At 48.6% G+C, this 52,504-nt stretch carries 56 protein-coding genes and 1 pseudogene; 31 read left to right on the top strand and 26 right to left on the bottom strand.

Annotated features, from left to right (window positions below; genetic code table 11):
- From F569_RS19180 to mnmD, 4 genes and pseudogenes are all read left to right on the top strand, one after another.
- Positions 1 to 873 (top strand): annotated as a pseudogene (locus F569_RS19180) (calcium-binding protein); the annotation flags it as partial.
- A gap of 67 nt (positions 874 to 940) precedes the next feature.
- Positions 941 to 2,227, top strand: a complete 1,287-nt coding sequence (locus F569_RS0114575) for a lytic murein transglycosylase (RefSeq protein WP_034389118.1) — start codon at positions 941 to 943, stop codon at positions 2,225 to 2,227.
- A gap of 208 nt (positions 2,228 to 2,435) precedes the next feature.
- Positions 2,436 to 2,960 carry a hypothetical protein gene (locus F569_RS0114570; RefSeq protein WP_026942801.1) on the top strand — a complete coding sequence of 175 codons (525 nt, stop codon included), beginning with the start codon at positions 2,436 to 2,438 and terminating at the stop codon, positions 2,958 to 2,960.
- 90 nt (positions 2,961 to 3,050) lie between these two features.
- On the top strand, positions 3,051 to 4,715 hold the full coding sequence (gene mnmD, locus F569_RS0114565) for a tRNA (5-methylaminomethyl-2-thiouridine)(34)-methyltransferase MnmD (protein WP_026942800.1): 1,665 nt from the start codon (positions 3,051 to 3,053) through the stop codon (positions 4,713 to 4,715).
- 114 nt (positions 4,716 to 4,829) lie between these two features.
- On the opposite strand, the gene F569_RS19175 is transcribed toward mnmD, so the two are convergent.
- The 7 genes from F569_RS19175 to F569_RS19620 all read right to left on the bottom strand — a co-directional run bounded on the left by F569_RS19175 (position 4,830) and on the right by F569_RS19620 (position 8,043).
- Complete coding sequence (locus tag F569_RS19175) at positions 4,830 to 5,855, bottom strand: GIN domain-containing protein (protein WP_026942799.1); 1,026 nt, start codon at positions 5,853 to 5,855, stop codon at positions 4,830 to 4,832.
- An 11-nt stretch (positions 5,856 to 5,866) separates the two neighbouring features.
- Positions 5,867 to 6,076 (bottom strand): hypothetical protein, encoded by a 210-nt coding sequence (locus F569_RS0114555; protein ID WP_026942798.1) that lies wholly within the window; start codon positions 6,074 to 6,076, stop codon positions 5,867 to 5,869.
- Positions 6,077 to 6,116: 40 nt separating this feature from the next.
- Positions 6,117 to 6,596 carry a PspC domain-containing protein gene (locus tag F569_RS0114550; RefSeq protein WP_026942797.1) on the bottom strand — a complete coding sequence of 160 codons (480 nt, stop codon included), beginning with the start codon at positions 6,594 to 6,596 and terminating at the stop codon, positions 6,117 to 6,119.
- The gene (gene pspB / locus F569_RS18360; protein ID WP_051279934.1) at positions 6,580 to 6,831 is read right to left on the bottom strand and encodes an envelope stress response membrane protein PspB; all 252 of its coding nucleotides are present in this window, start codon (positions 6,829 to 6,831) and stop codon (positions 6,580 to 6,582) included. Before pspB ends, F569_RS0114550 begins: the two co-directional genes overlap by 17 nt.
- Positions 6,832 to 6,937: 106 nt before the next feature.
- On the bottom strand, positions 6,938 to 7,621 hold the full coding sequence (gene pspA, locus F569_RS0114540; RefSeq protein WP_026942796.1) for a phage shock protein PspA: 684 nt from the start codon (positions 7,619 to 7,621) through the stop codon (positions 6,938 to 6,940).
- Between the two features lie 24 nt (positions 7,622 to 7,645).
- Positions 7,646 to 7,783 (bottom strand): hypothetical protein, encoded by a 138-nt coding sequence (locus F569_RS19625; RefSeq protein ID WP_154813766.1) that lies wholly within the window; start codon positions 7,781 to 7,783, stop codon positions 7,646 to 7,648.
- A 98-nt stretch (positions 7,784 to 7,881) separates the two neighbouring features.
- The gene (locus F569_RS19620) at positions 7,882 to 8,043 is read right to left on the bottom strand and encodes a hypothetical protein (protein ID WP_154813765.1); all 162 of its coding nucleotides are present in this window, start codon (positions 8,041 to 8,043) and stop codon (positions 7,882 to 7,884) included.
- Positions 8,044 to 8,257: 214 nt separating this feature from the next.
- Here F569_RS19620 and F569_RS0114525 point away from each other — a divergent pair, with 214 nt between their 5' ends.
- Positions 8,258 to 9,337 carry a sigma 54-interacting transcriptional regulator gene (locus tag F569_RS0114525; protein ID WP_026942795.1) on the top strand — a complete coding sequence of 360 codons (1,080 nt, stop codon included), beginning with the start codon at positions 8,258 to 8,260 and terminating at the stop codon, positions 9,335 to 9,337.
- Here the strand turns inward: F569_RS0114525 and F569_RS18355 are convergent.
- Together F569_RS18355 and F569_RS0114515 are read right to left on the bottom strand one after the other, a co-directional pair.
- Entirely contained in the window at positions 9,327 to 10,730 is a 1,404-nt protein-coding gene (locus F569_RS18355) for a sodium/proline symporter (RefSeq protein WP_034389116.1), read from the bottom strand. The genes F569_RS0114525 and F569_RS18355 overlap by 11 nt on opposite strands.
- On the bottom strand, positions 10,730 to 12,826 hold the full coding sequence (locus tag F569_RS0114515; RefSeq protein ID WP_026942794.1) for a molybdopterin oxidoreductase family protein: 2,097 nt from the start codon (positions 12,824 to 12,826) through the stop codon (positions 10,730 to 10,732). The genes F569_RS18355 and F569_RS0114515 overlap by 1 nt, the downstream gene beginning before the upstream one ends.
- A gap of 79 nt (positions 12,827 to 12,905) precedes the next feature.
- On the opposite strand from F569_RS0114515, the gene F569_RS18350 reads away from it, so the two are divergent.
- Positions 12,906 to 13,466, top strand: a complete 561-nt coding sequence (locus F569_RS18350; RefSeq protein ID WP_051279933.1) for a DUF4329 domain-containing protein — start codon at positions 12,906 to 12,908, stop codon at positions 13,464 to 13,466.
- Positions 13,467 to 13,469: 3 nt separating this feature from the next.
- On the opposite strand, the gene F569_RS0114505 is transcribed toward F569_RS18350, so the two are convergent.
- Complete coding sequence (locus F569_RS0114505) at positions 13,470 to 14,282, bottom strand: HpcH/HpaI aldolase/citrate lyase family protein (RefSeq protein WP_034389114.1); 813 nt, start codon at positions 14,280 to 14,282, stop codon at positions 13,470 to 13,472.
- 66 nt (positions 14,283 to 14,348) lie between these two features.
- Positions 14,349 to 14,867 (bottom strand): GcrA family cell cycle regulator, encoded by a 519-nt coding sequence (locus F569_RS18345; RefSeq protein ID WP_034389112.1) that lies wholly within the window; start codon positions 14,865 to 14,867, stop codon positions 14,349 to 14,351.
- 313 nt (positions 14,868 to 15,180) lie between these two features.
- On the opposite strand from F569_RS18345, the gene F569_RS0114495 reads away from it, so the two are divergent.
- From F569_RS0114495 to argF, 3 genes are all read left to right on the top strand, one after another.
- Complete coding sequence (locus tag F569_RS0114495; protein WP_026942792.1) at positions 15,181 to 15,996, top strand: ABC transporter permease; 816 nt, start codon at positions 15,181 to 15,183, stop codon at positions 15,994 to 15,996.
- 22 nt (positions 15,997 to 16,018) lie between these two features.
- Positions 16,019 to 17,221: an aspartate aminotransferase family protein gene (locus F569_RS0114490; protein WP_026942791.1), complete on the top strand. Its 1,203-nt coding sequence runs from the start codon at positions 16,019 to 16,021 to the stop codon at positions 17,219 to 17,221.
- Positions 17,222 to 17,446: 225 nt separating this feature from the next.
- Positions 17,447 to 18,370 carry an ornithine carbamoyltransferase gene (gene argF, locus F569_RS0114485; RefSeq protein ID WP_026942790.1) on the top strand — a complete coding sequence of 308 codons (924 nt, stop codon included), beginning with the start codon at positions 17,447 to 17,449 and terminating at the stop codon, positions 18,368 to 18,370.
- A gap of 102 nt (positions 18,371 to 18,472) precedes the next feature.
- Here argF and F569_RS0114480 read toward each other — a convergent pair whose 3' ends face one another.
- The gene (locus F569_RS0114480) at positions 18,473 to 18,904 is read right to left on the bottom strand and encodes a MarR family winged helix-turn-helix transcriptional regulator (protein ID WP_026942789.1); all 432 of its coding nucleotides are present in this window, start codon (positions 18,902 to 18,904) and stop codon (positions 18,473 to 18,475) included.
- A 344-nt stretch (positions 18,905 to 19,248) separates the two neighbouring features.
- On the opposite strand from F569_RS0114480, the gene F569_RS0114475 reads away from it, so the two are divergent.
- From F569_RS0114475 to F569_RS0114455, 4 genes are all read left to right on the top strand, one after another.
- Entirely contained in the window at positions 19,249 to 19,605 is a 357-nt protein-coding gene (locus F569_RS0114475; protein WP_026942788.1) for a response regulator, read from the top strand.
- A 400-nt stretch (positions 19,606 to 20,005) separates the two neighbouring features.
- Positions 20,006 to 21,736 (top strand): alkaline phosphatase D family protein, encoded by a 1,731-nt coding sequence (locus F569_RS18340; protein WP_162143790.1) that lies wholly within the window; start codon positions 20,006 to 20,008, stop codon positions 21,734 to 21,736.
- Positions 21,737 to 21,800: 64 nt separating this feature from the next.
- Complete coding sequence (locus F569_RS0114460; RefSeq protein WP_026942787.1) at positions 21,801 to 23,540, top strand: DNA polymerase III subunit gamma/tau; 1,740 nt, start codon at positions 21,801 to 21,803, stop codon at positions 23,538 to 23,540.
- A 9-nt stretch (positions 23,541 to 23,549) separates the two neighbouring features.
- Positions 23,550 to 23,882: a YbaB/EbfC family nucleoid-associated protein gene (locus tag F569_RS0114455; protein WP_026942786.1), complete on the top strand. Its 333-nt coding sequence runs from the start codon at positions 23,550 to 23,552 to the stop codon at positions 23,880 to 23,882.
- Between the two features lie 36 nt (positions 23,883 to 23,918).
- Here F569_RS0114455 and F569_RS0114450 read toward each other — a convergent pair whose 3' ends face one another.
- Positions 23,919 to 24,296 carry a hypothetical protein gene (locus F569_RS0114450; RefSeq protein WP_026942785.1) on the bottom strand — a complete coding sequence of 126 codons (378 nt, stop codon included), beginning with the start codon at positions 24,294 to 24,296 and terminating at the stop codon, positions 23,919 to 23,921.
- Between the two features lie 209 nt (positions 24,297 to 24,505).
- Here F569_RS0114450 and F569_RS18335 point away from each other — a divergent pair, with 209 nt between their 5' ends.
- Genes F569_RS18335 through ggt form a run of 3 tightly spaced genes read left to right on the top strand, consistent with a single transcriptional unit; the run spans position 24,506 to position 28,706 of the window.
- Complete coding sequence (locus tag F569_RS18335) at positions 24,506 to 26,086, top strand: AMP-binding protein (RefSeq protein WP_051279930.1); 1,581 nt, start codon at positions 24,506 to 24,508, stop codon at positions 26,084 to 26,086.
- Positions 26,083 to 26,961, top strand: a complete 879-nt coding sequence (locus tag F569_RS18330; protein WP_084169046.1) for a TIM barrel protein — start codon at positions 26,083 to 26,085, stop codon at positions 26,959 to 26,961. Before F569_RS18335 ends, F569_RS18330 begins: the two co-directional genes overlap by 4 nt.
- 8 nt (positions 26,962 to 26,969) lie before the next feature.
- On the top strand, positions 26,970 to 28,706 hold the full coding sequence (ggt, locus tag F569_RS0114435; protein WP_034389109.1) for a gamma-glutamyltransferase: 1,737 nt from the start codon (positions 26,970 to 26,972) through the stop codon (positions 28,704 to 28,706).
- Between the two features lie 46 nt (positions 28,707 to 28,752).
- Here the strand turns inward: ggt and F569_RS0114430 are convergent, their stop codons facing one another.
- Positions 28,753 to 29,220, bottom strand: coding sequence for a PepSY domain-containing protein (locus tag F569_RS0114430; protein ID WP_026942783.1), 468 nt, complete (start codon positions 29,218 to 29,220; stop codon positions 28,753 to 28,755).
- 142 nt (positions 29,221 to 29,362) lie between these two features.
- On the opposite strand from F569_RS0114430, the gene recR reads away from it, so the two are divergent.
- Positions 29,363 to 29,965 (top strand): recombination mediator RecR, encoded by a 603-nt coding sequence (gene recR, locus F569_RS0114425; protein ID WP_026942782.1) that lies wholly within the window; start codon positions 29,363 to 29,365, stop codon positions 29,963 to 29,965.
- A gap of 3 nt (positions 29,966 to 29,968) precedes the next feature.
- Here recR and F569_RS0114420 read toward each other — a convergent pair whose 3' ends face one another.
- Positions 29,969 to 31,117, bottom strand: a complete 1,149-nt coding sequence (locus tag F569_RS0114420) for a DNA recombination protein RmuC (protein ID WP_026942781.1) — start codon at positions 31,115 to 31,117, stop codon at positions 29,969 to 29,971.
- Between the two features lie 115 nt (positions 31,118 to 31,232).
- Here F569_RS0114420 and F569_RS0114415 point away from each other — a divergent pair, with 115 nt between their 5' ends.
- Both F569_RS0114415 and F569_RS0114410 read left to right on the top strand, forming a co-directional pair.
- Complete coding sequence (locus F569_RS0114415; protein ID WP_026942780.1) at positions 31,233 to 31,769, top strand: hypothetical protein; 537 nt, start codon at positions 31,233 to 31,235, stop codon at positions 31,767 to 31,769.
- 88 nt (positions 31,770 to 31,857) lie between these two features.
- Positions 31,858 to 32,160, top strand: coding sequence for a hypothetical protein (locus F569_RS0114410; protein WP_026942779.1), 303 nt, complete (start codon positions 31,858 to 31,860; stop codon positions 32,158 to 32,160).
- Here F569_RS0114410 and F569_RS0114405 read toward each other — a convergent pair.
- From F569_RS0114405 to F569_RS0114390, 4 genes are all read right to left on the bottom strand, one after another.
- Positions 32,157 to 32,537: a DNA-binding transcriptional response regulator gene (locus F569_RS0114405; RefSeq protein WP_026942778.1), complete on the bottom strand. Its 381-nt coding sequence runs from the start codon at positions 32,535 to 32,537 to the stop codon at positions 32,157 to 32,159. The two genes, F569_RS0114410 and F569_RS0114405, sit on opposite strands and share 4 nt — an antisense overlap.
- Before the next feature lie 162 nt (positions 32,538 to 32,699).
- On the bottom strand, positions 32,700 to 33,275 hold the full coding sequence (locus F569_RS0114400; RefSeq protein ID WP_026942777.1) for a cob(I)yrinic acid a,c-diamide adenosyltransferase: 576 nt from the start codon (positions 33,273 to 33,275) through the stop codon (positions 32,700 to 32,702).
- A gap of 8 nt (positions 33,276 to 33,283) precedes the next feature.
- Positions 33,284 to 33,490 (bottom strand): HIG1 domain-containing protein, encoded by a 207-nt coding sequence (locus F569_RS0114395; protein ID WP_026942776.1) that lies wholly within the window; start codon positions 33,488 to 33,490, stop codon positions 33,284 to 33,286.
- 98 nt (positions 33,491 to 33,588) lie between these two features.
- Complete coding sequence (locus F569_RS0114390) at positions 33,589 to 34,611, bottom strand: isoaspartyl peptidase/L-asparaginase family protein (protein ID WP_026942775.1); 1,023 nt, start codon at positions 34,609 to 34,611, stop codon at positions 33,589 to 33,591.
- Positions 34,612 to 34,735: 124 nt separating this feature from the next.
- Between F569_RS0114390 and F569_RS0114385 the strand changes: the two genes are divergently transcribed.
- Complete coding sequence (locus tag F569_RS0114385) at positions 34,736 to 35,005, top strand: DUF2312 domain-containing protein (protein WP_026942774.1); 270 nt, start codon at positions 34,736 to 34,738, stop codon at positions 35,003 to 35,005.
- A gap of 26 nt (positions 35,006 to 35,031) precedes the next feature.
- Here F569_RS0114385 and F569_RS0114380 read toward each other — a convergent pair whose 3' ends face one another.
- The gene (locus tag F569_RS0114380) at positions 35,032 to 36,171 is read right to left on the bottom strand and encodes a tetratricopeptide repeat protein (RefSeq protein WP_084169045.1); all 1,140 of its coding nucleotides are present in this window, start codon (positions 36,169 to 36,171) and stop codon (positions 35,032 to 35,034) included.
- Between the two features lie 99 nt (positions 36,172 to 36,270).
- Here F569_RS0114380 and F569_RS19170 point away from each other — a divergent pair, with 99 nt between their 5' ends.
- Positions 36,271 to 36,843: a hypothetical protein gene (locus tag F569_RS19170; protein ID WP_051279928.1), complete on the top strand. Its 573-nt coding sequence runs from the start codon at positions 36,271 to 36,273 to the stop codon at positions 36,841 to 36,843.
- 78 nt (positions 36,844 to 36,921) lie between these two features.
- Here F569_RS19170 and F569_RS0114370 read toward each other — a convergent pair whose 3' ends face one another.
- Genes F569_RS0114370 through F569_RS0114360 form a run of 3 tightly spaced genes read right to left on the bottom strand, consistent with a single transcriptional unit; the run spans position 36,922 to position 40,447 of the window.
- Complete coding sequence (locus tag F569_RS0114370) at positions 36,922 to 37,251, bottom strand: hypothetical protein (RefSeq protein ID WP_026942772.1); 330 nt, start codon at positions 37,249 to 37,251, stop codon at positions 36,922 to 36,924.
- Positions 37,252 to 37,271: 20 nt separating this feature from the next.
- Positions 37,272 to 38,981 carry a hypothetical protein gene (locus F569_RS0114365; protein ID WP_026942771.1) on the bottom strand — a complete coding sequence of 570 codons (1,710 nt, stop codon included), beginning with the start codon at positions 38,979 to 38,981 and terminating at the stop codon, positions 37,272 to 37,274.
- Positions 38,982 to 38,998: 17 nt separating this feature from the next.
- Positions 38,999 to 40,447 carry a sigma-54-dependent transcriptional regulator gene (locus tag F569_RS0114360; RefSeq protein ID WP_026942770.1) on the bottom strand — a complete coding sequence of 483 codons (1,449 nt, stop codon included), beginning with the start codon at positions 40,445 to 40,447 and terminating at the stop codon, positions 38,999 to 39,001.
- A 216-nt stretch (positions 40,448 to 40,663) separates the two neighbouring features.
- Here F569_RS0114360 and F569_RS0114355 point away from each other — a divergent pair, with 216 nt between their 5' ends.
- The 10 genes from F569_RS0114355 (at position 40,664) to F569_RS19165 (ending at position 50,215) form a co-directional block, all read left to right on the top strand.
- Positions 40,664 to 40,966, top strand: coding sequence for an aa3-type cytochrome c oxidase subunit IV (locus F569_RS0114355; protein WP_026942769.1), 303 nt, complete (start codon positions 40,664 to 40,666; stop codon positions 40,964 to 40,966).
- Between the two features lie 127 nt (positions 40,967 to 41,093).
- Positions 41,094 to 42,239: a Re/Si-specific NAD(P)(+) transhydrogenase subunit alpha gene (locus F569_RS0114350; protein ID WP_026942768.1), complete on the top strand. Its 1,146-nt coding sequence runs from the start codon at positions 41,094 to 41,096 to the stop codon at positions 42,237 to 42,239.
- A 4-nt stretch (positions 42,240 to 42,243) separates the two neighbouring features.
- On the top strand, positions 42,244 to 42,600 hold the full coding sequence (locus F569_RS0114345) for a proton-translocating transhydrogenase family protein (protein WP_051279927.1): 357 nt from the start codon (positions 42,244 to 42,246) through the stop codon (positions 42,598 to 42,600).
- Positions 42,601 to 44,010 (top strand): NAD(P)(+) transhydrogenase (Re/Si-specific) subunit beta, encoded by a 1,410-nt coding sequence (locus tag F569_RS0114340; protein ID WP_026942766.1) that lies wholly within the window; start codon positions 42,601 to 42,603, stop codon positions 44,008 to 44,010.
- 96 nt (positions 44,011 to 44,106) lie between these two features.
- Positions 44,107 to 44,925, top strand: a complete 819-nt coding sequence (locus tag F569_RS0114335) for an alpha/beta hydrolase (RefSeq protein WP_026942765.1) — start codon at positions 44,107 to 44,109, stop codon at positions 44,923 to 44,925.
- A 55-nt stretch (positions 44,926 to 44,980) separates the two neighbouring features.
- Positions 44,981 to 45,931 carry an ABC transporter ATP-binding protein gene (locus F569_RS0114330; protein WP_026942764.1) on the top strand — a complete coding sequence of 317 codons (951 nt, stop codon included), beginning with the start codon at positions 44,981 to 44,983 and terminating at the stop codon, positions 45,929 to 45,931.
- Entirely contained in the window at positions 45,928 to 47,406 is a 1,479-nt protein-coding gene (locus F569_RS0114325) for an ABC transporter permease (protein ID WP_026942763.1), read from the top strand. The genes F569_RS0114330 and F569_RS0114325 overlap by 4 nt, the downstream gene beginning before the upstream one ends.
- 35 nt (positions 47,407 to 47,441) lie before the next feature.
- The gene (locus F569_RS0114320) at positions 47,442 to 48,110 is read left to right on the top strand and encodes a COQ9 family protein (protein WP_026942762.1); all 669 of its coding nucleotides are present in this window, start codon (positions 47,442 to 47,444) and stop codon (positions 48,108 to 48,110) included.
- Positions 48,111 to 48,311: 201 nt separating this feature from the next.
- A complete protein-coding gene (locus F569_RS0114315) occupies positions 48,312 to 49,349 on the top strand; it encodes a ribonucleotide-diphosphate reductase subunit beta (protein WP_026942761.1) in 1,038 nt (345 codons plus the stop codon).
- A gap of 86 nt (positions 49,350 to 49,435) precedes the next feature.
- A complete protein-coding gene (locus F569_RS19165) occupies positions 49,436 to 50,215 on the top strand; it encodes a tyrosine-protein phosphatase (RefSeq protein WP_026942760.1) in 780 nt (259 codons plus the stop codon).
- Positions 50,216 to 50,236: 21 nt separating this feature from the next.
- On the opposite strand, the gene F569_RS19160 is transcribed toward F569_RS19165, so the two are convergent.
- From F569_RS19160 to F569_RS19150, 3 genes are all read right to left on the bottom strand, one after another.
- Positions 50,237 to 50,896 carry a TadE/TadG family type IV pilus assembly protein gene (locus F569_RS19160; protein ID WP_051279926.1) on the bottom strand — a complete coding sequence of 220 codons (660 nt, stop codon included), beginning with the start codon at positions 50,894 to 50,896 and terminating at the stop codon, positions 50,237 to 50,239.
- 17 nt (positions 50,897 to 50,913) lie between these two features.
- Complete coding sequence (locus F569_RS19155; protein ID WP_051279925.1) at positions 50,914 to 51,504, bottom strand: TadE/TadG family type IV pilus assembly protein; 591 nt, start codon at positions 51,502 to 51,504, stop codon at positions 50,914 to 50,916.
- Positions 51,505 to 51,594: 90 nt separating this feature from the next.
- Complete coding sequence (locus F569_RS19150; protein WP_051279924.1) at positions 51,595 to 52,173, bottom strand: pilus assembly protein N-terminal domain-containing protein; 579 nt, start codon at positions 52,171 to 52,173, stop codon at positions 51,595 to 51,597.
- Positions 52,174 to 52,504 lie beyond the last annotated feature (331 nt).

Here is a 52,504-nt window from a genome sequence, read left to right as displayed (position 1 = left end):
CTTGACTTGACCATCGGCGGGACGGCGGGTGAAGCCGCGGGCGATACATTCTCTGGTATTGAGTGGGTTTGGGGGTCCAATTTCGATGATAATATTACCGGTGATTTTCGAGATAACCGCCTGGAAGGCCGCAATGGTGACGATACCTTAAACGGGGAAGGCGGGAATGACCGCCTGCTGGGCGGCGACGGTAATGACATCATTGATGGGGGCGATGGTGTTGATACCATTTTCGGTCAAGACGGCGATGACATCATGAGCGGCGGCGCGGGGAATGATTTCTTCTTTGGCGGCGCAGGGGCAGACAGTCACGATGGAGGCGATGGAACGGATTCTGTCTCTTATCTCGCGTCTGGCCCTATCGCGATACAAAACGGCATCGGCGTAGGCGGCGACGCTGCGGGGGATACATATACAAATATAGAACGCTATTTTGGCTCGTCAGGCGATGATATTATCAATGCTTCAGGCGTCTTGCTTGGTAATGGCGGGAATGATTATCTGCTGGGGATGAACGGCTCGAATGATAGCCTCAATGGCGGTGCGGGACTTGATACCTTCGCTTATGATGTTACGGGCGGCGGCGCCGATGTTATCCAAGGCTTTTTTATCAACGAACAGATTTCAATATTGGGCGGGGACCCTGACTTTGATACCGAGGCTGAAATCCTGGCTGTAGGCACGGATGCGGGCGCCAATGTCATCTTTGATTTTGGAAATGGAAACACACTCACCATTGTCGGGGTAAACCTTGCGGACTTGCCAAGTAACACCTTCACCTTTGAAGGCCCGTTATTTTCAGAACCACTGGATGACCCCAACGCCTTCGCAGCAGATATCAATGAAGTCTTCGATATGGACGCGCTGATCTAGGAAAAGCTTCTGCAGATAGCGTGTATTCCAGCCTAGTCAGATTCCATGAATTTTGTTAGCAGAGCTTATGCTATCTCGATCTCTATTATCACTTTTCTCTTTATCGCTTTTGGGGTTGCCGGCTTGCGCGGCTACGCCTGATGCAAAACAAGCGTTAGCAGCGCAAAACCGAGGCGCAAATCCCGTTGCAACGCCGCCGCGCAATGCTCGTGCGTCGCTTTCACAGCAAGAGCGATTTAACCTGTGGAAGTCTGAATTCATCGCGCGCTCTGTGCGTATGGGATATGACAGATCTATGGTTGAGCGCCTTATTCTTCCAGCAAAAATAGAAGAGCGGGCTTTAGAGCGGGACAAGACACAACCCGAATTTTCAAAACCTGTTTGGTCTTATGTGGATAATGCAGCCAATGCTTCGCGGCTCAATGGTGGCCGCACCAAATTGGCAGAAAACGGCGAAGTGTTTGATGCGATTGAAGCCCGTTATAAAGTGCCGCGTCATATCCTGACCTCTATTTGGGGGCTTGAGACCGCATATGGGAAAATCATGGGCACTTATAATCCCGTGGACGCGCTTGCGACATTTGCCTTTGAAGGGCGCCGTACATCTTTCGGGGAGGCACAGCTTTATGCACTGCTCGACTTACTAAAGAGCGGCGCTGTGCGACAAGACCAACTCATTGGTTCCTGGGCGGGCGCGATGGGTATGACACAATTTATTCCTGCCACATTCCGAGATTATGCTGTGGATTTTGACGGCGATGGGAATAAGGATTTATGGGAAAATGAGGCTGATGCGCTAGGCTCTGCGGCGCATTATCTGTCTCGTCACGGATGGCGTTGGGGCGAGCCTGTTATGACCGAAGTGGCGGTTGACGCTGAGTTTGATTACAGTCTTCTGGAAGGATCAAAAAAAACAGTCAACCAGTGGACGGCTTTAGGTGTACGTCCTGTAGGTGGACAACGCTGGTCCGCAGAGGCCGGGTTTTTGGACGCGAAACTGATAGCGCCAGGCGGTCACCGTGGACCAAAGTTGCTGACATTTAAAAATTTCGACGTCATCAAAAAATATAATAACTCCACCAGTTACGCCATGGGCATTACTGTGCTTGGTGAAGCCTTGCGCGGAAAATCTGTCATTACAACGGACTGGCCTCGAAATGATAAGCCGCTCTCATTTGACGATAAGAAATCCATGCAACGCAAATTAAATCAGCTTGGCTTTAATGTCGGCGGGGTGGACGGTATAATTGGGCCGGGGACACGCAAAGGCATTCGTGCATGGCAAAAATCGCGCGGACTTCCTGCCGATGGATATATCGAACAGGATTTATTTAAACGGCTTATGGCGCAGTAATTAGATCATGCTAAAATCAATGGCATAAAATCATCTTATAAGACTGTTCATCTGATATATTCTATTTACTAGGGGAACAAAAAAAACTAACGGACGTTTGTTAGGCTTGAGTTTCCCAATAATGAGAGCTCAGGACGACATTTCACGCCTTTTGGGGTCATATTTCAGGGGGAAATATGGCTTGCGAGGCAAAATACGGGAGTTTCCCATGAAAACTATGAATTTTAAACACGCTTTAGTGCTGACAACAGCCGCTTTATTATCTCTGGGCGTTACAGCTTGTTCAGGCGAAAAAGCCTCAGAAATGAAAGAAAAGGCCGCTGAATCTGCGTCTGAAATGAAGACGAAGGCGTCAGAGTCCGCCTCTGATATGAAAGATGCGGCAAAAGAAGTTGCTTCTGAAGCAAAGTCTGACATGGAAGCCGCTGCCGAGCGGACTGCAGCTGAGTTGAAAGAGCAGAGCGAGAAAGTCGTGGATGCCGCTGAAACAAGCGCAGAGCGTTTGCAGACAGCTGGTAATGTTACAATGGCCGCAACAGAGCGCAATATTGCACGCCTTAAAGAATCCGGCGAAATTACAGCTGAAGAAGCTGATAAGATGATGGAAGCGGCAAAGGCTAAATCTGCTGATCTGAATAAGACAGCTGGCGAAGTTATGGAGCGCGCTGAAGACAAAGCAGACGCCATGAAGCAAGCTGGCGAAGACATCGTTGAGAGTGCCAAAGACGAGTAGTCTGCCGATCTAAACTTATTATATAAACGCCGTAGTGAAAATTGCGGCGTTTTTTATTGGCTGTGGATCATCCTCTGCTAAGAGAGTCTTATGCCCGCGCCGAAGCCCCTTACACAATGCGATCCGCCTGCGCTCGATTGGAGCCGCCCCGGAACACCTGCCGCCTCTGACTTTGGGGATATTTATTTCAGTGTGGATGGCGGTCTTGAAGAAACAGAAACAGTTTTTCTGAAAGGTTGCGGCTTGCCTGAGGGGTGGCAGGGCAGACGCCGTTTCGTTATTGGCGAATTAGGATTTGGCTCTGGGCTTAACTTCCTCGCGGCTTGGCGCATGTGGGAGGCCACTAAGCCAAAAAACGGGCGGTTGCATTTTGTCTCTGTTGAGAAGTTCCCATTTGATGCGGCGCAGTTAAAACGAGCCCTTTCCGCTTGGCCTGAGCTTAAAATCTTTTCCGCCGCTTTAATCGCGCAATGGCCAGGACGCGTGAAGGGTTTTCATCGTCTTCATTTTGGTGATGTTACGCTGACGCTCATACATGATGATATCGCTAATGGCTTGGACTCGCTTGATGCTAAAGTTGATGCTTGGTTTTTGGACGGCTTTAGCCCTGCCAAGAACCCCGATATGTGGTCCAGCGAGATTATGAAAAAGCTCGCGAGCTTATCTGCGCCAAGCGCAAGATTGGCGACATTCACCGTCGCAGGGACCGTCCGTCAGGCCTTATCCGAAGCCGGTTTTCAGGTGGAAAAGAAGGAGGGCTTTGGACGCAAACGTCATCGCTTGGAAGCCCGCTATCCCGGGGAGCGTGACATAGAGAAAAATATTGAAGCTCCAACTATTATCGGGGCTGGAATTGCGGGGGCGTCTTTGGTCAAAGCTTTTGCGTGGCGGGGCATTATACCTAACGTTATTCATGACCCTGATCATAAAGCGGCAAGCCATAATGCGGCGGCACTTGTTAAGCCTCGTCTGGATTTGCAAGATCGCCCAGAAAGCCGTTTTTTTCTGGGGAGCTATCTTTATGCGTTAAGCGCGTATCAAGATATGACTGTAATGACGGGAGTGTCGCATATCCCCAAAACAGAAGCCGAATCTAAACGTTTTGAAAAATTAGCCGGACAAGCACCACTGCCTCCAGAGCATTTCAGCTTTGATGTGGCGAATAATATCCTGGCGCTTAGCCGCTCTCTGATCATTGAGCCAAAACAGATTTTGAAAGATTGGCTTTCATTAGGAGCTTTATCAACGGACAAGCCAATAAAAGAGGGGCTTATGCTTCTTGCCGCGGGCTATGGTCTTAAGGAATTGCTGAAAGGCTGTGACATTAAACTGCGCTTTTCACGGGGGCAATTGACATGGGCAAATGGGGATATAGACGCCCCTGTGACCTATGGGGGTTACGCCTTGCCCCTAAATAATAGGCTTTTACTTGGCGCAACGCATCAGCGTTTGGACGGGGAGGACCCCTTCGCATTGAAGCACGAAGATGATGCCTCTAATCTGAAGAACTTTAAAACTTATACCGGAATTACAGCGCATCCGTCAGAGCTTCCTTCGCGGGCCTCTGTGCGCGTCACGACAGCAGACACTTTACCTATGCTTGGCGAAATTGATGAAAAGCTATGGCTGTTTTCCGGCTTGGGCTCCCGGGGTTTTGTTTTCGCGCCACTACTGGCCGAAGCGATTGTCAGCAAAATTTGCGGTGATCCCTTGCCTGTTTCCAAGACCTTATGGGCACGGTTTGGCCTCAGATAAAAACAAGATGCGCTTTCCGGCGAGAGAGAAATCCAACCTGAAAGCGCATCCTTTTTAAATCGTCTGTGGGAACGATTTAAATCCTGATTTCATTTATTTTCTAAAGCTATTGAGTTATCGGTTCACTGAAATATCGGCAGCACCGCGCTCTTTGCTGCGCACATCGCCGGTAACCTTATCGACCCATATTTCACTTGCGCCTGTTGCGATGAGGTCAGCTGTTTCGGCTTGCCCGCCATAATCAACTTCACTTGCGCCGCTAGCTGTAATCGTGAGGGTTTCTATATTGCCACCGTCAATATCCACATCTCCGCTGCCTGACACATCAATAGATACACGGTTGCCGACGATATCGCCAATGTCCAAATCACCGGAGCCGCCAGCGTCATAGATAAAGTCACCTGCAACATTCTCTACGTCGATGTCACCTGACCCTCGGCTTTCAGCCGCAAAGGAGCCGGCAATATTGCCAAAGCTAATATCACCAGAGCCTGAGACCGAAACATCTGCGCCAAGAACATTGTCAAATTCTGCGTCGCCGGAACCTGCGACGGACAGGCTCACAAATTTTGCATTATTGACGTTCAGATCACCAGAACCTCTGATATCGACAAAGACATCGCCAACATCTTTTGCGGTTAAGTCAGCTGAGCCGCGAATATTAGCGCGCAAGTCTTCTGCCACATCACCCAGATTTAATTTTCCGCAGTAGCGAAGGTCCAAATCTGTTTCGCCTAAGTTCTCTGCCGTAACAAAGGCGATCGTGTTCTGGATAATTAGCATCGTGTTATCTGGCGCGCTTATGGTGATTTGCGGATAGTCTTCGAGATCTTCATAGCCGCCAAATTCACCGGATTTTTCTTTTTTGAAAAGACCTAGGCTATAGCTGCCATAATAGCCTTTGCATTTATTCCCATCGGGGTCAGAAATGCCGCCATCAATTTTAAGACCGCTGCCTTGCTCGACTAGGTTTACGCCGCGCATATTCTTATCTTGGGTTATAGAAATGTTGCCGGAGGCACTGTTTTCGATTTTTATCGTCCCGACGAAATCTTCAATTAAAAGCTCTGGGCCATTGGCCAAAGCCGTGCCTGTTAAGAGGGCTGTGGCTAATGCGGCTAAGCCTGTTTTTTTCAACATCTGGCCTGCTCCTAAAACCGGATCGCAATGACGCGATCATTATTGGTCTTGATACGCAGGGCGAAGTCAGAGACATCGCCGACATCCGTGCTAATACCGTCTCCGTCAGCGCTGATAACAATGGCGCCTGCATTCAGCTCGACGGATTTGGGGGTTATGGTCTCGGCGTTGAGGCCTAAACCGCCAACGCCAATCAATGATATTAAAGCTACTTTGATCACATCTCTCTCCTTTAATGATCAGGTTTCGCGGCGGACGGGTCTAGTTTTCTAGATCCCGAAAGTCGCGGCGTAATTTCCACTCTTTGCTCGTGATAGAGCGCTCCAGGTCTTGCATCCGAGTTTCTAAAGAACGAAACTTGGATTTTACGTCACGAAAATTTGTCGTGCGCACTAATGGCTCTTCTGGGTTGGCGCGATGCTTACGTTTGGCGCGACGCGCTTCGCGATATTCACGGCGATAGGGGGCTCTCGTATCCTTTGGAATAAATACCCAAAGAATGAAATAGGCTAGGATTGGGAAGCCCAAGAAAATCACAGACAGTACAAAGGCTATCCGCATAATGGTGTGATCAATCCCAAAATAATCACCAAATCCTGAACAAACGCCTCCAAATACACCATCTATTTTATTGCGGCGAAGTTTCTTATGCGGCTCTGAATAGACATAGCCATCATCATCGCCTTCCCAAGTTTCATCCCACATCATGCGATGTGCTTTATTTTTATATCGTTTTGTCATTATTCTCTCTCCAGTTCGGGACTTCATCGTCGAGGATGCGCTCCAGGACATTGACGCGCTGATCAAGGATGTCGGCAATTTTTGACATTTGGTCGAGCTCTGCGATTTGGTCGCCGCTCATATGGTTCATCATGCGTTCTTTATGCTTATAATGCATTTTCAGCATGCCTGATCCGATGCCCATAACGATGGCGATAATCGGGATCATAAATACGAGAATTTCAGGTCTCAGCATTAGGTTTCTCTCTCTTTAATGGTTGGTTCGGGTCTGCCCGAGGCAGTTTGCGAGTTGAAGGGGGAAGTAGCGCTCCGCCAATGCTGCAGACCCAAACCTGTTTTTATTACTTGTTAGCCGCTTTTTTAGCCGGAGCTTTTAAGCTGGCTTTTAAAGCTGCAAGTTCGTCCTCAATAGCTTCGTCAGCTTCTAGGGCTGCAAATTGGCTCTCAAGGCTCTCGCCTGATCCGAGATCAAAGGCTTCGACATGGGCTTCGAGCTCATCGACTTTGCGCTCCATGCGCTCATAACGAGCCAAGGCATCATCGACTTTATTGTCATTAAGCTGTGTGCGCATCCGGATTTGACCGGTCGCAACAGTTGTGCGCATCATAAGCGCCTTGTGCTTAGCTTTAGCTTCGTCGAGTTTTGTCTGAAGTTTAGATAAATCGCCATCAGCTTTAGCAACAGCTTCGTCCAAAATATCAATCTCTTTCAAGACAACATCGCTCATTTGCTCGGCTTGCTGTTTGGCTGCAAGGGCACCCCGGGCGAGATCTTCACGATCTTTCGTAAGAGCGAGCTCAGCTTTAGCTGCCCATTCACCGGCGCGGGCTTTATAAGCCTCGGCTTTGCGAGAAAGCTCTTTGCGCTCTGCGATGTTGCGGGCGGCATCCGTGCGAACTTCGACCAATGTGTCTTCCATTTCCTGAATGATCAGGCGGGCAATCTTCTCCGGGTTCTCGGCCTTGTCAATCATGGCGTTGAGGTTGGAGTTGATGATGTCACCCATGCGAGAAAAAATTCCCATAATACGTCTCCTTAACGTGGTGCTTTAAAATATAGCTGAGATGATAAAACCGGCGGCAAAGAAGCCCCAACATTCCATCTTGCGGGTTGAAAGGTAGCGAAGGAAGCGGGCGCCTTTTAAGCGCCAGCTATCTTCAGTTTTGTAATCTTCGTAACGGCTCATTGCGGTTCCTTTTTAGTGCGTTTGCATATTTGGTCTCAAAAACCGGGCCTTATTCGCCCGTTTTTTGAGGCATTTGATTTTTCCTAATGCAAGCCGCACTAGAATCCGAAACCAGCTATGCGGGCGCCGCTTGTACGGCGGCTCATCAAGGATGAGTGACGGCGTGAACGTGAGTGACGGGCGGGGTTGCTTGTTTCGAAAGCAGGCGTGGCACTGCCTGTTTCAATTCCGCTATCAATGTCAAAAGTTCTGTAAGTCATAATTTTCTCTCTCTTTCTTTTTTGTCGTCTCCTATGCTGAGACGTTTGCCTCAGCGACAAATTCAATATGTCGATTATCGATAAAAGAGTCGAGAATTTTTAAGTTATTGAATTTATTGTATTTTTATCTTTTTTTAAAATTAGCCCATCTTAATTATAGTAAAAATTACTAATATAACTTGATATTTGACCAATAAAAATAGTATAAATAGTCATGTCAGCGATACCTGCACAGCCCATCGGTCAATCCGATTCTTTCCATGCCTTGTTGGATAGGGTCTCTGATGCGGCCTCTTTGGGTCGTCCAGTCATTGTTGTAGGCGAAAGAGGTACAGGAAAAGAGATGATTGCCTCGCGCCTGCACTTCTTATCCCCGCGTTGGGAGGCACAATTTGTCAAAGTCAACTGCGCGGCCTTTTCGGATGAGATGCTCGACCGAGAATTATTCGGGCAAACTTTCATGGATGGGCAGGATGATACGAATGGCCGTTTTTATGAAGCTAATGGCGGGACCATATTTTTAGATAATATAGAGACTCTCTCTCCTCGCTTGCAGGAAAAACTCATGCGAGCGGTAGAATATGGCGAATATGAAGCCGGCGGGGAGGCTTATACGCAGCAAGTTGATGTGCGTATTGTCACGGCTACGGGCATCGATTTACCAGCTGCGGTCGCGCGGGGTGAGTTTCGCGTTGACCTTGTCGACCGCCTCGCCTTTGACGTGATCACAATCCCGCCCTTGCGCTACCGCCCAGAAGATGTCGCGCCTTTGGCGGAGCATTTTGGACGTAAAATTTCGGGAAGTCTCGGGGCAGACAGTTTTCCAGGTTTTACGCCCGAAATTATGGTAGAGCTCGAAACACGTCCGTGGACTGGCAATGTCAGAGAACTGAAAGCCGTTATTGAGCGCAATGTCGCGCAGGCTTTTTTGCGGGATGAAAGCTTGAGCGCGCCCATTGCAGAGCTGAGTTTTGATCCCTTCGAGGGACCTTATAGATTAAGAGATAGCCGCCCCCCGCCTCAAATAGAGATGCCGGAAAAACGTCCTATATATAAAGGCAGTTCCGAACTCTCGGGTAGCAGCACTTTATTACCTGCTACAAAAGGACAGCCCGTTACGCCTGAGCTTGAGGTCAAGCAAAGTTTTGTAGATAGGATCATGGTCTTTGAGCGCCGCTTAATCGACGAAGCTATGAAGCTCTCAGATGGCCATCAAGGTAAAGCGGCCAAGCATCTAGATTTGACTTATCATAGCTTTCGAGGCCTACTTCGAAAGCATGGACTTAAGAAGTAGAGCGGCCAAGTCTCAATATAATCAAACCCAAAGCCCAAGAGGCCCATTTCTCAATCACATCAGCTACCACGCCGTCTATATTTGCAAATATAACGGCAGTTAGGAACCCTATTACAATGGCTGCTAAGACATAACCGCCCGTGACTCGCCATCCGAGACACTTCGTTAAAATGACCGGACCGAAAGCGGCGCCTAGAGCAACCCAGCTAAAGAGGACGCGCGAAAAAATATCTTTTGGCAAGTAAAGCGTCATTAAAACGGCAATGACCGCAACGCCAATCATAGCGAGCCGGCCTGCCAATAACGCTTTTTTCGGATCGCTATAGGTCACGCCCATATCGTGGGATACGGCAGAGGCTGCCGCGAGGAGAAGGCTATCCACGGTAGACATAACCGCAGACAAAACAGCTGCGGTGACAATGCCTGCCAAAACCGCGGGCAGATAGGCCGCTGCGGCAGCAAAAAACAATCCTTCTTGCCCAGTCTCAATTCCGCTTGCGCGTCCTGCTAGAGCAAGACAGACAAGCCCAGAATAAATAACAACACCCCAACCCATTGTAATAGCCGCGCCTTGGCGCCGCTCAAGAGGCGACTTCACAGCCATTATTCGATTGAGAAGTTGCGGCTGTCCCAAGGCACCAAGCCCTGTACCGAGCAATCCCATCGCCGCGCCAATCCCGGCAATGCCTGCCGCTTCACCAGTATAGTTGAAGAATGAGCTAGGTTCTTGCGTCTTCAAAACCGCAAACACTTCATGCATGCCGCCCGCTGCTTGCACGGCCGCAAAGGGCACGAGGATGCAGGCGAGCATCATGACAACCGCCTGCAAGGCATCCGTCACCGACGCTGCTAAAAACCCGCCCATTAAACAGTAAATCAAAATCACTGCCGCGCCGATGAGAATAGACTTTGTCGCTCCTAGGCCAAAGACCTCGGTGAGAGCATTACCCGCCGCTTGGAATTGTGAGCTAATATAAAAGACAAAGCAAAAAAGTATCATTGCGGCGCACATTACGCCCACACGCCGCGCCCATTTTGGCGCTATATCGGCAGTGATAAAATCAATAACGGTGAGGTGCCCCCGCTCCGCTGTTTCCGTATTAAGACGCGGCCCCATGACCAACCATGTCATGACATAACCGCCAAAAATACCGGGAATGAGCCAAAGTCCAATGAGGCCTTTACTATAGATAATCCCTGTGAAGCCTAGCAGCACCCAAGCGCTTGACGTCGAGGCGGCATAAGACAGTCCTGCGGTCCAAGCCCCGAGGCCTTGCCCCGCTAAGAAAAAATCATTTTCCGTCTCAACGCGCTTTGATGCCCAATAGCCAATGGCGAGCAATATGACTTTGTAAGCCACCAAAGTCAGAAGAACGACTGTTGTGGCTTGCATTAAGCGGCCTTTTTAACAGTCACGGGCACGCCGTTGAGTACAGCATTACCCGACAGGTCATCGACGATAGCAGGGTCGGTCAGATCGTTCATAGACACGCCTGGTTTTTCTGCGGCCACGGAAAGCTTTACGCCTTTGCGTCCATGCCCATAGCCATGCGGCATCGAGACGACGCGCGGCATAATATCTTCGGTAATTTCTATGGGTAGCTCGACAGTGCCAACATGATTGGACACTTCTGCTATCTCCCCATCGATAAGGCCAAGAGCTGCCGCATCATTAGGGTGAATCATCAGTGTACAGCGGTTTGGTCCTTTGAGCAGGCGGTGTGAATTATGCAGCCAACTATTATTGGAGCGCACATGACGGCGTCCGATCAGGCTAAAGCTGTCCGCGGCGGGCCCACTAGTCTTGCTTATAGGAAAGTCAGCTTTAAACGCCGCTAAATCTTTCATCGGCATTTCTGGCGCGCAGTGAATGAGGCCATCATCTGTCTTGAGCCGCTCAGGTAAGCGCGGCTTAAGCGGTCCCATATCGTAACCATTGGGGTGGGCCTCCACTTCAGAAAGGCTAATTTTATGAGGTGAGCATTGCATGATTTGGTCGAGAATATCGCGCGGCTCAATCTTTGCTAGCGGCTCATTCTCGCCTTTGGCCACGCGGATGGCGCCTTCTAAATCCGCCATGATCTCCCAATCGTCTTTCGTGCCTTCCGCTTTCTCAAAGATGGCTGGCGAATAGGCAGCGTAATTGCGAATGGCGAGCGGCGTGAAGAAAAGTGGGTAATGGTCTTTCTCTAGCGGTCCGCATGGCGGTAAGATATAATCGGCGTGGCGAGTGGTCTCTGTAATATACATATCAATTGACACCATTAACTCGAGCGTCTCCAGAGCGATATCTAATTGTCTGCCGCCGGGCGCAGAAAGAACGGGATTGGCTGCGAGGGTTAGCAAAGCGCCGATCTGGCCTTCTCCCTCTGTTGTAATTTCGGGTGCTAATTCTGCGGCAGGGAGCTCGCCCAAAACTTCAGGGCGGCCCGAGAGGCGTTGGTGGTAACGCCCATAAGACCCTGTGCCGCTACGCTCGACAGGATCAATAATGGAATCGGGAAACATTACGCCGCCTTCGCGGTCCACATTTCCAGTCGAGATATTGAGCAGCTGTATCAGCCAATGGTTTAGTGTGCCATGTTTCACAACGGAAACGCCCATTCGCCCATAGACAATCGCGGGCTGTCCGCTTCCGAGCTCTGCGGCTATGCCGCGAATATCAGCCGTAGGAATGCCGCAATAGGCTGATAGCTTATCCAGGTCATATTGATGGATGGCTGCCCAAGCCGCGCCCCAATCTTTCAGCATTGGCATAAGGCGGCCAGGATTCACAAGCCCCGCTTCATCCAGCGCTAATAAGAGGCCTAAGAACAAGGCCGTATCTGTGCCAGGCTTGATGAAGTGGTGGTCGTCTGAAATTTTAGCCGTCTCGGTCTTGCGCGGATCGACTACGACAAATTTACCGCCGCGCGCTTGTAGGCGTTGAATACGTTTTTTTACATTTGGTACGGTCCAAAGAGAGCCATTAGAGGCCAGCGGATTACCGCCCACGCAAAGCATATACATAGTGCGGTCAATATCGGGTACGGGGTAAAGCGCGTTATGTCCGTAAACCCATTTCTGGCAAATCATATGGGGGAGTTGATCAAGTGTGGAGGCTGAGTAAAGCCCTCTCGCGCCCCACGCCTTGGTTAATCCGCGCATCGAAAAACTGCTCGAATAATTATGGGCATTGGGATTGCCCAAAAAGATAGAGGCAATTTTCGGCCCTGCGACAATCTCTTGATGTTTGGCCGCAATTTCTGAAAAGGCTTGCTCCCAGCTAATCTCTTCCCAATTATCACCGACTTTCTTTATGGGCGTTCGCAATCGATCCGGGTCATTTTGCAGATCAGGAATCGCCGTCGCTTTGGGGCAAATATAGCCTTCAGATAAAACATGATCAGGATTACCCGTAACTTTTGTAACCTTGCCGTCTTCTACGGTCATCAAGGTGCCGCAATTTGCTTCGCAAATGTGGCAGGTGCGGGCGTGGATCTCTGTCATAAGGCTTTCCAATGTGTTCTAAATACCATTATGGGGATTAGAAATGATTTGCAAATGCGTAAGAAGGTTTACCTTAAATATGCGGTTTTTATTTAGTTTGGGCGCGGTACTCATATTATTTTCGGGCTGCGCCTCTTCTGAGTTGAGTGACATACCATTTGAGCGCGCTGTTCCTCAAACTGAGCGTGAAATCGATTTTGCCAAGTCCACTTTGGAAGTTTTGCAAGATCGCTCTTTTGATAAAAACCGGGAATATTGCGGCTATATTGGCATAACGGCAGAGGGTGCCTATGTGGCTTCGCCGCCTAAAAAGGGACGTAAGGGCTCTTGTCGTCCAAGAGCCGTGCGTGAGGATTTCAGAACGCTGGCCTCCTATCATACACATGGCGCATTTTCACAGGATTATGATAGCGAGATTCCGTCAACAGACGATCTGTTATCCGATATGGAGGAGGGTATTGATGGTTATGTGGCAACACCGGGTGGCCGTATTTGGTTTATTAATGCTAAGGCCGAGAGGGCTGTGTTGTTATGTGGGGAAAATTGCGTCACATCTGACCCCGACTACGATCCGCGAGACAGTCTAAGTATTGCGTCTGAATATTCGTTAGAGGCCCTAATTGAGCTTGATAAAGAGTGAGACTTACCGCCGAAACGCCAAAACCCGCTTTGCTTTTTTCACCACAGGGGCCTCAATAAATTTTCCGTCCATCAGCACGACATTTCCGCCGGCAGCTTTATCGGCGGCAATAACTTTTTCGGCATAGGCAATTTCGGCCTCGCTTGGTGACAGCGCGGCATGAATGCGATCAATTTGAGCGGGATGAATGGCTGCCCGCGCGTGAATACCTAGTGCTTTGGCTTGGCGCGTTGTGGCTTCGCAATCGTCCAAATCGCGAATGCGAATATGCGGCACATCGAAAAGCTGCACGTCAAAAGCACTTGCTGCCGCGACAAGGCGCGAACGAGCATAAAGATGAGTCTCCCAGGCTTGGTCACAATCCACATCACCTGCATAATCAATGGAGCCATACATGCCGATACTCACGCGGGAGTGGGCAAAAATATCTTCGCAGTGAACAAGGCCAGCGGCGCTTTCTATAATCCCAACAAAAGTGCCTAAATTATCGGGCAGAGCTTTATCAACATCTTCTATTGCCTCGCGAGAGGCCACTTTCGGTATCATGATGTATGGCAGTGTCAGTGCGCAAGATTGTAGGGCAGCAATATCATCTATGCCATATGGCGTATCCAGACTATTTATACGCAATGAGACATGTGGATGCGACGTCTCTGCGAGCCATTTCAAAACGTCTTTACGAGCTTGCGCTTTCTCGTCTGGGCCCACGGCATCTTCAAGGTCGATACAAACCAAGTCAGCCCCGGCCTGACAAGCTTTTTCAAAGCGGTCCGCGCGATTGCCGGGGACAAAGAGAAGAGAGCGATAATGTGTCATAGGCACATCATAAAGAGGAATGCGGGTTTGACAATTTAACTTACGTCAAACCCGAAGTTTTTACGCTTATTTCAAGCGGCGGCGCGTTGGATTTGGGCCTAAGGCGCGAACACCTCCGCCGCGGCGACGTGAAGGTTGATAAGCCACACGGCTATGCGCTGTGCAATAAGGCTCGTCTTTATCGGCTGTTTTACGTCCGCAGAAACGGAATTCTGATTGGCTTGGGTCGCCAATGGGCCATTTGCACATATGATCCCGAATAGTGAGGATTGTTGCATATTTGCCATTCGCCATGGGCTTCGCCTCAATAGGCGGTGGAGGCGGCGGTGTTGCGGCTACAGCTGGGCTCGGCTTACGCGGTGCGGACGGCTTTCGAGTGACACGTGTCCGCGTCGTACTTGTCTTGCGCGCGGCCTTTTTAGACGGGTTGGATGGCTTGGCTCGTCCTGATAGGCCCAAGCGATGAACCTTACCGATAACGGCATTACGCGTCACGCCGCCAAGCTGCTTTGCAATTTGACTTGCTGACAGGCCTTCTGCCCATAATTTTGTAAGTATTTCTACCCGGTCTTCAGTCCACGCCATGTCTTGGAATCCCCTTCTTTGGAATCAAAAGCGGGCCTAAGGGCCCACCCAACAAATATTCACCTATGTGCGGTTTGCGCCGCACTATATATAGTATCAGGTTTTAAGCCCCCTCATGACCTGACACAACATAATGTAAATATTTTATGACAAACCACAAGATAAGCTTTTAAGCTATCCACAGGATTCAACATATAGTGCGCAATCATTGCGCAAAAAATTACCTCAAAAGCGCTAATCCTTAGGCTTGGCTTGCAAGAAGGGCCATGATACGCCCCACCTTAGATAATCATAACTCGTAGGAAAATTCGTCATGAGCGATATGCAAAGCTTGGAAATTTCCGCAGCACCGAATGAGCGTGAGTTTGGCCTCATGAATTGGATGGGACTTGCCACGCTTTACAAGAAAGAAGTTAAGCGCTTTCTTAAAGTGGGCCCACAGACTTTGCTCGCGCCTGTTATATCTAATCTGCTTTATATGACCGTTTTTGTGCTCGCTTTTTCAGCGCTGCGCCCTGACCCCCAAGCTTTTATGGCCTTCCTCGCGCCGGGCCTTGTCATGCTCGGTATTTTGAATAATGCGGCGGCCAATAGCTCGTCCTCAATCATGACCGGAAAGATGATGGGCAGCATAACAGATGTGTTAATGCCGCCGCTCTCTTATTTCGAATTGGCGCTGGGCTGGATTGGCGGTGCGGCGACGCGGGGTATTCTTGTTGCTATTGTCACCTCAATCGCGTTGAGCTTTTTTGCGCCCATGATTCCTATGAAGCTTTGGGCCGTATTGTTCTTTGGCATATCCGCTGCCTTTATGATGGGCATGATAGGCGTGCTGTCGGGCATTTGGGCTGAAAAATTTGATCAACTCGCTGTCGTGAATCAATTCATTATCCTGCCGCTCTCATTTTTGTCGGGTACATTTTATTCAATCGATGTTCTGCCTGCGAGCTTTCAAAAACTAATTTTATTTAACCCGCTTTTCTATCTGATTGACGGGTTCAGATATGGTTTTCTCGGCACATCTGACGGACCGATTATGACAGGTGTTATTGTGACCTGCGTAATTAATATAATTCTCTTCACGCTTGTCCTGAACGTTATTAAGTCAGGTTGGCGAATTAAATCTTAGGAGCCGAAAGGAAACATCTGATATGGCTGATGGCGATCATCTTTATAATACTTACAAGCCCCCAGCACAGGACTTTGTGCGCGGTGAAGGCGCTTATCTCTACACTGAAAATGGCGATAAATATCTTGATTTTATCGCGGGAATTTCTGTCAATTGCTTAGGGCATAACCATCCCGCCCCCAAGGCAGCTCTGATGGAGCAAGCGGATAAAGTTTGGCATTTATCAGGTATGTTCCAGCTGACCGAGGCTAAAAAGCTTGCTAAGAAATATTGTGACGCTTTGCCCTTTGCCGAGAAAGTTTTCTTCACCAATTCCGGCGCTGAGGCGATTGAATGCGCGATGAAGACGGCACGTAAATTCCATTATGATAACGGACAGCCGGAACGTTTTGACATCATCACCTTTCAAGGTGCATTTCATGGCCGTACATTTGCGACAATCAATGCGGGCGGTAATCCAAAATATCTTAAAGGCTTTGGCCCTGCATTGCCCGGTTTCATTCACTTGCCTTTTGGCGACCATGATGCGTTGAAAGAGGCGATATCAGAGACAACTGCGGCTATCTTGGTTGAGCCCGTCCAAGGCGAGGGCGGTTTGCGCCCGCTCCCCGAAGTGTGTTTGCGCGGTCTGCGTGAGCTTTGTGACGAAAAAGGCATTTTGTTAATTTATGACGAGGTCCAATGCGGCGCGGGACGGACAGGTAAGCTATTTGCCCATCAATGGGCGGAGGGTGCTGAACCTGATATTATGGCTGTGGCGAAAGGTGTTGGCGGCGGATTTCCGCTTGGAGCCTGTATCGCAACTGAGGAAGCCGCAGCAGGTATGGTGCCCGGCACGCATGGCTCCACTTATGGCGGTAATCCTTTAGCGGCCGCTGTTGGGAATGCAGTGTGGGACGAAATCTCCAAGCCTGAATTCTTGGAGCAGGTTGAGCGCGTCTCAAATTTCCTCAAGCAGCAATTTGAGAGCCTCAAAGATGAGTTCCCGGATGTCGTCTCTGAGCTGCGCGGCAAAGGACTGCTTTGCGGTATGCAGCTCAAAAAACCGGCCGTTAAAATCCGAGCCATGATGCTTGAGCATAAACTGTTGGGCGGTTCTGCTGGAGATAATGTTTTGCGTTTGGCACCACCGCTGATCATTACAGAAGATCACGTCAGGGAAGCTGTCGGTATATTGCGCACATGTTTTCAGCAAGCCAACAGTCTCGAGGATTTCGAAACTTAAATTATTTTTAATATGTTCGGAACCGCAAACGCGTCTCACGCGTATCTAACTTAGGGTTAAGCTTCTTTCGATAGCGAACACCCGAGGCGTTCGATCTCAAGGTTACCCCACAATGGCTAAGGGGTCGATCGTCTTTATTAACATGATCGGATAACTTCATCTCAAAAAATTCTGCTTTCCTCACGCCGCTCTTTTCGCTAATTGTTGTTTTTGCGTGAGGGACCCATGCCAAAACACTTTCTGTCTTTAGCGGATATCGATGCAAGCGAGTTGCGCGCAATCCTTGATGAAGCCCACCGAATAAAAAAGGCTCGGCAAGGCTTGGCCAAAGGCCGTCTTGATCCGGATGCGCCGTTTAAAGGCGAGACCCTTGCCCTAATTTTTGAAAAATCCAGCACGCGCACACGTTTCAGCTTTGACATGGCGATGCGTCAATTAGGCGGCAGTTCTATCACAGCCACAAGTCATGATATGCAGATCGGGCGCGGCGAGACGATTGAAGACACAGCTAAAGTGCTGTCCCGCTTTGTTGATGGTATTATGTTACGGGCTAATAGCCATGAAACACTTACGACTCTCGCCCAAAATTCCGATGTGCCCGTCATAAATGGGCTGACGGATTATAATCACCCTTGCCAAATTATGGCGGATTTACAAACTCTGGAAGAGCGCGGAGGTCATTTAAAGGATATGACTCTGACATGGGTGGGCGATGGCAATAATGTGGCTGTCAGTTTTATAAATGCCGCCGCTAAATTTGACTATAGGCTCCGCATCTCTTGCCCTGATGGGTATACCGTGCCGGACCAAACCCTTGAAGCAGCAAGAGCCCAAGGCGCAACTATTGAAACCATAACCGACCCTCTTAAAGCGTGTGAAAATACGGATGTCGTCATTGCAGATACATTTGTGTCCATGGGTGACACCGATGCCAAGAAACGCCTCTCAGACTTAATGAGCCACCAAGTCAATGACGCGCTCATGAACGCGGCAGCAAAAAATGCAATATTCCTCCATTGCCTCCCCGCTCATCGCGGCGAAGAGGTTGCGCCTAGCGTCATAGATGGTCCGCAAAGCGCAGTCTTCGACGAGGCAGAGAATAGATTACACGCGCAAAAGGCGGTTATTCGTTGGTGTTTAGAGGCGTAAATCCGCCATTGAGGACGGTTCAGTCACATTACAACCACAACCTTGGTAAATTTCGCGTCAGTTTGTGCTATAAATTTTGATATTATACGTGAGCGTTAAGGTTCACTTTAAGCCTAATCTTAACTTATGGAGAACCCGAGTCGCGGTTTCCATGTCCGCGTCAGAAATACCCTCGGAGGCAATAACGGGAATAAGAATTATGGGGGAAACCAATTTGTTTTTTTTGTCTAAGCCTTCCTTTGTTAATTTTACAATCTTTTTTCTATCATCATCAGGAGCACTCTCACGTGATAATAACCCTGCCTTACACATTTTCTTAATTTGTTGGGACGCGACACTCGGTGTCATGAAAGCAAGGTCAGCCACTTCTTTTTGTTTTCTTCCTTCTTCGGGCCAAGACAAACGAAGAATATGAAAAAAACCAACAGAAATATCGGCTTTTGCAAGAGCTGTTATAAGAGCATTTTCAAACGCTCTGAATGTGCCCCGAACTTCATAGGCAATGTTTTCACGGGGATTTTCTGAAAAAGACATCTATCTGCTTTCGTAACTTCATGTTGGAGTAGAGACCTCAATTAGGAGGTGGTTTTGACGTGGAAAACGTTCAAATCAGCCCTGAAAATAACAATATCAATCCACTTTTTGAAGGGTCATTTCGCATGAATATATGTGTTGCACAACATATATATAGTGTTATACCACATATAGTGTTACAACAGTATAATTTGAGGAAATTTACTATTTTTAGGCTATAGAGATTTGCGAATTATGTCTTTCTTGAAGAATAATTTTACAAATATTTACCGTCTCCAAAACGGGAACAACCCTTTTGTGGGCAATACAGGTTTAAACTTGTTTCCTAGCCACACGAGATATCCATGACTCATCTCAATATCTTGCTGATTGACCAAAGCGTTGAGGAATTTCAATGGACTAATCGTGTTCTACAAGACTGCTATGACGGTGAATACACTCTGACCCATGCTAAGACTTTAGCCAAAGGCAAACATCTTATCCAAACTAAAAAGCCTGATCTTGTTCTGCTTGATCTTTCATTTGGCCGGAACCTAGCGGCTCTGGGGTTTGACAAAAAATCGAACGCTCCGGTTATAATCAGGTCCTCAAGGATTGATGCCACTTACATTAGAAAGCAGAAAATGGCGCATGTTTATGATTTCATCGATAAATTTAACCTGCGTAAACGTCTCACCCATGGCCTTTTGGAGGCGCTGTAGATTAGAATTATAATCCAAATCATAAGTCGTGATAATTCACCCTGATCTATCTGCTCGTAGACCTAAGTTCGATTATTGCGATCCGTAATCGGCCTCAGTGTTTTTAAAAGATACTGAGTTTGACAATATATTGCTGTTGATGGTTATCATGCGCCAATGGCTTGAAGCACAAAACAAAACTTTTGAGCGTCTCGTTGTCAAATGTAAAACTGAGTTAATGTGGAAATGAGAGTTTTATTAGCCCGAAGGCCGAAGCTTATGCTTTGGCCTTCACTTTTTACAATAATGCCATAAGGACTTTAAATGGCCTCTTCCAAAAACATTCAGCTTTAACATGAAAATGTCTTATAGCCTCATATAGGACTATACAGTTTCGATTTTGCCGATTATGGGCAAAGTTATGACAAAGAAAATTTCGCGCAGGGGTATATTAGGGGCTTTGACAGCGACGAGCGCTGTAGCGTGTGCGCCTGCGAGTTCAGTGACTTTTACAGCCGCATCTGAGGCTGCCTCGGGTAATTTCGCCCACGGCATAGCTTCGGGTGACCCAACAGCCGACGCGGTTATTCTTTGGACACGTATCACGCCTGATAACCCTATGGCAGGCCCTGTTGAGGTTATCTGGGAGATGGATAAAGACGCGGATTTTGCCTCGCTCGCGGCGTCAGGAACCGTCACAACAAGCGCCGCCCGTGATTGGACCGTCAAAGTAGATGCCTCGAACCTTGAAGGGGATGAGCCATATTTTTATCGGTTCCGTCTGGCTGATAAAATATCACCTGTCGGGCGAACAAAAACCTTGCCACGAAATGCAGTAGACTCGGCGCGCTTCGCGGTTGTTTCTTGCGCGAATTGGGAACACGGCTTTTTCAACGCTTATGACCATATTGCGCGTCAGGATCATTTCGACGCTCTTATTCATTTGGGCGATTACTATTATGAATATGGCGCAAATGTTTACAGCAGCGGATCAGACATTGACATTGGCCGCCGCCATGTTCCTGAAAATGAAATTGTCACGCTCGAGGATTATCGCCTTCGCCACGGGCAATATCGTAGCGACCCGAGCCTACAAGGGGTTACAGCGAAAATGCCGTTAATCGCGATTTGGGATGATCATGAGACGAGTAATGATAGCTGGAAGGGTGGAGCGGAAAATCACGATGATAGCGAAGGGCCTTGGGAGGCCCGCCGCCAAGCCGCGTTGCGGGCCTATTACGAATGGATGCCTATACGCGAACCGCGAGCCGGGCGTGTGCGCTCTGATATTTTCCGCAGCTATGAGTGGGGTGATCTGCTCACCCTCGTAACTGTCGAGACGCGGCTGACTGCGCGGGCAGAACCGCTTATTATTGAAGAGTTTTATCCTGACATTAAAGCCGCTGGAAACGCCGATAGTTTTAAATCCGATATTTTGGGTGACCCGTCCCGCGAAATGCTCGGCGAGGTACAAAGTGATTTTATTGTTAAAACCCTCAAGGCGTCCAAAGACAAAGGCACAGCTTGGCGCGTTATGGCCAATCAAGTTATTATGGGGCGCTTGCTGACCACGGACATGTCCCCCTATGTCGATGAAGCCTCGATGCAAGTAATTGAAAAAGACTGGCCCGGTGTTCGCGACAGCATGGCCTTGTCCAAATATAATCTGCCCGTCTATCCTGACAGTTGGGACGGATATCCAGTGGCTCGTGAGAATTTTTATCAGCGGCTGATAGGTGCTGGCGTGCAAGACATTGTCGTTCTCACAGGGGACGCGCATGAATTTTGGCTCAATGAACTTACCACAGAAGCGGGCGAGCAAGTTGGTGTCGAATGCGTGACGACCTCGGTCTCATCTAAAACACTGACCGCTTATCTCGGCGATGGCACAGCGGATTATTCTTTGCTATTGACGCAAAGCAACGAAGATGCGCGTTATTATAATGCGCTTCACAATGGCTATATCGATTTCTCACTGACCCGCCGCAGAGGGACGATCCGCATGATGGGCGTCTCGACGGTGAAGTCGTTGGAATATGAGGCGTTCGAAGCCGCGCGGTTCACGCTCAAACCCTATAAAGACAGCATAAAGGTGGGAAGTCCTAAGGGCCTCAACCTAAAACAACGTGCTTTATTTAGTGGATTGGGCTAGCCTTATATGTGGGCAATTATGCTCATGGCTTTGCCAATAACAGAATCAGCTCTATAAGAGCGACATGAACGACACCTCTAACCAAACATATCAAGTTCTCGCGCGTAAATACCGCCCGACAACTTTTGAAGATATGATCGGCCAAGAGGCTATGGTCACGACGCTGCAAAATGCATTCAAAGCGGGGCGCGTAGCCCATGCCTTTATGCTGACGGGTGTGCGCGGTATCGGCAAAACAACAACGGCGCGGTTGCTGGCGAGAGCGCTTAATTATCAAAGCGATACTGTGGCGGGCCCGTCGGTTGAGCTAGGCACGCCCGGTAAACATTGCGAGCTGATTATGAGCTCATCGCATATGGACGTTTTGGAAATGGACGCAGCCTCGCGCACGGGCGTTGAAAATATGCGAGAGATGCTGGACGGGGTGCGCTATGCCCCTGCCACGGCCCGTTATAAAGTCTATATTATTGACGAGGTGCATATGCTTTCGGCGGGGGCGTTTAACGCGCTGCTGAAAACGCTCGAAGAGCCGCCAGACCATGCGAAGTTTATTTTTGCGACAACCGAAATTCGTAAAGTCCCGATTACGGTGCTCTCGCGCTGTCAGCGGTTTGATTTGCGCCGCGTTGAGGCGGATGCCTTGCACGCGCATCTGTCTAAGATATGCGATAAAGAAGGTGCAAAAGTCTCTGATGAAGGATTGGCCCTTATTTCCCGCGCGGCGGAAGGCTCAGTGCGCGACAGCCTCTCACTCTTAGACCAAGCCATTGTACAATCTGGTTTGGATGGCGGCGAGGTGACGGGTGACCAAGTTCGCACCATGCTGGGCCTGGCTGATCGCGTGCGTATTCTCGATCTCTTTACGCTCGCCGCGACGGGTGACGGCAAAGGCGCTTTGACGGAAATGCGCAGTCAATATGACGACGGCGCTGCGCCCGATATTGTTATGCGTGATATGCTCGATATTTGCCACGAAGTCAGCCGCGCGAAAACGCTTGGCCCGGATGCAGCTTTTGATGCCGCGCCTGACCAAATTGCGCGCTTGCAGGATTTGGCGGAAAAGTTGTCATTGGGGCAATTAACGCGGATTTGGCAGATGTTGCTTAAGGCCCATAATGAAGTGCGTATGGCTCCTGCACCTTTGGCTGCTGCGGAAATGGCCTTGCTGAAATTATCGGTTGCGGGACAAATGCCTCCGCCTGAATTGGCCGCGCAAATTATAGAGCAGATGAAAGCAGGGGGCATCACGCCGCCTATTGTGTCGTCCTCTGCCCCAACGCCTGCGTCCCCCACACCGCCTTCAACAGCTATGGTGGCATCATCAGGTGGCGGCGGGGTGTCATCTGCTCCCGTGCCCGTTACGGCTCCGCAAGCCGCGCCAACGCCAAAATCAACGGTGATGCTCAGCTCTCTTGAGGATTTGATAGAAGCCCTTCCCAAATCACAGATTGCGCTTAAGTCTGATATTAAACGCTATGTGCGTCCCATCCGTTTTAAACAGGGGTCAATTAGTTTTCAGCCGGCGGACGGTGCGCCTGTGTCGCTTACAGGAAAAATTGTCTCCGCGATTAAAGAGCTCACAGGAGAGCTTTGGATTGTCTCACCCGAAACCACCGGCGGCGGCGCGACGCTTAATGAGATAAAGAAAGACGCCAAAGCCGCACAAGACGCCAAAGATCGCGCTCATCCTGCCTTTAATCATCCGCTGCTAGCAAATGCGCGTCTCATTGAAATTCGAGAGACAGAGCCTACATCTGTTCCAAGCAACATTATTGATGGAAATTTCGGAAACCCCGAAGAATAGGTAAATGCCATGAAAGATTTAATGGGCCTGATGAAGCAGGCAAAAGAGATGCAAAAGAATATGGCTGCCGCGCAAGCGCAGGTCGCTGATATCATCGTCGAAGGCCGCTCCGGTGGCGGACTTGTCACAGTGGAGCTTGCAGGCGGCGGAAATATGAAGTCCCTAAAAATCGACCCATCCCTCTTCGGCTCGGCTGAGCAAGACGATATGGAAATGGCCGAAGATTTAATTGTAGCCGCCTATCAAGACGCGAAGGTTAAATTAGATGAGGCGCAAGCGAAGACTATGAAAGACGCCATGGGGGATATACCCCTCCCGCCCGGGATGAATTTGCCGTTTTAGTGTTGGAGCTAAATAGGCCTCTCATAAAATATGAGTTTATCGGCATTTTTTAGCGGCTCTGCCGATGGCTTTTACTGCAGGCACCATCGCGTCTAAGTCAGGTGGGCGGTTATGGAGACGTTTCTTAAAACCCTCGTGCTGTTCTCCATAGAGATAAAATCCAGCGACAATACGTTCCTCATCTGAGAGGCCTTTCATAGCTTCCTTGAAAATACATTTACAGTGTTTTTCTATAGTGCCGTTTCTTCTCTTTCTTAGATATTCGGGCTTTGCTTGGCAGGCTTCCATAAATTCAGTTCGCATAAGGACGGTTATATTGGTTTCGGTCTTAGCGATTTCTTGTGTAGCGCCAGACTTACTCGGCGAGCAAGCCAGAACAAACATAACAACGAAGCTTAACAATAAGATACGCATGCGGATACTTATCCTACCCATTTTTTGTTTTTGGAAGAATACCTTTAATATCTAAATGAAAATCTGAACACTCATTGTTTATACTTAAATGAATTATAGGTGATGATGATTTATGATCACTAAACTCCACCCTTTGCACCTATCTTCGTTTTCAGCTATTGTCTGTAAAAGAAACCCATTCATGGGCATAAATATATAGGGGATGTTCTGTGGGAACTGAAATCTTAAACGCGGAACCGCTTAGCTCTATGGGACATAAGCGGACCCAGCGCGGGCTTTTTTCGGCCTTTTTAGATGCCGCAAACACCCATGGCGGGGATAAGGTTGTTGCCATTGATGGAGATGGGCGAAGCTTTCGCTATAAAGATTTTTTAAGGGCCTCCTTGGCGCTGTCAGTCCCGATCAAGAAAATAACACGCGGCGATGAGAATGTGGGTATTCTCCTGCCGACAGGCGCAGGGGCGGTTATTGCCTTTCTCTCTATTCATGCGGCGGGTCGCGTTCCGGCCATGCTGAATTTTACGGCGGGAATGAAGAACCTTATAGCCGCTGCCGATACCGCGCCCTTTGATACGATTGTCACGGCGCATAAATTTATTGAAATTGCAGGGCTTGAATCTCTGGTGGAGCAGCTTTCTGAATTTGCGACCATTCTTTATTTGGAAGATCTACAAAAAGAGATTGGTATTGCCGCAAAAGCCAAAGCGGTTTTGGGCCCGCTCCTACCGTCACTCTTTGTGCCGCGGCCTGCGCCTGACGAGACGGGCGTTATTCTCTTCACTTCCGGCACAGAGGGGAATCCTAAAGGTGTTGTTCTAACCCATTCTAATATCTTAGCCAATGTCGAACAGATTGAACAACATGTTGAGCTTGAGGAAGATGATATTATTTTCAACCCGTTGCCGACTTTTCATTGTTATGGCCTGACGGCGGGGACGCTCTGGCCCATTTTTAGCGGACGAAAAGTCGTTCTCCATCCGTCGCCATTGCAGACAAAGACCATTGCCAAACGTATTTTCAAAACAAGGGCGACTGTTATTTTTGCGACGGATACATTTCTTCAGCAATATATGCGGGCCAGTAATGAGGGCGGGCTGAACTCTCTACGTATCGCGGTGTGCGGCGCGGAACGCGTGCGCGAAGAAACCCGTAAAACCGCTGAGCAGCGCTTTGATATGGAAGTGCTCGAAGGTTACGGCGTCACCGAATGCGCGCCGGTTTTGGCGGCTAATCAACCCGGCGATATTCAGGCGGGTACGATTGGGAAAATGCTACCCGGTATCGAAGCGCGTTTGGAAGCTGTTGAGGGCTTGGATGAGGGTGGCCAGCTTTGGGTGCGCGGGCCCAATATTATGAAGGGCTATATTTCGCCCGATAATCCGGGGCAAATCGTGCCGCTCGCGGATGGCTGGCACGATACAGGTGACGTGGTCTCTATCAATGATGATGGGCATTACGTTATTCGCGGACGTATTAAGCGCTTCGCCAAAATTGGCGGAGAGATGGTCTCGCTCATGGTGGTCGAGAATTGCGCATCGGCCGTTTGGCCCGAAAAAATGCATGCCGCCGCGATTGTGCCTGACCCGAAAAGGGGCGAGCAAATTGTTTTGCTAACGGAGCAAAACGGCGCAAAACGGCGTGAGCTTTTGACATGGGCGCAAACTCACGGCGTGCCTGAAATTTCAGTGCCCAAAAAAATCATTACTGTTGAGAGCCTGCCTGTATTGGGCACAGGCAAGCTCGACTATGTTAGCATCACAAACATGGCGAAAGAGGCTCTGAGCGCATGAATAGACGGGAGGTAATGAGCGCGGGCGTTGCAGGCGCGGCGCTGACGGCATGCGCTTCTCCAAATGCAGGGGAGAGCATTACGCCGGAGCAATACGGCAAAGCGTTTGAAGGCTTTGCCGTAAATATTGAAAGTTGGTGGCGGGACGTACCTTTTGAGGCTCGCTTTGACCTCGCGGCAAAAAACCATTTTTCCCATGTCGAGTTTTGGTTCATTGATAGTTGGGACCGCAAAGCGTCAGATCTGGCAAAACTTGCTGGTGATGCGGGCGTGAAGGTGGCGCAAATTGTTGGAGATGCTCCCGCACTGGCCAAACCCAATGTGCACGGTGAGTTTTTGGATAATATCAAACGCGCCATAGACAATGCGAAAATATTGGACACAGATATTGTCACGATTACAGGGCATCAGGATGTAGAGGATGTTTCGACTGGAGATGCGCTTAAATCCTATCAAGATCATTTTGCTGCTTCTGCTGAGCTCTGGGAAGCGTCGAGCGTCTATGCCGCGATTGAACCTTTTAATCCTTATGATCACCCTGGTCATTTTATAAATGGCCATAAAGAGGCGCAGCGTATCTGCGAAGAGATTGGCTCGCCTTATATTAAAATGAATTGGGATCTATTTCATATGCAGCGTCATGAAGGAGAACTGATTGGGAATCTTCGCCGAGGTAAAGATCAGATTTGCTATATGCAGCTTGCCGATAGTCCTGACCGTCATCAACCCGGCACAGGGGAGATTGATTATAAAAATGTGATCCGCGCTTGCCGAGAGGCGGGTTACACGCGTCCCATCGGTCTCGAGCTTTGGGCTAAAGATGATAATTACGCTCGGGCCCGTGAAGATATTTATAAGTTGGCTACAACGCTCTAAGGATATTTATGTTTCGCTCTCTCTTTTTATCCTGCGCTTTGTCGCTGGCCGCCATTTCTTCTGTCTCGGCCAAAGACTCCGCAGGCAGTAATGCTTTGATGAGTTATGATGCGATTCAGCATCCCGTCATGGCAGAGAATGGCATGGTCTCAGCGCAAGACCGTATTGCGGCAGAGGTTGGACGGGATATTCTCGCGCGGGGTGGTAACGCCATTGACGCGGCTGTGGCGACAGGGTTTGCCTTGGCGGTAACACACCCCCAAGCTGGGAATTTGGGCGGCGGCGGCTTCATGATGGTGCATCTGGCGGAAACGGGTGAGGTGCTCGCCCTTGATTTTCGCGAAATGGCACCGGATGGCGCAACGCGGGATATGTATCTGGGGAGCGACGGTGAGGTTGATAACCGCCTAGCGCAATATTCCCGGCTCTCCGCCGGGGTTCCGGGAACCGTCATGGGGCTCTTAGAGGCGCTAGAAAAATACGGCACAATGACACGCCGGGAAGTTATGGGGCCTTCTGTGAGGCTGGCTGCCAAAGGCTTCCCACTCAGCTACGCGATGGCGGAAGGGCTGGAAGCCAGCCGCGAGCAGCTCTCGGTGGATGAAAGCTCGGTCGATTATTTTCTAGGCCGCAAATCGGGTGAGCGTTTTGTTCAAGAGGATTTGGCGAAAACGCTACGGCGCATCATGAAGTCCGGAGCAAAAGAATTTTATGAGGGAAAAACAGCAGAACTGATCGTCGCTGAAATGCAAGAGGGGCGCGGGGTGATGACTCTCCAAGATCTCGCCAATTATAAAACCGTGACCCGCAAGGCGGTATCAGGAAATTATAAAGGGCATACATTATACGCCATGAGCCCGCCATCCTCCGGCGGTGTTCACATTGTTCAGATGCTCAATATATTGAGCGGTTATAATCTGAAAGGGGACGGGCATAATAGCGCCGCCTATTTGCACAAGCTGATTGAGGTGATGCGGCGGGCCTATGCTGATCGGTCTAAATATTTGGGCGACCCTGATTTTGTTGACGTACCTGTGGCGGCTTTGACGGCGCAGAGCTATGCTGACACGCTACGCGAGTCGATCTCTGTGACTGTTGCGTCTAAATCCAGCGAGATAAGCCCCGGCGCGAAACTCCCTTATGAAAGCGTCAACACCACACATTATTCCGTGATCGACAAAATGGGTAATGCCGTGTCTGTCACTTATACGCTCAATTTTTCTTATGGTAGTGGATATAGCGTCGATGGCGCGGGGTTTCTGCTCAATAATGAAATGGATGATTTTTCGGCCAAGCCTGGCTCGCCCAATGGTTATGGCTTGATTGGCGGAGAGGCCAATAAGATTGAGCCGCGCAAGAGGCCTCTTTCGTCTATGACGCCTGTGATTGTCAAAAAAGAGGGTAAAGTCGTATTAGTCACGGGAAGCCCTGGCGGCTCCACAATTATTACCTCTGTTCTGCAGATGGTTTTGAACGTGATCGAGTGGGATATGAATATGGCAGAGGCCGTAAACAAGCCGCGTATTCATCATCAATGGCTTCCTGATATTGTGATTGCGGAGCCCGGAATTTCGCACGATACACTGCGTCGTCTTGAAGCAATGGGCCATAATTTGCCTAAGGATGAAAAAGGCGGCTTTGCACAGACTGTTCTTGGGCGTGTGAACTCAGTAGGGCAAAGCCAAGGAATTGTCGTCGGATCTGCCGACCCGCGCGGGCCCGACTCAGCTACGGCCGGGTATTAGGACTGTCGCTAAACTAGGCAACCACCACTTATATCAAAGACATATGTTAGCTCTTCGCTAATATCTTTACGCTTCGGCCCGTATCTAGCACCTCATAATCAGTGGGCAAACCAGCCTCTATACCTTCAAATTCATAGACGGTTTCTCCATTTGGCCTGATAGAGGCTTCGATGAATTCAGGTGAAAAATTTGGATGTTCGATTGTGAGTTCCATGGCTACATATATAGGAACTTCATCCCACTCTTTCTCCATTTCTATTTCTTGTAAAGTCCCATCTGCGAGAACATCAACTTCAATATGACGCCCGTCCATATCATGAGCTTCAAATTCATAGATGCGCTGGCCGTTCTCATCTTCATAGGCATAGCGCGTAAAAACAACACCTGGTGCATAATGTTCCGCGGTTTTAAGCGCTGCTGTGGGCACTTCACCGCGTTGGATTTCGATATTATCAAACGCCAATGCATTAAGTGGGCATAGTAGAGAGACGATTATAAGGCATTGTTTAAACATGTTGAAATCTCCTTTGACTTTCGGCGTGCCTCTACGGTCTAAACGTGACAACCCCTTAAAAGAGTGATGAAGGTCCTGTGACAATTTCCTTAAGTTTTGGCGTAGCTTTGGTTAGGTTAATGCGAATCGAAAGGCTTTTTGCATGTCATCCAATATCAGCCCGGAAATAGAGCGGCTTATCAGTTTGCTCTCAAAGCTCCCCGGCTTAGGCCCGCGTTCAGCACGGCGGGCGGCGCTTGACCTTATTAAAAAACGTGATGGCTTGATGCGGCCTTTGGCGAGCGCAATGGCTGAGGCTGCGGATAAGATATCAACCTGCAAGATTTGCGGAAACGTGGACGCGCAAAACCCCTGTCATATCTGCAGAGCGGGGGGGCGCGACCAGACAATAATTTGCGTTGTTCAAGAGGTCGGTGATTTATGGGCTATGGAGCGGGCAGGGGCTTTTCGCGGACAATATCATATTTTAGGCGGAACGCTCTCTGCGCTGGATGGTATTCGGCCCGAAGATTTGAATATTGCAAGCTTGATTGACCGCGCAAAATCTGAAGTCGTGACAGAAGTTATTCTGGCTATGAACGCAACTGTCGATGGCCAGACAACGGCGCATTACATCACGGATCATTTGGAAACAGCAGATGTTACCATTTCGCGCTTGGCGCACGGTGTGCCCGTCGGCGGAGAACTGGATTATTTGGATGACGGCACCATAACAGCCGCCATGAAAAGTCGACGCCCATTTTAGATCTCAAGAAGCGGGTTTACGAAACTCGGTGATGTTGGAGGCAGGTTTTTCGTCCTGAACATCAAGGCTCTCAATTTTATCCGCGCGCTTGGTGATTTTCTCTGTACTAATTCGGATTTTCCGGATGTCTTCACCGGTTTGGGTAAAATGTGTTTGCAATTTGGCCACACGATCATCCAACAAAGAGACATCTTTGGCCATCGCGCCGACTTCGCGTTGTATGATATGGGCCTGTTCCCGCATAGCGGCATCTTTCATAACGGCCCGCATGGTATGAAGCGTAGCCATAAATGTGGTGGGTGAGACGATCATCACTTTCTGGCTAAAGCCTTTCTCAATAACTTGCGGGAAATTCGCATGAAGCTCTGCGTAAATGGCTTCGCTAGGTAAAAATAGCATAGCGACATCATGGGTCTCCCCAAAGATCAGATATTTCTCAGCAACGGCTTTGATATGGACGAGCACATCGCGTGCAAAGTCTTTCGCAGCTAGCGCCTCGGCGGGCGTGTTATCGGCTTCGGTTAGTCTGCGCCAAGCCTCCATTGGAAATTTACTGTCAATGGCCACGTCACCTTGATCCCCGGGCAGATGAATAAGCGCATCAACGCGTTTGCCATTGGAAAGTGTGTGTTGAAAGGAATAGGCATTTTTCGGCAGATAATTGGCGATTAGATCTTGCATTTGTTTTTCGCCAAATGCGCCGCGCGATTGTTTGTTGGACAGCAGGTTTTGTAGCCCCGATACTTCGCCTGACAAAGTTTCGATGTTTTTCTGGGCGCGGTCAATTAAGGCGAGCCGCTCATGAAGCTGTTTAAGATTGGTTGAATTACGTTCCTGTGTGGCTTCAATAGATTGCCCGACACGTTCGGAGACTTTGTTAAGGCGTGTATCCATACTTTCGCGCAACTGCGTTTCCCGTGTCGCGCTATCTTCTGCCATTTGCGCAAGACGGCCCTGTAATTCTGTTTGGCGCTGCGTCATGGCTGTCAGGTGAGTCTCAAGGTTGGCCGCCCGCTCGGCCTCTTGGGCATTACCTTTTCCAGGCCGCGCGAAAATTAAAGTGATGAGCGCACCCAGCAGTAATAGCGCCATGCCAAGAATAATCTCAACAAGACTGAGCTCTAATCCGGAATAACTTATCAAAGGTTCCATATTTGTTCTCGTAGCGCGATTCAGGTGACTTGAAAAGGAACTTTGAAGGCTTATTGTCAGATGTTATTTATGGCCACGAACCACACAGCTTTGACCAGAATAGAGGTGTAAGAAAATGCATAAAAAGATGATATTCCTATGTCTATTGGGGGCTTTATTTGTTAATTTAACAGCGTCTGCAAAACCTGTGAATTCGCTATCGGGCTTATATGCCTGTGAAACGATTTTGGATAAGGACGCTCAACTCAATTGTTTTTTAGCAGAAACTTCAAAGTTACGCGTTGCAGAGACATCCGGTGATTTTATTACTATTGATAAGCAAGCTGCTGAAGAGATTGAGAAAGAGAGTTACGGATTTAACTTACCTAGTTTACCAAAACTCAAATTATTTAGCTCAACTGATACCGAAAAAAGCGCCAAGCCGCTAAAAACTAGGTCATTGGCCATAAAGCGCACGTCAACGATACGAAAAGGGTATTTGCGGTTTTATCTCGAAAACGGGCAGATTTGGGATCAAACACAACCGGCAAAAGTTCGTCATTTGGGCCAAGAAACACCTGATATACTCGTCATAAAAAATGCAGCACTTGGCAGTTTTAAGGCGCGTGTAAATGGCAAGGGGCCTCAAGTTCGAGTACGGCGCATACAATAAATTTTCTCTATTAAAACCACTATGAACACCCATTCATCTTTTATTCAGGCGCGTTTTTGTTAAGTGTTGCCGAGTAAGGGATAACACTATGACATCTGCTATTTTAGATAGGCCTCAAGGCACAGCTTTTCCTGCCATTACTAAAATTATCGAAGCGATAAAAGCACAGCCTATGCGGGATCACGCTCTGGGCGACATCGCAGCAGATTATATTGTGAAATCCATGGCGGAAGAGAACGGGTTCGCTAATTTGCTAACGCCCGAAGAAAGAGCTTTTGCCACAATGCTACGCCGTCTGGCTGTTGGCCCGCGTGCGGCACATTATGGATGGCGTCTTTATGCAAAGTATAGACAAAGCGGAGACATCGCTTTGGAATCTGTAAATTATTAATCGACCCGCCGAGACTTTAAAGCTGGCACAATCAGTCCTAAAAACTTATCCAGTTTATTTTTGTCGATGATGAAATCGACCCCCAGGCCTACTGGATTGGACAGATAGGGGGCTGCAATATTATTTGATATTACAGCGATAGGCGTTTGTTTTAAGTGATCCTTCAGAAAAGGAACCGAAAATTCCGCCGAGACACTATCTGCAAGGACATTATCCAGTAAAACTAGATCATATTTGAACTGCGTAAGCTTCATCATGCCCTCACTGCATGTAAAAACATGATCAATGATCACGTCACTGCATCCTAAGTTTTTCAATTGGAGTGAAATGAAGATTTTTTCATCAGCATCGTCATCAATAAGAAGTATTTTGGGCATGGCTATACACTCTAAAAATACGAATAGCTCTCCTGAAAGAGCTATAAATTGTATTCGATGCCCGCGCCTTGTCACCCTTTTGCGGGAAATGTATTAAAAACTTACTACGCGACGTTTGATTGCTGAGAAACTTACCAGTTTAGTTAATAAACCTTTGATATTTTATCTATTTGCGCCGGGGACCCATTTGACATCTGTTTGTCCTTGGTCATTGCACCACCTTGCGGCGACAAAAAGAAAGTCTGACAAGCGGTTCAAATAAGTAAGGGCGGCTGGATTGACAGGATGTGCTTCCGCGAGGGCAACGCAGACGCGTTCAGCACGGCGGCAGACGGTTCTGGCTTGATGTAGATAGGCGGCTGGGGGCGACCCTCCCGGCAGGACAAAACTGGTTAGCGGCTGCAAATCCGCATTGAGGGCATCAAGTTCCTCTTCTAGCCGAGTTGATTGTGACTCCACCATACGCAGGGCATATTCACTATCCGCCTCACCCTTAGCAGGGAGAGGGGTGGCTAGATCAGCCCCCAAATCGAACAGATCATTTTGAATGCGCAAAAGCATATCATCCAAGCGGCGATTTTCGAGAGTGAGCCGAACGAGTCCAATAACGCTATTGGTTTCGTCAACATCGCCATAAGCTCTGACGCGGATATCATCTTTGGAGAGACGTGAACCATCAACTAGTCCGGTTGTACCGTCATCACCTGTGCGCGTATATATTTTATTGAGTTTAACCATAAGAAGGGCTATCCGCCGCGGCCTTTGGTTTGAATGTAAACGGTCAGCAACAATAGCCCTACGGCGACGGCTTGCCCCATCACGCGGCGTCGCATCCAAATATTAGAGGCTTCCCGGGCTTCCTCTGTTTTGCCGCCCATATTTTTTGCGCCTAAAACGAGTGTAAGAAGGACAAAAGCAAAAGCCGCACCTGTCAATATCCAGAGAATAATCATAATATATTTCCTTTATCACGGCCTTCATAAAACATAAGGCCTGAGTTTCATAGATATATACGTGTGCTCACAATAAAAACGCTGATAAATGAGTGCGGCTATTTTGCGTCAAAAATTTCGATGAGAGTTTTGCCGCCCTTATTTGCGCCGCGATACATGCCGGGTGTGTTGAAGGCGAAGCTATAATTGCCTTGCTCGTCAATCGCGACCACGCCGCCATCCCCTTTCATATCGGTGAGGGTTTTGTGGATGACGTGATTTGAGGATTGCGCGATGCTCTCGCCCAAATATTCACGGCGAGAGCAAATATCGCGCGCAACACCTGCGCGAATGAAAAACTCTCCCGTTCCGGTCGCCGAAACTGCGCAATAGCGATTATCGGCATAAGTGCCCGCACCAATAATCGGGGTATCGCCGACGCGCCCAAATTCTTTACCTGTTAATCCGCCTGTTGACGTCGCTGCCGCGAGGTTCCCGCAACCGTCTTTGGCAACCGCGCCAACCGTGCCATATTTAGTTTCAGCTGTGTCGAGAAAGCTATGCTTTTTGACCTTGTTTGCTTTCACCTTTCTCTTCATCTGATCATAACGCCGTTTGGTGTAGAAATATTTGGGATCGACCTGTTCAATCCCATGTTCTTTGGCAAAGTCTTCCGCGCCTTGTCCTTGGAACATTACATGGCGGGAGTTTTCCATAACGGCACGCGCCAGCACAATAGGGTTCTTTATGGTTGTGACGCTAGACACGGCTCCCGCATTTCTATCGCGTCCATCCATGATCGCAGCGTCGAGCTCATTTTTTCCGGCGGCAGAAAACACTGCGCCTTTGCCAGCGTTGAATTTTGGATCATTTTCAAGGGCCATGACCACGAATTGCACCGCATCTAACGCGCTATAGCCTTCTTCTAGCATTTGCCCGCCGAGACCTAGCGATTTGGACAGAGATTTACGGTAAGCCGACTCGCGCTTATCCGTCATGTTCTCTTTAAGAATAACGCCCGCCCCGCCATGTATAGCGAGGGTATAGTCTTTTCCGCTTGGGCAGCTGGGCGAGGGTGCTTCTGCCGCCATACCGGTGCCATAAAGCGCTAAAATGACTACGATTAAGGTGATTCTGCGCATAGCTGTCTCCATATCTTATTTGATTAACATGAATTCCATCCACAACAAATGGCTTCGCGTCTCTGGTTAAATATCTCTCGGAATTTATTCTGTTTTTAAGATTTGACATTCCAAGGACTATCTCATGCTCTCTGACTCTGACCGCGCTGATCAACTCGGCCAAGCGACCCGCGAAAAACTCAAGCAATTTGTCGCCCGCATTGAAAGGCTCGAGGCTGAAAAGACGGAACTCGCCGCAGATATTCGCGAAGTCTATGCTGAGGTGAAGACATTTGGCCTTGATACGAAAATCATGCGCAAAGTCATCTCCGCCCGCAAAAAAGAAGCCGCTGAGCGTGCTGAGGAAGAAGCGCTGCTGGATATGTATATGGAAGTGGTTGAAGATCAGGGTTGAAGTTTACCCTAAATTAGGCAGCATAGTCATTTCGCGTTATGCAGTTTTCTTTGAAATATTTTTACGACATTATCATGAAAAGCCGGCGTAACTTGAGATAGCTGTTTCGTCGAAGATGATGTATCCGCCTTTTTTGAAACATTCTCCGCGTAGAAGGCATCGACAGCTTTGATATCCGAGAAGGCAGCTTGCATTAGTTTATCACTATATTCAGAGGCTAAATGCTGGGTGGGCCGCAATTCTAGGCTTAGCTTGTTATTGAGAGCCTCACAGAAGGCCTGTAATTCTTCATCGGGTTCATCAAAATCACGAGCATAACGCGCCATCAGAGCCGTTAATGTCGCGTGCCATTCTCTATAAAAGGATGCCTCAACAAGACCGTTTTTATGTCTATGCAAATAAGTTTTTCTGAGCTGACTTCGTTTTGCGTCATAAAAATACTGCACGAACCGGTTTTTAATTCGACGTTCTCGGAAGCGCTTTATGGCGACAATAAAGAGACCCAAAAACGTGAGTACTGCTAAGCTAATCAGAATGACCGTCAATTTGCCGGAGCGGTCTATACTATACCCTGATTTCGATTCGGTTTCAGAAGTTTGAGTATCTAAGTCAGGCGTAATGAACGGAGCAGTTGTCTCTGATGTGATTATATCTTGCTGAACGGGGGGGTGGGCTTCTGATAAAATATCAGTTTCAGGAAGCTGCTGCCTTGAGTCTGTTATGGCGACTTTATTAACGGGTGAGATACCCAAGCCGCGAACATCCATCATTTTTATATTTTCTTTTGCATCCTCACTGCCGCGTTGTGCTGCATCTTCATAAAACTCCCTTGCTCTGACAAAGTCAGGGTCAACGCCTTGACCTGTAAAATAGAGATACCCGAGATTGAGAAGGGCCGGTGTGCTCCCAAGATCTGCGGCTTTGAGGTAAAGTGCTCTGGCTTTCTCAAAGTCTTGCGGCCTGTTTATGCCGTCATGAGCCGCTTTGCCTTGTTCGAAAAGGTCATGAGCAAGCTGCTGAGTTTCCTCAATAGGGACTGTTTCAGATTGGGTCTGAGTTTGTGAAAACGCTATGCCATAACCGACAAATAATTGCGTAAGCAGTATAAATGTAAGTAGTTTTCGAAACACCTGCGTAGTTTCCGCTATTAATATTGATGTGGTCATTTACGAAGCAATTTTTGAGCCAGATAGGTTTTATAAGTTTTTCAGCCGGGCCCTTTATATTTCGTTCCATTTTTGTTCTTTATGTGTTAGGCAGAAGTTATGCCGAGTGATTATGACAAACAGCAATGGCAAGAGGAGCAAGCTGCTCGCGATTCTGCTGTTGAAAAACAGCGCGAGAAAGAACGTAAAACCCGGGAACGGGCAGCGCGAAATGCGCGGCGTAAATTAGAGCGCCTTCATAAAACCTTGTCTGAAAAAGGCGAAATCACAGATTTTGAAAATGAATTTGGTGAGAGCGTCGTAGAGCGCCTTGATAAATTTGGGTCCGCGTTCCACGATCGCGAAAAAGGCCGCCCTGGAGATGCTCTGAGTTTTGCGCAAAAGCGAGTCGTCGCGGCAATGAACAAAAAGGTCAAAGACCTCAAGAAAAAACCTATTGATAATCACGATCCTGATAGCGATTATGAACGCACAGCAGATCGATGGAAACACTCGGGCAAAAAACGAGGGTCAAGCTTCAAGCCTAAAAAGAAAAAGAGTTTCACGCCACGGGTTCGAAACTTAGAGGATGATATGCCGCCTGAGAGTTTGACCGAAATGCCTCAGCCCTTTATACCAGAATATAAAGCTCCAAGACATAAGCCTTTCCTGCGCATCGTCAAAAATGACTGACTCAAAATAATTATATCTGAGACATATTTTGTTTTAGGCTGATAGGAATTTGGCGGTACACTCTTTTAAGAATAAATATTAAAGTCTTGGCGAAGTGCTCGCACTCTTCGATTCTTCAATCCTGGGTCTTATAACAACGTCTTTGCTTTGTGACTGAATATTTGCAGCAGGCGCTTCTACAAGATTGTCCAATGACAGGCGGCCATAGCTGCCGGCTGTCTCAGGGTTTGACAACTTGAGTCGTAATTGCGGCACATCATTCACAGTCGTTGCCTCAGTTTGCGCCGTTTTCATTGTTGGAGGGATCTCTGAGTCAGCACCTTCAGTTTCCTGCATTTTTTTCATCGCAAAGATGAGTGACCCCATAACAAGAAATAGGGTCACCACCAAGATATCAGAGAGCTTCATGGTCCGCGTTACCTCCAGGCCTAGAAGCGGGCTTTAAAGCCGACATTGATCGCGTGAGCTTCGGTCTCTGCATTGGAAACGAGCTGCGGCGCAACGAAAGGTATGAAGCCTTTATTATAGACATATTCCGCCCCGAAATCGAGGAAGTCATTGACAGGGTATTCGAGCGAAAGGGCATGTTGCTGATTTTTATCGAATGTTGTCCCTGTGATGGGATTGCCAAAATCATCACTGATATTGCCCCATGATCCGACAGCGGAAATAGCCATGCGGCGACCATTAGGTAGCATCGGCTTAACACGAGCTTGCGCGACGAGAACGCTCAATTTTTCATCAAAATTGATATTGTCAGGATCTGTTGTGGAGCCCGCAGGATTATTCAAATATTGCGGGAAGGGCGTTCCGTCTGGCAATTGCGGAATGGCTGCGGCCCAAGGCTTAAGCGTCGTTGTATATTCCACCATAAGGTCAAAGAAATCACTATTATACTCGGCGAAGGCATTTACCGCGCTATTGCGATCATACTCAATAAAGTTGGCTGGTGCGGTGCCGTTTTGACGGCCTTGGAAAGTATGCGCTGTAAAGTTATCGCGGTAAATTGTATCGTGCAAATAACCACCGCCTAATGTGAAGGCTTTGCTGCCTCCCAAGAGAAACTCTTTTTCACCGTTAAAGGCATAATTGCCGATATTATTGTCTTCACCCGCAAGCGCAACACGAAGCTGTCGTCCTGCAGAGAAGGCGGACGCTGTAAGTTTTAAGCCATTTTTGTAATAGCCGACCTCCGCTACAGGTTGGTCTGAAACTGCCCAAAAATAATGGGCACCTTCATTATGAGTAAAGGCGTTATAGCTGTCAAAATTACCAAAATCGATCGTTTTGCGGCCAAAGGCAGCATAAAATGGCGTCTTCTCTAGGTTACCAAAGACAACGAAAGCCTTGCGAAGTTGGAACTCATCCTGATCACGGCCATATTCTGTCTCGCTATATTCAGGCTGTAGGTAAACGGTTGTCCAGTCGCCAAATGTTGAGGTGAAAGACAGGGCGGCATGATCAATGGCAAAAACGCCGGCTTCATCATCGCCGCTATCACTAAAGAAGGGAAAGCGCGACAGGATCGGGAATTGTCCGTCCATGGAGGTTTTCTGATATTTAAATCCGCCTTGGAAACCTGCGCCTAGATAGATCGAATTATCTTTAAGCATGCCGTTTGCGCGGTTTGCCAGAAGTGTCAGAGTTCTTCCTGTGGTGTTTTCTTGCCAATCTAGCATATCGCGTGAGTGATGTGCATTCGTACGGACTGTAATGCCGCCAACATTATGGCTGCGATTGGCCAGGAAGGCTTTGCGCGCGGCAGGATCATAATGAACGGCATTAGGGCTTGCAAAGCCGCGAAGTCTAAGGCCTTGCTGCGTTTGTATGTGACCGTTTTCGGCTACGGAATATCCAACATGTTGCGTGCGCACATATTCTGGTGTGCGGTGTTGATGTGGCCCGTCATGAGAGCCGGGATAGATTGTATCTGTCACAGTGTAAGTGCCGGGTCCCATCTGCGCGAGTTGGGCGTGTAGCTGTTTTTCTTGCCAGCTTTGCGGGGCCACATATTGAGTCTGATGGGCTTGCGGGGCTTTGAACATCCCGCGCAGACCATGATTATGGTTCGCGGTCACCGGAACCGAAATCGCTAAAGCGCTAGCCCCAAGCAGAGTAAGTTTAAGTGCATTTTTCATGGTTTTCCCCACCAATTTTAAGCTGATTTTGCTGTGTCCACATCGAGCTCATGCTCGCGGACTTTGCGATAAAGTGTTGAACGGCCAATGCCGAGGCGGCGAGCCACTTCGGACATGTGCCCAGAATAATTTTCTATGGCGAATTGGATGAGATCGCGTTCTATATCCTCAAGTGTCCGCAAATGCCCTTCGCGGTCCAAGAAGGTAATAGCCAAATCCTCTTGTGTATCAGGCTTTTCAACCAAGGATGACAAAGCATCTTCGGCTTTGCCAGGCATGGCCGGGGCAAGACCTGAAATTTGAGGAAAATCATGCGGTTTTAATTTGTGACCGTCTGATAAGATCATTGCTCGGAAGATGGTATTCTCTAGCTGACGCACATTACCCTTCCACTCATAATTTTTTAAAAGCTCAATCGTGTCATTATCCGCTCCGCTTACGTTCATTTGCTCTTGAGCATTGAAGCGCTTGATGAAGTGATCGAGAAGAGCCGGCACGTCTTCACGGCGCTCGCGAAGCGGAGGCACGGCGATAGGAAAGACATTTAAGCGGTAATATAAGTCCTCACGGAATGTTCCAGCTTTGACGGCTTCGGCCAAATCACGATTGGTTGCCGATACAATCCGGACATCAACGGGAACCGTGCGTTTAGAGCCAATGGGGTCAACTTCGCCTTCTTGCAGAACGCGCAGTAATTTGACCTGCATATCCAAGGGCAGCTCACCGACTTCATCGAGAAACAAAGTTCCCGTGTGCGCTTCCTGGAATTTACCCAAATGTTTGGAGTTTGCGCCTGTAAAAGAGCCTTTTTCATGACCAAATAAGATTGATTCAACAAGGGTCTCAGGTATTGCACCGCAATTGACGGTGATAAAAGGTTTATCTGAGCGCTCTGAAGCCCCTTGAATGGCCCGCGCAATAACTTCTTTACCGACGCCGGACTCCCCTGTGATAAGAATAGGTATATTGGCTTTTGCGCCACGTTCACCCATGGCGACTACGGGGCGCATAGAACCTGCATTGCCGATAAGATCATCAAATGTCAGGCCGCCATCAGTCGTTTTCTTAAGGCGTTTAACTTCGCCGACGAGCGTTTTCATCTCCAGTGCATTGCGAATAGAGACGATAATACGTTCAGGTGAGGCGGGTTTAACCACAAAATCCCGCGCACCCATTTTCATCGCCTTTACAACGGTCTCAATCGAGCCTTTGCCCGTTAGAACGATAACAGGGAGTTCAGGGCGTTTGGCTTGCAATTCTTCAAGCGTTTCCATGCCATCGCGACCTGGCATCACAAGATCGAGCATCATGACATGGATATTCGCGCCATCAGCGCCGAGCGCCATATTAAGGGCTGTATCGCCATTATCAGCTTGAAGTGTTGAAAACCCGCTTTTCTCAATAACCGCTTGAAGCAAGCGGCGTTGAGTCGGATCATCGTCGACGATGAGGACCGTTTTACCCATTATGTTCACCTTTAAACGGCTGGGTCTTCCCAGCTCTTAGCGTTACAATATGGGACAAAAAGGTGAAAACGAGGTTAGGGAACAGGGTTAAGATGTAATGAAGAGGGGCTTGGCATTCGCATTTATCTTATCTCATGGAAGCTTGCCCTATTGATGGGGACAGAGCGGCATGATAAGGGCAGCAGAAATACTATTTGAGCCTAAAGGGACTTTATCATGGCAGCAGGAAATTCTGATTACGAACGCGGCACAATGGCTGTTGACGGACATAAGAAAACATTTGGTGGCTTTATGGGCACAACTGTCTATGGCGGTGCAGCCTTAGCGTTGATTGTTATTTTTCCGACATTGATATTTGGTGTAAATATGGGATGGCCAGCGGCCTTGGTCACGACTTTAATTCTTGGTGTTATTTTGGGGATAGGCTTTAAGCTTAATGGCCGGTGGTATGCTAGCCTCATTGGTTCTGCAGTTTTGTTGGCGATCTCATCTGCGATTATTGCAGCCTTCCATGGCTAGAATAGATATATTTTTTCTAAAAACCTTTGCTTGGAGAAAAAATTTACCTATAAGCCGCCCGCTGATAACGGGATGCCCAAAGACATTCTGTTTTGGTATCAAAACCTTACAATAGAGGTCTGGGACATTGAAAATTACTGTTTTAAACGATGCGGATGCTAAGGGCGGAGATAATGCTGAAGGCCGCGTCAGCGCGACGCCCGGTACGGTTAAATCTTACGTTGACTCCGGTCATGCAGTCACGGTTGTAAAAGGCGCAGGCATAGCCGCTAATTTTTCAGATGTTGATTACAAGGCGGCTGGCGCTTCGATTTCGGCGACCAACGCTGCCGCCGCCAAAAGCGCTGATTTGGTTATGTCCATTACGGGCCGTGACGCCAAATTTGTTGCAGGCCTTAAAAAAGGCGCAGGCATTACGGGTCTGATGAAGCCTACTGACAATCCTAAATACGCAGCAGCTTGTGCCAAGGCAGGCGTGACGGCTTTTGCGTTGGAATATATTCCGCGTATCTCCCGTGCTCAGAGCATGGATATTCTCTCCTCGCAATCTAATCTTTCGGGCTACCGCGCCGTTATTGAAGGCGCTGGCATTTATGGCCGCGCCATGCCAATGATGATGACGGCGGCTGGCACCGTGGCACCGGCGAAATGCTTTATCATGGGCGTGGGTGTTGCAGGTCTTCAAGCGATTGCGACGGCAAGGCGCCTCGGCGCTGTGACCACAGCGACAGATGTGCGCCCCGCAACCAAAGAGCAAGTCGCCTCTCTTGGCGCGAAATTCATCGCGGTTGAAAATGACGAATTTAAAGCAGCTGAGACGGCGGGCGGATATGCCAAGCAAATGTCAGCGGAATATCAAAAGCTCCAAGCGGAACTCACCGCCTCACATATCGCCAAGCAAGACATTGTGATTACCACGGCGCTCATCCCCGGACGGGCGGCCCCTGTTTTGGTGACAAAGAAGATGCTCGACACTATGCGTCCGGGCTCAGTGCTAGTGGACCTCGCAGCGGAACGCGGCGGAAATGTCGAGGGAGCCGTCGCAGGTAAAATCGTTGAGACTAAAAACGGCGTGAAAATTGTAGGCCTGCTCAATTGGCCGAGCCGTATGGCGTCTGATGCGTCAAATATGTTTGCGCGAAATATCAAAAACTTTCTGCCGCTCGTGACCGCCGAAGATGGATCCTACGCGCCCGATTGGGACGACGAAATCATCCAAGGCTGCGCGCTTACCCGCGACGGCGAAGTGGTACATGAAAGACTAAAGGGCTAAGATTATGATAGCTGCACTCATCATGGCGGGCGGCACAGCCGTTTCCCCGTTTATTTTCCAATTCACAATTTTTGTGCTTGCGATTTTCGTGGGCTATTACGTTGTCTGGTCAGTCACGCCTGCGCTTCACACGCCGCTTATGGCTGTGACCAATGCGATTTCCTCTGTGATTATCGTCGGCGCGCTGATTGCGGTTGCGGCTGGCACGCAAGGCGGGTCTTCGCTCTCGACATGGACAGGCGTTCTCGCCGTTGCCCTTTGCGCGGTTAACATCTTTGGCGGCTTCCTCGTCACGCAGCGCATGCTCGCTATGTATAAGAAAAAAGAAAAGCCCGCGCCTAAGAAAGTGGAGGCCAAGTAGATGCCACAACTTTCAGCTAACCTCGCCGCTGTTCTTTATACAGTTTCTGCGGTTCTCTTTATTCTGGCCCTTCGCGGCTTGTCCTCTCCTGAGTCTTCGCGGCGCGGGAATATGTTTGGCATGATTGGTATTGCCATTGCGATTGTGACCACAGTTCTGGTGGCGGGTCTTGGTGGTAAAGGCTTACTCCTCGCAGGCGGCGGCTTGGCTGTTGGCGGTATTTTAGGCGCTTTAATCGCTAAGAAAATTCCGATGACGGATATGCCGCAACTTGTGGCAGCCTTTCACTCACTGGTGGGTCTTGCGGCGGTGCTTGTCGCCGTGGCAGCTTTCTTCAGTCCCGACAGTTTCGGCATTATGACGGCTGACGGGATTAAACCTTTTAGCTTGCTCGAGCTTGCCCTCGGCGCAGGTATTGGCGCGATTACGTTTTCGGGCTCTGTGATTGCCTTTGCAAAACTTAATGGGAATATGTCAGGCGCGCCGATTATGCTACCTGCAAGGCATCTCATTAATATCGTTCTTGCTCTCGCTATTGCGGCGGTGATTGGCATGCTGATGAAATCGGGCGGGTCTGACCCGATGCTGCTCTGGATATTGCTTGGCCTGACATTCGTTATAGGTTTCTTGCTGATTATCCCAATCGGCGGTGCGGATATGCCTGTCGTGGTCTCTATGCTGAACTCTTATTCAGGTTGGGCGGCGGCGGCTCTCGGCTTCACGCTTGGCAATCTGGCCCTCATCGTAACGGGTGCATTGGTCGGCTCATCTGGAGCTATTCTCTCTTATATAATGTGTAAGGCGATGAACCGCAGCTTTATCTCGGTCATTCTAGGCGGCTTTGGCGCGGACGGCGCAGCGGCGGCAGCAGGAGATAAAGAACAGCGCCCCGTTAAGCGCGGCTCTGCCGAAGATGCAGCCTTTATAATGAAGAACGCCTCCAAAGTTATCATCGTGCCGGGTTACGGTCTTGCGGTGGCCCAAGCCCAACATGCCGTGCGCGAAATGGCGGATAAGCTCAAAGAAGAAGGCGTCGATGTTGTCTATGCTATTCATCCCGTTGCGGGCCGGATGCCAGGCCATATGAACGTCCTCCTCGCCGAAGCGAATGTGCCTTATGACGAAGTGTTTGAGCTCGAAGATATCAATTCAGAATTTGCTAATGCAGACGTGGCCTTTGTGATTGGCGCGAATGACGTGACCAACCCAGCGGCGAAAACAGATCCGCAAAGCCCGATTGCTGGCATGCCGATTCTAGATGTTGATAAAGCGGCGACGGTGCTCTTTGTGAAACGCTCATTGTCTCCCGGATATGCCGGCATTGATAATGATCTCTTCTATGAAGATAAGACAATGATGCTTTTGTCAGACGCGAAAAAGCTTGTCGAAGAAGTTATTAAATCTTTGTAGCACATACTCTGTCATTGCCCGACCTGTTCGGGTAATCCATGTAAGAGCTATGCGTGTTGCATCCATATCACATGGATCACCGCAACAGGTGCGGTGATGACAAGAAAAGAAATGAAAACGCTAAAACTCATCCTCCTCGTCGCTCTAACGATTTACCTTATTGCGGCGGCGGCCATCTTTGCGTTGCAGCGTAAGCTACTCTATTTTCCGCCCAATATTTATCTGACGCCAACGGCAGTAGGTGTACAGGACATGACGGAGGTGGAATTGCGTCTTGGCGACACGGGTCGCGTTATGGGGTGGTACGCACCGCCATCTGACCCTGATGGTAAAGTCTTTATGGTGTTTCACGGCAATGGGTCAGCCGTATATTCTAATCATGATATATTTCGGGATATGATATCCGAAGGGCATGGCGTTTGGTCTGTGGGTTACCCAGGCTATCCTGGGAGCCAAGGCAAGCCCACACAAAGTGGCATCGTGACAGCCGCCATTGTGCAATATGATTATCTGATTGCGCAAGGTCACACGCCGAAAAATATCATTTTTTATGGGACGTCACTCGGCTCGGGCATTGCGGCGCAATTAGCCGCTAAACATAAGCCCACTCTGCTTGTTATGGACGCGCCATTTAATTCTGTGCTCGATATGGGGCGGAAGCAAGTGCCGTGGTTGCCTGTCTCGCTTTTGATGAAAGATAAGTTTGAGTCTGATAAAGCCTTATCGGGTTTGGATGTGCCGCTTATCTGGATTCACGGAACAGCAGATCGTATCATTCCGCTTTCGCAAGGCCAGAAGCTTTATGAGGGATATGATGGCCCGAAATCGGCACACATCATAGAGGGCGGACAGCACACCAATCTCTGGTTCCTAGGCGGCAGAGAGATAGTTCTTGAGGCCTTGAGGGAAAAATAAACCTAGATTCGCATTACATATTGAAAAACGATAAGAACCACGCCATATCGTTATTATGCTAAATTCACCACTCTCAGTTCATAATGTTACGAAACGCTTTGGCGGAAAGATGGCTGTCGATGATGTCAGCTTTACCGTCAATCCCGGCGAAATTATTGGTTTTCTGGGCCCGAACGGGGCCGGGAAGACGACGACGCTTCGCATGGCGTTAGGCCTTATTAAGCCTGATGAGGGGCATGTAGAACTCTTTGGCGGAGAGCCTGGTGATGAAAGCGCCTTTGGCCGTATTGGTTTTCTTCCCGAAGAGCGCGGGCTTTATAAAAAGCAAACGGCGCGCGAATCTATTGCGCATATGGCGCGGCTTAACGGGATGAAGGGTAAACAAGCTTTTATGCTTGCTGATGAAATGCTTGATAAATATGGCTTGTCCGAAGCCAAGCGCAAAAAGAATAAAGACATGTCCAAGGGTATGGCGCAAAAGGTTCAGCTACTTTCCGCCATTGCCCATGATCCTGAATTTTACATTCTGGATGAACCCTTTTCAGGCCTCGACCCTGTGAACCAACAAGTATTAGAGTCCATGGTGCGCGAGATTGCAGAGCGCGACAGTACAGTAATTTTCTCAACTCATGTGATGGAGCATGCCGAGCGTCTTTGCGACCGTATCATCTTAATGGCAGGTGGGCGCAAAGTGTTTGACGGCCCAACAGAAGAGGCTTTGGCCAAAGCGCCGCGGCGTATGATCATTGGGTCTGACACTGAGGGCTATAAAGACAGCATTACGCCTTTTGCCAAGTCTCTTGAGACCCGTGAAGATGGGGCGTTGGATTTAATTTTGAAAGACGATGCTAAGAGTCAAGATGTGTTGGAACGTTGCGTGAAACAGAAAATAAACCTGACACGTTTTGAACCCAAGCAAGCCACACTCCATGAAGCTTTTGTAGCCATGGTCGGAAAAGATTTGCTCGCGACCATGGAATTGGAAGACGCGGAGGTCGCCTCATGAAAATGCCAGCTTTAAATTTACGCCGGACCTATCTCATCGCTCGCCGAGATTATCTCGGCTATGTAAAGACATGGGGGTTTTGGATTTCATTCTTTCTGCCCTTCGTCATTGGCGCGATTGTCATTGCGATCAACCTGGCTGGCTTTAGCGTCTCGCCAACGCGCTATGAAACCATATTGGACCAGACCGGATCTCATTCCGCCGCGATATTGCAATCCGAAGCGGATAAGCAAGAAGAGCTGATGGCTGGTATCCTCAACGGACTTGGCGGAACTGTCTTGAATGAGCAGGACGCCGAAGAACTCGAAGACATTATAGATACGCAAGGCATTGATGAGGGCAAAGTCTACCTTGAAACCAAAATGCCGGGGTCAACAAGTCGTATGAAAGCCTTGGATTCCAAGCTTGTGTTTATTGATCCACCATCACGCGATTTAGAAGAGCTGAAATCTTATATGCGCGGTGATAAAATGGCCTCATTTGAGGGTAAAGATGTGAAGTTAAATGGTGTGCTGCACATCTATAATGACGGTGAGCTGACCGCGGATTATTGGTCGCCTAATGTGACGGATAACCCTGTGCGCGATTTGGCTAAGTCCTATTTTCGCGATGTATCCGTTGATAATTATTTGGGATCAGCGGGACTAGACCGCGAGGGTTATGAAGCCGCGCGTGAGAGCCGTATAAAAATCGAGGCATTCGATCCGACGAAGAAAGCAACGGCTGACGGTGAAGGCCAGAAGGTCGGCTCAAAAGACCGCATCCCTTATCTTGTCGCCTTTGCATTATCCATGATGCTCTGGATGACGGTCTTTTCCGGGGCCTATATGCTTCTGACCTCAATGCTCGAAGAAAAGATGAATAAGCTATTGGAAATGATGCTCGCAACAACGCGGTTTTCTGAAATCATTCTAGGTAAGCTTTTAGGTGTGGCCTTACTGACGCTCACAGCAATTCTGCCCTATATCATTATGGGTATTGTCGGGGTTATCGGGGCTATCATAATGGGGCCGTCCGATGTGGCGCAGGGGTTGATTACGGCCTTTTCACCAAAGATGATTATCTTCTTCACTATATTTTTGGTCTTGGGATATATCTTTTACGGCTCACTCTTTATCGCGCTCGGCGCGCTGGCCGAGTCTATGCAAGATGCGCAGACGCTCACCACGCCGATTATGTTTGTCCTGATGGGCGCGGTTTTCATCGTGCCAATTGGACTGACAACACCCGATAGCCCGCTACTGATTTTTGCCAGCTGGTTCCCGCTTTCTTCGCCCTTTGCAATGCTAATGCGACTGCCTTCGGATCCGCCGCTTTGGCACCTTATAGCCTCAGTGGCTTTATTGGCTGTGACGACGTTGGGTGTTATCCTGCTCTCGGGCCGTATCTTCCGTTTTGGCGTTTTGTCCGGCGCAGGTGTTAAGGTCGCTACAGATTGGTTTAAGCGGAAGATATTACGCCGCAAGGTAACATAGAAGACAGTCTAGGCATTTTGCGCTATAGAGCGCTTATGAATGATGCTTCTTATAAAGCCCGCGTAGATATCCTTAACGCCATGTTGCCCAAAGCCGCCTTTGACGGGTGGACGCAAAAGAGCCTTCGCGCCGCTGTTAAAAATACGGATCTACCCAAAGGCGCAGAGGAGCTCTATTTTCCTGATGGCCCGCTCGAGGTCATTCGGTTTTGGTCAGAGCAGATGAATAAGAACATCGAATCTAGTCTGGCCGAGCTTGACCAGTCTGAGATGAAAATTCGTGATAAAGTTACAGCGGGTGTTTTAGCCGCCATGTACGCCATTGGGCCTCATGAAGAAGCGGCTCGCCGGGCGTTATCACGACTGACATTACCGGGCTCGTTAGGGCAGGGGCCGCGCCAGCTTTGGTCTGCGGCAGATACGATTTGGCGCGCCATTGGTGACACGAGTACGGATGGTAACTATTATTCCAAACGCACAATACTCGCAGGTGTTATTGCCTCGACCCTTACAGTATGGCTCTCTGATGAAGAGCCTCAAAAGCCAAAAGCGCGTAAATTTCTCGATGACAGAATCGCAAATGTTATGAGCTTTGAAAAAGCCAAGTTGAATTTCAAAAAACGCACGGCCAATGTGCCAAACCCGGCAGAGATATTGGGAGTTCTGCGCTATGGGGGGCGCAAAAACCGCCGCCGCCGTGGTTGAGCTTGAATAAATTCGAAGCTAAGTCTTTATAAAAGCTTGGCTTAAGAAAAATCTGAGACTTAAGCCAAAAAAGCTCTTGCAGAAATCATGACACTACATATTGTAGCTTTAGCAAATCAGTAACCTATATATGGTTGATTTTCACTGACATTAAGATTTTACGGGCTGATTCGGGCCTTGAGAGGGATTATCATGGGAAAAATGGACTTTATTAAGCAATCAAAATCAGGACTTTTGATTCCCAGCCACAGCTATAAGCCGTTTCGTTATCCTTGGGCTTTTGACTTTTGGAAAAAGCAACAACAAGTTCACTGGATGCCTGAAGAAGTACCTCTCGGTGAGGACTGTAAAGACTGGGCGACAAATCTGAATGATAATGAGCGTAACTTGCTGACCCAAATTTTCCGTTTTTTCACCCAATCCGATGTCGAGGTAGGCGGAAACTATATGGAAAATTACATGCCGCTCTTTAAGCCTGTCGAAGTACGGATGATGCTGGCCGCGTTCTCTAATATGGAGACTATCCACATTGCGGCTTATGCGCTTCTATTAGAGACGATCGGTATGCCCGATTCAGAATTCGGCGCCTTCATGGAATATGAAGAGATGGCCGCTAAGCATGACTATCTTGGTAAGTTCGGTGTGGATAGCGAGAAAGATATTTTAACGTCCATGGCCGTCTTTGGCGGTTTCACCGAAGGATTACAGCTTTTTGCCTCATTTGCGATGCTGATGAATTTCCCGCGCCTGAATAAGATGAAAGGCATGGGGCAAATCGTAACCTGGTCTATACGTGATGAGAGTCTTCACTGTGAAGGTATGATCAAAATGTTCCATACATTTGCCGCAGAAACAGGGGCACTTACACAATCTGTCAAAGACGACATCGTTGATTGTTGTCAAACGGTGGTGAAGCTAGAAGATAAGTTTATCGATCTGGCTTTTGAGATGGGTCCGGTTGAAGGCATGACTTCCGAAGATATTAAGCGCTATATTCGCTATATCGCCGATTGGCGTCTGGGTCAGCTCGGCTTGCCGGCTGTTTATGGCATTAAGCATCATCCGCTGCCTTGGCTGACTGAAATTCTAAATGGCGTTGAGCATGCTAATTTCTTTGAAGCGCGCGCAACGGAATATTCCAAAGGCGCGACCGAAGGAAAATGGCATGGGGATGATGGCGTTTGGGGTAAGTTTGAACAAATGCAAAGCCGCAAACCTGCTGAGACACTTCTCAGCTAGAGCTAAATATTTTATGCTTAGAGGGCATCCTGAAGCAGGGTGCCCTTTTTTATATCCATGCTTGGAGGCTGTGCTATAGCCTCCTAATGGATAACCGTATAAAAAAATTCGATGGCATTTACAATTTCCGTGACTTTGGGGGATATGCCACAGTAGATGGCCGTAAAATAAAGGCAAATAAGCTCTACCGCTCCGCTCATCTAAATAACACGAATGAAACAGATAAAGAACGTTTGGCCGCCCTTGATATAGGCTTGATCGTTGACCTTCGCCACGCGCCTGAGCGCGAGCGTCAGCCAACACAATGGTCTGACAAACAGTCGCCGCGCAGGTTATCATATTCCGATCCCAAAGATGGTGAGAGCGGAAAGATAGCGCCGCACGAAGCCTTTATGAAACATGATTTGCATAAGCCCGAAGATGCTCGGAATTATATGCTGGGTTCCTATGGGGCTCGGCCACATGATGAGGGCTTTAAACGGATTTTTGGGGATACGCTTCGCCATATGGCTGAGACAGGTGACCCAATATTGGTGCATTGTGCAGCAGGTAAAGATCGAACAGGTACGCTATGCGCTGTGATTAAAGGGGCTTTGGGGGTTGATGAGAATACTATTTATGAAGATTTTATGCTCACAATGACAGCAGTGGATATAGACCAGTTTTTGAAACCCGCCGCGCAGATGTTTACGCAACGTTACGGCCGCTCCATTGACCCTGAAGCGATAAGACCCATGTTTGGCGTTGAGGAGGCTTACCTGCAAAGTTCTCTGGCGGCTATTGAAGATATGGAAAGCTATATCTCCGATCATCTTGGTATAACAGAAAAAGAAAAAGCCGCTTTGAAAGCGGCTTATTTAGAATAGTTGTTATTCGTAAAAGTCGGTTTAGCTGACATTGCCATTTGCAGAGCAGCTTGGTTTCCCGCCCGAGAATACACAGCTATAATTATTTGAGGGTGTTCCACCGCTATTATCCTCAATGTCAACATTGGCTGACTTTCGCGGCTTTAACATGAAGGTCTCCTTCAAATCGATATCAGATTGCATGTAACGCAGTTTCAAGGGCTCATAGCCATAGATAACCCTAGCCACAACAATTCCTGATGTGCTGCTGAGAATACGTGTATCTAATTTACTGGCATCAAATGTTGAAGGGAAAGGGCCATTCAGCGTCGCCCGGCCTTTTTGTATAATGCTGTCATCAGACGCTCTTGCGTAGCTTGAGATCTCAATCTTGACCTTATTTTGTTTACTTGAGGGGATCCCCATTGTCATCATGGTCGCCGTCATGATTTCTGACATCTCGTCAACAGAAACTGTTTCTGATTGAGTTGCCAGGTCTCCAGCCACATTTGCTGAATGCGAAACCTGCCGATCAACAGATATGGCTGTCGCAACTTCAGCCATTCCGAAATACATGAAAAGCATGACGGGGGCGATAAAGGCAAATTCAATCGCAGCGATACCGTCTTTGTTTTTTAAAAACTTAGAGGGCAAAGATGCCAATAGACGTGTCTTAAGTGATTTGTGTTTTTTTCGGGTCATAATAGGCTCCGTACTCATTATGTCACAGGGCAAGCGCCAGGCGCTGGAAAGGGTTCATTTTTAAAGGCCGTTGTGGAGTTTAGGAGCCTGATGCCTGATCCTTGTACGTTCTCAAGACGCGTTAATTGAGGGGGTAGGACTAATTTGTGATAATAAAGCCCTCTAATAACGACGGGTGCATTTGCGCCTGTATTGACCCAATCACCATTCGGGACGTCATCTGTAGAGCTTGGATCAGACGGATCTTTTTCTGGGGGCTTAGGGGGATCCGGGAGCGTAATACTTCCAAAGTTACTTCCGCTCACAACATCTATACGAAGCCGCTTTTCGCAGTTCCCAAGGCCGCGCATATTATTGCAGACCAGTTTTTTAAAGTTATCTTGCGTTCCGCAGGCTTGGAAGTTCCCAGTTCTGATCTGACGACCTGCTTCGCTCACAGAGTGGTTAAGTGTGGAATTAATAAAGAAGACAATCGCGAGCTCTAGGATTGCAAAAAGAAGCATAAAAAATGGGATCGCAAGTATGGCAAACTCGATAGCTGCCGTGCCCTCACGATTACCAAAAAAGCGTCTTGCTCGCTTGAGTGCCCTATATCTTAAACGTTTCATATTTAATTCCCATATCCACAAGCTCAGTATGATAGGGAGAAGGGCATTAATTTTTCGAGAAGAAAAATCGTTAATATTCAGTTAATATATCTACATACCTGGAGGAGCGATACCAGCGGGAGGTCCTGATGGCCCGCCGCTTAAACTGGTTTGAGTTGGCATAGCGGATGGTGACGGCGAAGTGGGACCTGATGTAAAGGATTGTGTAGGAGCGCTTGTCGCAACGTTATTGTTGATCGCCGTGCCTCCGCCTTGATTGGAGGCGATGAATTCACGCGTATCGCCTAGCACAGGAGCAGGCTGGCAATATGGAGAGCAACTATAAGTCTCTCGTTCACCGCCATTATAAACTCTTACACCATGCGCTGGAAGATTATTGACGACCTGTATATCAGCATCCATGATTTTCTGACCTGCTGCATCAAGGACGACTAAATTTGTTTCACCATAGCCTCGGCCTACCACAAAAATAGTGTTGGCTGAGTGTATGGATACATCCGCGATTTCTGGATTTCCGATCACCACGGCCCCTGCGCTCGCGGGAAGGTAAACGACCTCTGTTTTATTAAGTTCAACACTGTAATGTCCGCCCGCGCCTGCATGCGCAACTAATGGTGTAAATGCCACAGCACTCAGGGCTAAAAAAGCTTTTAACGACGCAAATTTCATCGGACATACTCCAGTATTTTGTTTGGTTTAGGGGAATGTGGTGAACGAAGGGTTTACAAAACAGCTGAATATTGCCGATTTAGCGCGTTTAATTACTTTATATATACGCTTTAATATTATCGGCGTTTGAAGCATAAAAATCAAAATGACTTTTACTTTAAGTTTACCACGTTATTTAAACGGATGGTAATTCAGGCTCTCTATAAAAACTCTTAACAGGGAAACACCCTGCGACTACGAGGAATAATCCTCAAATTTAGACTAGCATACGTGGGAGTCAGTTATGCAAAATTTAGTTACTCGTTTTATTAAAGACGAATCCGGTGCAACA

Source organism: Hellea balneolensis DSM 19091, from assembly GCF_000428525.1.
Classification (GTDB): Bacteria; Pseudomonadota; Alphaproteobacteria; order Caulobacterales; family Maricaulaceae; genus Hellea; species Hellea balneolensis.
The sequence above is the reverse complement of the archived record's forward strand: the minus strand, read 5'-3'. Positions and strand labels throughout refer to the sequence as shown.

What these genes read in the sequence shown, in the direction of transcription:
- F569_RS0114575 (WP_034389118.1), top strand. Translation starts at nt 941, where the DNA reads ATGCTATCTCGATCTCTATTATCACTTTTCTCTTTATCGCTTTTGGGG.
- F569_RS0114570 (WP_026942801.1), top strand. Translation starts at nt 2,436, where the DNA reads ATGAAAACTATGAATTTTAAACACGCTTTAGTGCTGACAACAGCCGCT.
- mnmD (WP_026942800.1), top strand. Translation starts at nt 3,051, where the DNA reads ATGCCCGCGCCGAAGCCCCTTACACAATGCGATCCGCCTGCGCTCGAT.
- F569_RS19175 (WP_026942799.1), bottom strand. Translation starts at nt 5,855, where the DNA reads ATGTTGAAAAAAACAGGCTTAGCCGCATTAGCCACAGCCCTCTTAACA.
- F569_RS0114550 (WP_026942797.1), bottom strand. Translation starts at nt 6,596, where the DNA reads ATGACAAAACGATATAAAAATAAAGCACATCGCATGATGTGGGATGAA.
- pspB (WP_051279934.1), bottom strand. Translation starts at nt 6,831, where the DNA reads ATGCTGAGACCTGAAATTCTCGTATTTATGATCCCGATTATCGCCATC.
- pspA (WP_026942796.1), bottom strand. Translation starts at nt 7,621, where the DNA reads ATGGGAATTTTTTCTCGCATGGGTGACATCATCAACTCCAACCTCAAC.
- F569_RS19625 (WP_154813766.1), bottom strand. Translation starts at nt 7,783, where the DNA reads ATGAGCCGTTACGAAGATTACAAAACTGAAGATAGCTGGCGCTTAAAA.
- F569_RS19620 (WP_154813765.1), bottom strand. Translation starts at nt 8,043, where the DNA reads ATGACTTACAGAACTTTTGACATTGATAGCGGAATTGAAACAGGCAGT.
- F569_RS0114525 (WP_026942795.1), top strand. Translation starts at nt 8,258, where the DNA reads ATGTCAGCGATACCTGCACAGCCCATCGGTCAATCCGATTCTTTCCAT.
- F569_RS18355 (WP_034389116.1), bottom strand. Translation starts at nt 10,730, where the DNA reads ATGCAAGCCACAACAGTCGTTCTTCTGACTTTGGTGGCTTACAAAGTC.
- F569_RS0114515 (WP_026942794.1), bottom strand. Translation starts at nt 12,826, where the DNA reads ATGACAGAGATCCACGCCCGCACCTGCCACATTTGCGAAGCAAATTGC.
- F569_RS18350 (WP_051279933.1), top strand. Translation starts at nt 12,906, where the DNA reads ATGCGGTTTTTATTTAGTTTGGGCGCGGTACTCATATTATTTTCGGGC.
- F569_RS0114505 (WP_034389114.1), bottom strand. Translation starts at nt 14,282, where the DNA reads ATGACACATTATCGCTCTCTTCTCTTTGTCCCCGGCAATCGCGCGGAC.
- F569_RS18345 (WP_034389112.1), bottom strand. Translation starts at nt 14,867, where the DNA reads ATGGCGTGGACTGAAGACCGGGTAGAAATACTTACAAAATTATGGGCA.
- F569_RS0114495 (WP_026942792.1), top strand. Translation starts at nt 15,181, where the DNA reads ATGAGCGATATGCAAAGCTTGGAAATTTCCGCAGCACCGAATGAGCGT.
- F569_RS0114490 (WP_026942791.1), top strand. Translation starts at nt 16,019, where the DNA reads ATGGCTGATGGCGATCATCTTTATAATACTTACAAGCCCCCAGCACAG.
- argF (WP_026942790.1), top strand. Translation starts at nt 17,447, where the DNA reads ATGCCAAAACACTTTCTGTCTTTAGCGGATATCGATGCAAGCGAGTTG.
- F569_RS0114480 (WP_026942789.1), bottom strand. Translation starts at nt 18,904, where the DNA reads ATGTCTTTTTCAGAAAATCCCCGTGAAAACATTGCCTATGAAGTTCGG.
- F569_RS0114475 (WP_026942788.1), top strand. Translation starts at nt 19,249, where the DNA reads ATGACTCATCTCAATATCTTGCTGATTGACCAAAGCGTTGAGGAATTT.
- F569_RS18340 (WP_162143790.1), top strand. Translation starts at nt 20,006, where the DNA reads ATGACAAAGAAAATTTCGCGCAGGGGTATATTAGGGGCTTTGACAGCG.
- F569_RS0114460 (WP_026942787.1), top strand. Translation starts at nt 21,801, where the DNA reads ATGAACGACACCTCTAACCAAACATATCAAGTTCTCGCGCGTAAATAC.
- F569_RS0114455 (WP_026942786.1), top strand. Translation starts at nt 23,550, where the DNA reads ATGAAAGATTTAATGGGCCTGATGAAGCAGGCAAAAGAGATGCAAAAG.
- F569_RS0114450 (WP_026942785.1), bottom strand. Translation starts at nt 24,296, where the DNA reads ATGCGTATCTTATTGTTAAGCTTCGTTGTTATGTTTGTTCTGGCTTGC.
- F569_RS18330 (WP_084169046.1), top strand. Translation starts at nt 26,083, where the DNA reads ATGAATAGACGGGAGGTAATGAGCGCGGGCGTTGCAGGCGCGGCGCTG.
- ggt (WP_034389109.1), top strand. Translation starts at nt 26,970, where the DNA reads ATGTTTCGCTCTCTCTTTTTATCCTGCGCTTTGTCGCTGGCCGCCATT.
- F569_RS0114430 (WP_026942783.1), bottom strand. Translation starts at nt 29,220, where the DNA reads ATGTTTAAACAATGCCTTATAATCGTCTCTCTACTATGCCCACTTAAT.
- recR (WP_026942782.1), top strand. Translation starts at nt 29,363, where the DNA reads ATGTCATCCAATATCAGCCCGGAAATAGAGCGGCTTATCAGTTTGCTC.
- F569_RS0114420 (WP_026942781.1), bottom strand. Translation starts at nt 31,117, where the DNA reads ATGGAACCTTTGATAAGTTATTCCGGATTAGAGCTCAGTCTTGTTGAG.
- F569_RS0114415 (WP_026942780.1), top strand. Translation starts at nt 31,233, where the DNA reads ATGCATAAAAAGATGATATTCCTATGTCTATTGGGGGCTTTATTTGTT.
- F569_RS0114410 (WP_026942779.1), top strand. Translation starts at nt 31,858, where the DNA reads ATGACATCTGCTATTTTAGATAGGCCTCAAGGCACAGCTTTTCCTGCC.
- F569_RS0114405 (WP_026942778.1), bottom strand. Translation starts at nt 32,537, where the DNA reads ATGCCCAAAATACTTCTTATTGATGACGATGCTGATGAAAAAATCTTC.
- F569_RS0114400 (WP_026942777.1), bottom strand. Translation starts at nt 33,275, where the DNA reads ATGGTTAAACTCAATAAAATATATACGCGCACAGGTGATGACGGTACA.
- F569_RS0114395 (WP_026942776.1), bottom strand. Translation starts at nt 33,490, where the DNA reads ATGATTATTCTCTGGATATTGACAGGTGCGGCTTTTGCTTTTGTCCTT.
- F569_RS0114390 (WP_026942775.1), bottom strand. Translation starts at nt 34,611, where the DNA reads ATGCGCAGAATCACCTTAATCGTAGTCATTTTAGCGCTTTATGGCACC.
- F569_RS0114385 (WP_026942774.1), top strand. Translation starts at nt 34,736, where the DNA reads ATGCTCTCTGACTCTGACCGCGCTGATCAACTCGGCCAAGCGACCCGC.
- F569_RS0114380 (WP_084169045.1), bottom strand. Translation starts at nt 36,171, where the DNA reads ATGACCACATCAATATTAATAGCGGAAACTACGCAGGTGTTTCGAAAA.
- F569_RS19170 (WP_051279928.1), top strand. Translation starts at nt 36,271, where the DNA reads ATGCCGAGTGATTATGACAAACAGCAATGGCAAGAGGAGCAAGCTGCT.
- F569_RS0114370 (WP_026942772.1), bottom strand. Translation starts at nt 37,251, where the DNA reads ATGAAGCTCTCTGATATCTTGGTGGTGACCCTATTTCTTGTTATGGGG.
- F569_RS0114365 (WP_026942771.1), bottom strand. Translation starts at nt 38,981, where the DNA reads ATGAAAAATGCACTTAAACTTACTCTGCTTGGGGCTAGCGCTTTAGCG.
- F569_RS0114360 (WP_026942770.1), bottom strand. Translation starts at nt 40,447, where the DNA reads ATGGGTAAAACGGTCCTCATCGTCGACGATGATCCGACTCAACGCCGC.
- F569_RS0114355 (WP_026942769.1), top strand. Translation starts at nt 40,664, where the DNA reads ATGGCAGCAGGAAATTCTGATTACGAACGCGGCACAATGGCTGTTGAC.
- F569_RS0114345 (WP_051279927.1), top strand. Translation starts at nt 42,244, where the DNA reads ATGATAGCTGCACTCATCATGGCGGGCGGCACAGCCGTTTCCCCGTTT.
- F569_RS0114340 (WP_026942766.1), top strand. Translation starts at nt 42,601, where the DNA reads ATGCCACAACTTTCAGCTAACCTCGCCGCTGTTCTTTATACAGTTTCT.
- F569_RS0114335 (WP_026942765.1), top strand. Translation starts at nt 44,107, where the DNA reads ATGACAAGAAAAGAAATGAAAACGCTAAAACTCATCCTCCTCGTCGCT.
- F569_RS0114330 (WP_026942764.1), top strand. Translation starts at nt 44,981, where the DNA reads ATGCTAAATTCACCACTCTCAGTTCATAATGTTACGAAACGCTTTGGC.
- F569_RS0114325 (WP_026942763.1), top strand. Translation starts at nt 45,928, where the DNA reads ATGAAAATGCCAGCTTTAAATTTACGCCGGACCTATCTCATCGCTCGC.
- F569_RS0114320 (WP_026942762.1), top strand. Translation starts at nt 47,442, where the DNA reads ATGAATGATGCTTCTTATAAAGCCCGCGTAGATATCCTTAACGCCATG.
- F569_RS0114315 (WP_026942761.1), top strand. Translation starts at nt 48,312, where the DNA reads ATGGACTTTATTAAGCAATCAAAATCAGGACTTTTGATTCCCAGCCAC.
- F569_RS19165 (WP_026942760.1), top strand. Translation starts at nt 49,436, where the DNA reads ATGGATAACCGTATAAAAAAATTCGATGGCATTTACAATTTCCGTGAC.
- F569_RS19160 (WP_051279926.1), bottom strand. Translation starts at nt 50,896, where the DNA reads ATGACCCGAAAAAAACACAAATCACTTAAGACACGTCTATTGGCATCT.
- F569_RS19155 (WP_051279925.1), bottom strand. Translation starts at nt 51,504, where the DNA reads ATGAAACGTTTAAGATATAGGGCACTCAAGCGAGCAAGACGCTTTTTT.
- F569_RS19150 (WP_051279924.1), bottom strand. Translation starts at nt 52,173, where the DNA reads ATGAAATTTGCGTCGTTAAAAGCTTTTTTAGCCCTGAGTGCTGTGGCA.